Source organism: Sporolactobacillus spathodeae (assembly GCF_016908935.1).
Classification (GTDB): Bacteria; Bacillota; Bacilli; order Bacillales; family Sporolactobacillaceae; genus Sporolactobacillus; species Sporolactobacillus spathodeae.
Genome location: NZ_JAFBEV010000022.1, coordinates 1 through 51,069 on the forward strand (window position 1 = coordinate 1; position 51,069 = coordinate 51,069).

43 protein-coding genes, 1 pseudogene, 1 riboswitch and 2 other annotated features are annotated in these 51,069 nt (G+C 45.8%); of the genes and pseudogenes, 35 read left to right on the forward strand and 9 right to left on the reverse strand.

Annotated elements, in window-relative coordinates; all coding sequences use genetic code 11:
• Positions 1 to 392: 392 nt before the first annotated feature.
• A complete protein-coding gene (locus JOC27_RS10580) occupies positions 393 to 803 on the forward strand; it encodes an acyl-CoA thioesterase (protein ID WP_205007267.1) in 411 nt (136 codons plus the stop codon).
• A gap of 33 nt (positions 804 to 836) precedes the next feature.
• A complete protein-coding gene (locus JOC27_RS10585) occupies positions 837 to 1,238 on the forward strand; it encodes an FxsA family protein (protein WP_205007268.1) in 402 nt (133 codons plus the stop codon).
• A 7-nt stretch (positions 1,239 to 1,245) separates the two neighbouring features.
• Here the strand turns inward: JOC27_RS10585 and ytvI are convergent, their stop codons facing one another.
• A complete protein-coding gene (gene ytvI / locus JOC27_RS10590) occupies positions 1,246 to 2,382 on the reverse strand; it encodes a sporulation integral membrane protein YtvI (RefSeq protein ID WP_205007269.1) in 1,137 nt (378 codons plus the stop codon).
• Between the two features lie 234 nt (positions 2,383 to 2,616).
• On the opposite strand from ytvI, the gene citZ reads away from it, so the two are divergent.
• From citZ to rplT, 22 genes are all read left to right on the forward strand, one after another.
• Entirely contained in the window at positions 2,617 to 3,732 is a 1,116-nt protein-coding gene (gene citZ / locus JOC27_RS10595; RefSeq protein ID WP_205007270.1) for a citrate synthase, read from the forward strand.
• A 106-nt stretch (positions 3,733 to 3,838) separates the two neighbouring features.
• Entirely contained in the window at positions 3,839 to 5,107 is a 1,269-nt protein-coding gene (gene icd / locus JOC27_RS10600; RefSeq protein WP_205007271.1) for an NADP-dependent isocitrate dehydrogenase, read from the forward strand.
• 303 nt (positions 5,108 to 5,410) lie between these two features.
• Positions 5,411 to 6,346: a malate dehydrogenase gene (gene mdh, locus JOC27_RS10605; protein WP_205007272.1), complete on the forward strand. Its 936-nt coding sequence runs from the start codon at positions 5,411 to 5,413 to the stop codon at positions 6,344 to 6,346.
• A gap of 330 nt (positions 6,347 to 6,676) precedes the next feature.
• Complete coding sequence (locus JOC27_RS10610; protein WP_205007273.1) at positions 6,677 to 7,600, forward strand: phosphate ABC transporter substrate-binding protein; 924 nt, start codon at positions 6,677 to 6,679, stop codon at positions 7,598 to 7,600.
• Between the two features lie 107 nt (positions 7,601 to 7,707).
• Positions 7,708 to 8,670: a phosphate ABC transporter permease subunit PstC gene (gene pstC / locus JOC27_RS10615; RefSeq protein ID WP_205007274.1), complete on the forward strand. Its 963-nt coding sequence runs from the start codon at positions 7,708 to 7,710 to the stop codon at positions 8,668 to 8,670.
• Positions 8,670 to 9,557, forward strand: a complete 888-nt coding sequence (pstA, locus tag JOC27_RS10620) for a phosphate ABC transporter permease PstA (protein ID WP_205007275.1) — start codon at positions 8,670 to 8,672, stop codon at positions 9,555 to 9,557. Before pstC ends, pstA begins: the two co-directional genes overlap by 1 nt.
• 13 nt (positions 9,558 to 9,570) lie before the next feature.
• Positions 9,571 to 10,380 (forward strand): phosphate ABC transporter ATP-binding protein PstB, encoded by an 810-nt coding sequence (gene pstB, locus JOC27_RS10625; RefSeq protein ID WP_205007276.1) that lies wholly within the window; start codon positions 9,571 to 9,573, stop codon positions 10,378 to 10,380.
• 106 nt (positions 10,381 to 10,486) lie between these two features.
• The gene (locus JOC27_RS10630) at positions 10,487 to 11,182 is read left to right on the forward strand and encodes a response regulator transcription factor (protein WP_205007277.1); all 696 of its coding nucleotides are present in this window, start codon (positions 10,487 to 10,489) and stop codon (positions 11,180 to 11,182) included.
• Positions 11,163 to 12,875 carry a two-component system histidine kinase PnpS gene (pnpS, locus tag JOC27_RS10635; protein ID WP_205007278.1) on the forward strand — a complete coding sequence of 571 codons (1,713 nt, stop codon included), beginning with the start codon at positions 11,163 to 11,165 and terminating at the stop codon, positions 12,873 to 12,875. The genes JOC27_RS10630 and pnpS overlap by 20 nt, the downstream gene beginning before the upstream one ends.
• Positions 12,876 to 13,310: 435 nt before the next feature.
• Positions 13,311 to 15,941, forward strand: a complete 2,631-nt coding sequence (gene polA, locus JOC27_RS10640) for a DNA polymerase I (protein ID WP_205007279.1) — start codon at positions 13,311 to 13,313, stop codon at positions 15,939 to 15,941.
• A 182-nt stretch (positions 15,942 to 16,123) separates the two neighbouring features.
• Positions 16,124 to 16,963, forward strand: a complete 840-nt coding sequence (gene mutM / locus JOC27_RS10645; protein ID WP_205007280.1) for a DNA-formamidopyrimidine glycosylase — start codon at positions 16,124 to 16,126, stop codon at positions 16,961 to 16,963.
• The gene (gene coaE / locus JOC27_RS10650; protein ID WP_205007305.1) at positions 16,957 to 17,556 is read left to right on the forward strand and encodes a dephospho-CoA kinase; all 600 of its coding nucleotides are present in this window, start codon (positions 16,957 to 16,959) and stop codon (positions 17,554 to 17,556) included. The genes mutM and coaE overlap by 7 nt, the downstream gene beginning before the upstream one ends.
• 108 nt (positions 17,557 to 17,664) lie before the next feature.
• The gene (nrdR, locus tag JOC27_RS10655) at positions 17,665 to 18,180 is read left to right on the forward strand and encodes a transcriptional regulator NrdR (protein WP_205007281.1); all 516 of its coding nucleotides are present in this window, start codon (positions 17,665 to 17,667) and stop codon (positions 18,178 to 18,180) included.
• Between the two features lie 41 nt (positions 18,181 to 18,221).
• A complete protein-coding gene (locus JOC27_RS10660) occupies positions 18,222 to 19,601 on the forward strand; it encodes a replication initiation and membrane attachment family protein (RefSeq protein ID WP_205007282.1) in 1,380 nt (459 codons plus the stop codon).
• A 79-nt stretch (positions 19,602 to 19,680) separates the two neighbouring features.
• Positions 19,681 to 20,613 (forward strand): primosomal protein DnaI, encoded by a 933-nt coding sequence (dnaI, locus tag JOC27_RS10665; RefSeq protein WP_205007283.1) that lies wholly within the window; start codon positions 19,681 to 19,683, stop codon positions 20,611 to 20,613.
• A gap of 315 nt (positions 20,614 to 20,928) precedes the next feature.
• Entirely contained in the window at positions 20,929 to 21,750 is an 822-nt protein-coding gene (locus tag JOC27_RS10670; protein ID WP_205007284.1) for a putative sporulation protein YtxC, read from the forward strand.
• A 774-nt stretch (positions 21,751 to 22,524) separates the two neighbouring features.
• Positions 22,525 to 22,764, forward strand: coding sequence for a hypothetical protein (locus JOC27_RS10675; protein ID WP_205007285.1), 240 nt, complete (start codon positions 22,525 to 22,527; stop codon positions 22,762 to 22,764).
• A 178-nt stretch (positions 22,765 to 22,942) separates the two neighbouring features.
• Complete coding sequence (locus JOC27_RS10680) at positions 22,943 to 23,521, forward strand: DJ-1 family glyoxalase III (protein ID WP_205007286.1); 579 nt, start codon at positions 22,943 to 22,945, stop codon at positions 23,519 to 23,521.
• A gap of 73 nt (positions 23,522 to 23,594) precedes the next feature.
• Positions 23,595 to 23,821: a binding site (T-box leader), on the forward strand.
• A gap of 80 nt (positions 23,822 to 23,901) precedes the next feature.
• Complete coding sequence (gene thrS, locus JOC27_RS10685; RefSeq protein WP_205007287.1) at positions 23,902 to 25,833, forward strand: threonine--tRNA ligase; 1,932 nt, start codon at positions 23,902 to 23,904, stop codon at positions 25,831 to 25,833.
• Positions 25,834 to 26,064: 231 nt separating this feature from the next.
• Complete coding sequence (infC, locus tag JOC27_RS10690; protein WP_205007306.1) at positions 26,065 to 26,574, forward strand: translation initiation factor IF-3; 510 nt, start codon at positions 26,065 to 26,067, stop codon at positions 26,572 to 26,574.
• Between the two features lie 50 nt (positions 26,575 to 26,624).
• Positions 26,625 to 26,819, forward strand: coding sequence for a 50S ribosomal protein L35 (rpmI, locus tag JOC27_RS10695; RefSeq protein ID WP_205007288.1), 195 nt, complete (start codon positions 26,625 to 26,627; stop codon positions 26,817 to 26,819).
• 48 nt (positions 26,820 to 26,867) lie between these two features.
• Positions 26,868 to 27,221, forward strand: coding sequence for a 50S ribosomal protein L20 (gene rplT / locus JOC27_RS10700; RefSeq protein WP_205007289.1), 354 nt, complete (start codon positions 26,868 to 26,870; stop codon positions 27,219 to 27,221).
• 313 nt (positions 27,222 to 27,534) lie between these two features.
• Here rplT and JOC27_RS10705 read toward each other — a convergent pair whose 3' ends face one another.
• Both JOC27_RS10705 and JOC27_RS10710 read right to left on the reverse strand, forming a co-directional pair.
• The gene (locus JOC27_RS10705; protein WP_205007290.1) at positions 27,535 to 27,891 is read right to left on the reverse strand and encodes a hypothetical protein; all 357 of its coding nucleotides are present in this window, start codon (positions 27,889 to 27,891) and stop codon (positions 27,535 to 27,537) included.
• 17 nt (positions 27,892 to 27,908) lie between these two features.
• The gene (locus JOC27_RS10710; RefSeq protein ID WP_205007291.1) at positions 27,909 to 29,261 is read right to left on the reverse strand and encodes a YeiH family protein; all 1,353 of its coding nucleotides are present in this window, start codon (positions 29,259 to 29,261) and stop codon (positions 27,909 to 27,911) included.
• A 222-nt stretch (positions 29,262 to 29,483) separates the two neighbouring features.
• Positions 29,484 to 29,590: riboswitch (SAM riboswitch) on the reverse strand.
• Positions 29,591 to 29,791: 201 nt separating this feature from the next.
• Here JOC27_RS10710 and JOC27_RS10715 point away from each other — a divergent pair.
• From JOC27_RS10715 to JOC27_RS10735, 5 genes are read left to right on the forward strand one after another with little or no spacing between them, the layout of a single operon-like run.
• Positions 29,792 to 31,435 carry a nitrite/sulfite reductase gene (locus tag JOC27_RS10715; RefSeq protein ID WP_205007292.1) on the forward strand — a complete coding sequence of 548 codons (1,644 nt, stop codon included), beginning with the start codon at positions 29,792 to 29,794 and terminating at the stop codon, positions 31,433 to 31,435.
• Entirely contained in the window at positions 31,432 to 31,650 is a 219-nt protein-coding gene (locus JOC27_RS10720; RefSeq protein WP_205007293.1) for a DUF3906 family protein, read from the forward strand. Before JOC27_RS10715 ends, JOC27_RS10720 begins: the two co-directional genes overlap by 4 nt.
• A gap of 13 nt (positions 31,651 to 31,663) precedes the next feature.
• On the forward strand, positions 31,664 to 32,443 hold the full coding sequence (gene cobA, locus JOC27_RS10725; protein WP_205007294.1) for a uroporphyrinogen-III C-methyltransferase: 780 nt from the start codon (positions 31,664 to 31,666) through the stop codon (positions 32,441 to 32,443).
• The gene (locus tag JOC27_RS10730; RefSeq protein ID WP_205007295.1) at positions 32,443 to 33,186 is read left to right on the forward strand and encodes a sirohydrochlorin chelatase; all 744 of its coding nucleotides are present in this window, start codon (positions 32,443 to 32,445) and stop codon (positions 33,184 to 33,186) included. The genes cobA and JOC27_RS10730 overlap by 1 nt, the downstream gene beginning before the upstream one ends.
• Positions 33,170 to 33,778 (forward strand): precorrin-2 dehydrogenase/sirohydrochlorin ferrochelatase family protein, encoded by a 609-nt coding sequence (locus JOC27_RS10735; RefSeq protein WP_205007296.1) that lies wholly within the window; start codon positions 33,170 to 33,172, stop codon positions 33,776 to 33,778. The genes JOC27_RS10730 and JOC27_RS10735 overlap by 17 nt, the downstream gene beginning before the upstream one ends.
• 157 nt (positions 33,779 to 33,935) lie before the next feature.
• Here the strand turns inward: JOC27_RS10735 and JOC27_RS10740 are convergent, their stop codons facing one another.
• Together JOC27_RS10740 and JOC27_RS10745 are read right to left on the reverse strand one after the other, a co-directional pair.
• Positions 33,936 to 34,109, reverse strand: a complete 174-nt coding sequence (locus JOC27_RS10740) for a type II toxin-antitoxin system antitoxin (protein ID WP_205007297.1) — start codon at positions 34,107 to 34,109, stop codon at positions 33,936 to 33,938.
• A 40-nt stretch (positions 34,110 to 34,149) separates the two neighbouring features.
• A complete protein-coding gene (locus JOC27_RS10745; protein WP_239530260.1) occupies positions 34,150 to 34,992 on the reverse strand; it encodes an SPFH domain-containing protein in 843 nt (280 codons plus the stop codon).
• A gap of 346 nt (positions 34,993 to 35,338) precedes the next feature.
• On the opposite strand from JOC27_RS10745, the gene JOC27_RS10750 reads away from it, so the two are divergent.
• The 3 genes from JOC27_RS10750 (at position 35,339) to JOC27_RS10760 (ending at position 39,096) form a co-directional block, all read left to right on the forward strand.
• Positions 35,339 to 36,757: an IS5 family transposase gene (locus JOC27_RS10750; protein WP_415641023.1), complete on the forward strand. Its 1,419-nt coding sequence runs from the start codon at positions 35,339 to 35,341 to the stop codon at positions 36,755 to 36,757.
• Between the two features lie 65 nt (positions 36,758 to 36,822).
• Positions 36,823 to 37,299: a GNAT family N-acetyltransferase gene (locus tag JOC27_RS10755; protein ID WP_239530261.1), complete on the forward strand. Its 477-nt coding sequence runs from the start codon at positions 36,823 to 36,825 to the stop codon at positions 37,297 to 37,299.
• A 459-nt stretch (positions 37,300 to 37,758) separates the two neighbouring features.
• Positions 37,759 to 39,096, forward strand: coding sequence for an MFS transporter (locus JOC27_RS10760; protein WP_205007299.1), 1,338 nt, complete (start codon positions 37,759 to 37,761; stop codon positions 39,094 to 39,096).
• A gap of 241 nt (positions 39,097 to 39,337) precedes the next feature.
• On the opposite strand, the gene JOC27_RS10765 is transcribed toward JOC27_RS10760, so the two are convergent.
• The 3 genes from JOC27_RS10765 to JOC27_RS10775 all read right to left on the reverse strand — a co-directional run bounded on the left by JOC27_RS10765 (position 39,338) and on the right by JOC27_RS10775 (position 43,507).
• Positions 39,338 to 42,505: an MMPL family transporter gene (locus tag JOC27_RS10765; RefSeq protein ID WP_205007300.1), complete on the reverse strand. Its 3,168-nt coding sequence runs from the start codon at positions 42,503 to 42,505 to the stop codon at positions 39,338 to 39,340.
• A 51-nt stretch (positions 42,506 to 42,556) separates the two neighbouring features.
• A complete protein-coding gene (locus tag JOC27_RS10770; RefSeq protein ID WP_205007301.1) occupies positions 42,557 to 43,105 on the reverse strand; it encodes a TetR/AcrR family transcriptional regulator in 549 nt (182 codons plus the stop codon).
• 129 nt (positions 43,106 to 43,234) lie between these two features.
• A complete protein-coding gene (locus tag JOC27_RS10775; RefSeq protein ID WP_205007302.1) occupies positions 43,235 to 43,507 on the reverse strand; it encodes a late competence development ComFB family protein in 273 nt (90 codons plus the stop codon).
• A 411-nt stretch (positions 43,508 to 43,918) separates the two neighbouring features.
• Between JOC27_RS10775 and JOC27_RS10780 the strand changes: the two genes are divergently transcribed.
• Both JOC27_RS10780 and nifJ read left to right on the forward strand, forming a co-directional pair.
• Positions 43,919 to 45,196 (forward strand): MFS transporter, encoded by a 1,278-nt coding sequence (locus tag JOC27_RS10780; RefSeq protein ID WP_205007303.1) that lies wholly within the window; start codon positions 43,919 to 43,921, stop codon positions 45,194 to 45,196.
• Between the two features lie 356 nt (positions 45,197 to 45,552).
• Positions 45,553 to 49,080: pseudogene (nifJ, locus tag JOC27_RS10785) on the forward strand (pyruvate:ferredoxin (flavodoxin) oxidoreductase); the annotation flags it as partial.
• A 193-nt stretch (positions 49,081 to 49,273) separates the two neighbouring features.
• Here the strand turns inward: nifJ and sspI are convergent.
• Entirely contained in the window at positions 49,274 to 49,486 is a 213-nt protein-coding gene (sspI, locus tag JOC27_RS10790) for a small acid-soluble spore protein SspI (protein WP_205007304.1), read from the reverse strand.
• 115 nt (positions 49,487 to 49,601) lie between these two features.
• On the opposite strand from sspI, the gene JOC27_RS10795 reads away from it, so the two are divergent.
• Complete coding sequence (locus tag JOC27_RS10795; RefSeq protein ID WP_239530263.1) at positions 49,602 to 50,381, forward strand: TrmH family RNA methyltransferase; 780 nt, start codon at positions 49,602 to 49,604, stop codon at positions 50,379 to 50,381.
• A 27-nt stretch (positions 50,382 to 50,408) separates the two neighbouring features.
• Positions 50,409 to 50,627: a binding site (T-box leader), on the forward strand.
• Positions 50,628 to 51,069 lie beyond the last annotated feature (442 nt).

Genomic DNA, 51,069 nt, shown 5'->3' on the forward strand with positions numbered 1-51,069 from the left:
GAGCGTATGCGTGTAAATTATGGAACCGCCGTGTACGGAACCGTACGCACGGTGGTGTGAGAGGTCGGAAGCCGAAGGCTTCCTCCTACTCGATTGCACTAAGAATGATAAATATTAAGATTTTTGTTTAAAAAAAGGGTGTGCGCGGCATCTGGCGAAACCTAGTTTTTCTAAACTGAAAAGATAGGTATTGGACTTTTGACGAAAAATGTAGCGCAGGTGCGCTGGTGCCTTGCGGGAAAAGCGAGCCAAGTGAGCCTCGGCAGATTCTGCTTGTCTGAGGAGACGCGCGGCGCCCGCGGCAAGCGAGCGACCGGAACGCAATAGTTGAAAAAGGACGTGGCTATGCCAAGTTTTTCTAAGAATAGTTTAGGGGAGCGATTTTTTTGTGTATGTCGAAGACTTGTTTCAGGGCACGTTATAACGAAACAGATAAGATGGGTGTTGTTCACCATAGTCAATATGTCAACTGGTTTGAGGTAGCGCGTACAGACTGGGTGAAAAATCTAGGCCTTTCTTATCGCAGAATCGAAGAGGAAGGGCTGATGATTCCGGTCATTGGTATTGCCGTTCACTACCATTCTCCAGCAAAATATGATGACGAAATCATTGTAGAGACTAAGCTAAGCAGCTACGACAGTATTAAAATGACATTCGCCTATAAAGTTTTCAATCATCAGACAGGCAGGCTTCTTGTTGATGGGACAAGCACACATTGCTGGACAGATTTGCAGATGAAGCCGGTCTCGCTGCGAAAGAAACGACCGGAATTGCATCAGTTGCTTCTTAATGAGTTAAAATAAATTGACGGACACGAATAGAAGGGATGAAGGCGAATGCTGAGAAAAATTATTCTCATTTTACTGTCCTTCTTTCTGATTGAAATCGCCGGCCTGTATTTTGTTTCGCATCTCATTGGCGCAGCTTATACCGTTTTGCTGCTCGTTATCGACGTTCTGATCGGCCTCTTCCTTATATGGCATCAAGGATTTTCGGTTGTTCGTCATGTTCGAAAGCAATTGCGCATTCGCCATCTGCCCGGAGAAGCGCTGCTGAATGGGATCTGTCTGCTTTTCGCCGGCATTTTGCTGATTGTTCCTGGTTTTTTAAGCGACATAGCGAGTATTCTTTTGCTTCTTCCATATTTCCGTCATCGTTTGATTCGGAAGATAAAATTTTGGCTAAAGGATTGGTTCAATAGAAATAAATTTTCATTTATCGCCTATCGAAAAGGGTAAGAGCTAATTATTCATTACCCTTTATGATATAGCGCCAAATCATTGCTAGTGTGCCGGTCTGATAGAGTGCTTTCAAAACAACGACAGTTAAAGGGCCGATAACAAGACCGGAGAAACCGAGCCAACGGAAGCCGAAATACAGTGAGATAAGCGCGACCAAGGGGTCAAGACCGATTGCCTGTGATAGAATTTTGGGTTCAAGAAGCTGTCGTTGAATGACCACCGCGAGATAAAGGCTAGTCAGCGCGAGGGCCAGCGAATAATGATGCTGTAGCATCTGGAAAATTATCCAGGGAATAAAGATAACGCCTGTTCCAAGATAAGGAATCAGATCGACAAGGCCAGCAAATAGGGCAATGATAAAGGCATGTCCGGTGCGAAGGATTAAAAGACCGATCAAAAGGGTAAGCATCGTCAGAAGCACAAGAAGAAATTGCGCGCGCACAAAACCGACGGACGTTCGTTTTAATTCTTGAAACACGCGTGACAAGGGTTGCCTAATCGTAGGTATCAGCCATTCAGATAAACGTGCCTTGAGCACGTCAGCATCTTTAGAAATGAAGAAAGACGCTAGAAAAATAAAGGCCGCAGAGAGCAATGTATTTGGTAATGAACCGACAAACTGTGTCAGACTCTGCAGTGCGTGTGTAATCAAATCATTCAGGAAATTCATGAGCGTCGCAACCATGCTTTCAAGATTGAGCTGCACAGTCTTCTGCTGACCTTCGGTGATGCCTGAGAAGATATGAGTTGCTTGTTCCCAAGAGGGGAGCAGCTTGGCGAAAAAGAAGGTTTGCAAGTCACCGATCAGAGCACCTAGATGATAAGGCATATCTTTAGTTAGGGAAGTGATGCCTTTAATCAATGCTAGTGCGAGGCCAAGCATTAGACCGATGGCGACTGAAAAAAAGGCGAACAGCACAACAAAAGAAGCGAGACCGCGCGGCAGGGCGGTTTTTTTAGCGACGAATGCGACCACCGGGTTAAGAAGCAGTGCCAAAGCAATAGCGATCAAAAAGGGCAGTGCATAGCGGAATGCCAGTGTAACGGCCGCCAGTAGAATAGAAACGGCAAGTAGAACGAGGACCGCACGACTGAACGTGCCAACCCATTTTTGGGGTGTCTCTGTTTTGTTTGATTGCATGGCCTGATCCCACCTTCATTTATAATTATTCATCGGACAAGAACGTATGACGGATTTGATTCGAGTCGTACTGTTGGAAGATCGAAAATTATTTCCGAAAGGCATTTCTGTTCACAAAAATGACTAATCAGTCTATAATCATCATTAGAAGATGTGTCCTTTAAATTCCGTTCAAATTAAGCGCTTACAATGTTCCTTAGCCTCACGTTCATTTTAGCTTAGGGGGTTATTTAAATGACGACGACAAAAGGATTGGAAGGCATTGTTGCAACGACATCAGCGATTAGTTCCATTCATAACGATGTGCTGACTTATCGGGGATACAGCATTGAGGATCTCGCCGAACAGGCGACATTTGAAGAAGTCGTTTATCTGCTCTGGAACGGAGAATTACCCGATGCCGTTCAATTGCGTGAATTCCGTTCGAATTTAGCCAATAACGCTACGGTTCCTGATGAGATTTATGATCTGATTAAGGCTCTGCCCCACCAGAAGGTTCATCCGATGGCAGTACTGAGAACAGCAGTATCGGCGCTAGGCGTGCTCGATGAGCAAGCAGATGACATGGATGAAAAGACAAATAAACAAAAAGCAATACGTATCCAGGCAAAGATTTCAACAATTGTGACTGCATTTTCACGAATCCGCCAAGGGCTGGAGCCCGTTGCACCGCGCAAGGATCTCGGTTTCGCAGCTAATTTCCTTTACATGCTGAAAGGAAAAGAGCCCAGTACAGTTGCAGCGAGAACTTTTGATAAAGCGCTAATTCTTCATGCTGATCATGAATTGAATGCCTCAACATTTACCGCGCGGGTCTGTGTCGCGACACTGTCGGATATTTACTCAGGTGTTACGGCGGCAATCGGCGCATTAAAAGGACCGCTGCATGGCGGTGCGAACGAGCAAGTGATGCGTATGCTCGATAAAATCACTTCTATTAGTGAGGCAGATTTCTTTATCGAAGATGCGCTTGCTAAGAAACAGAAGATTATGGGTTTTGGTCATCGCGTCTATAAAAACGGGGATCCTCGTGCACGTATTCAAAAGAAGATGGCTGAAGAGCTAACACAGGACAGTGGTGAGGAGAAACTCTATTTACTTTCCGCACACATTGAAGAATTGATTAGGAATCGGAAGGGTCTCTTGCCGAATACGGATTTCTATTCAGCAACGATTTACCATACCCTTGGCATTGAGACTGATCTGTTTACACCAGTCTTTGCAGTCAGCCGTACATCCGGATGGGTGGCTCATATTCTCGAGCAACTTGGTGACAATCGACTGATTCGACCGAGAGCGGAATACAATGGACAGCCGTACCGCGCCTATGTTCCTGTGGATGCGCGCTAAGCTTCTTCACACTGAAGGTAACAAGAAACTGGTGTAACTGTTATAATAATCTTGCAAGATGTAAAGAATGATTAATCGCATACAGAACCAGTAGGAGGTCCGAGACGTGATGCAAGGCGAAAAAATCAGTGTAGACAACGGCGAATTAAAAGTTCCAAATCATCCTATCGTTCCTTTTATTGAAGGGGACGGGATCGGGCCGGATATTTGGAAAGCAGCATCAAGAGTTTTCGATGCTGCCATTGCGAAAGCTTATAACGGTGAAAAAAAGATTGTTTGGAAAGAACTACTCTGCGGGCAAAAAGCGTTTGACACGACTGGGGAGTGGCTCCCTCAGGAAACTCTTGACGCGATTAAGGCGTATGTGATTGCGATCAAAGGCCCGCTTACGACGCCGGTCGGTGGTGGAATCCGCTCGCTGAATGTCGCATTGCGTCAACAATTAGATTTGTTTACCTGTCTTCGCCCGGTGCGCTATTTTCAAGGCGTTCCTTCGCCGGTGAAACAGCCAGAACTTGTTGATATGGTCATCTTCCGTGAAAATACAGAAGATATTTATGCCGGCATCGAATTTGAATCTGGCACCGCCGAAGTGCGGAAAGTTATTCAATTTCTGCAAAATGAAATGGGTGTCCGCAAGATTCGTTTTCCGGAGACTTCCGGTATTGGTGTAAAACCAGTATCCAAAGAAGGGACGGAGCGTCTTGTGCGCGCGGCAATTCGCTATGCAATCAGCGAAGGCCGAAAAAGTGTGACATTGGTGCATAAGGGCAATATTATGAAGTTTACTGAAGGTGCCTTCAAAAATTGGGGCTATGCCCTCGCCGAAAAAGAATTTGCTGACAAAACATTTTCATGGAAACAATATGATGCGATTAAAGCGGAAAAAGGAAAAGACGCGGCAGACGCAGCGCAACAAGAAGCAATTGATAGTGGGAAGGTTCTAGTTAAAGACGCGATCGCTGATAATTTTCTTCAGCAGATTCTAACGCGTCCTGCTGAATACGATGTTGTGGCGACAATGAATCTTGACGGCGATTATATCTCTGATGCACTTGCTGCCCAAGTTGGCGGAATTGGCATTGCTCCAGGTGCCAACATCAATTATGAAACAGGAATCGCAATTTTTGAAGCAACACATGGCACGGCACCGAAATATGCCGGATTAGATAAGGTAAATCCTTCGTCCGTCATTCTGTCCGGCGTCCTGATGTTGGAACATCTTAAATGGTATGAGGCTGCCCAATTGATCACGCAAGCCATTGAAAAAACGATATCTGCAAAAACTGTCACTTACGATTTTGCTCGGCTGATGGAGGGCGCTAAAGAAGTCAAGTGTTCCGAATTTGCCGATGCAGTCATTAGCAATCTTTAAAGGAATTGAAGGCTGCGGATAGACGATAAGGTCTCCCGTGCGGCTCTCACATACATTTCGTTCAGTAAACAACCGGGATTCATTTGAATCCCGGTTGTTTACTGAACTATGCTATAATCGAAAGTGAGCGAGATAAGCCGGTGGATTTGGCACTTTATGTGTCCTGTCAACCAGCGAGCATCGTTGGATTTTGAGTGCTTTATTCTTTTGCACCGTTCGGTCTGTCACGGCTTTTTTTTCGACAATAAATGACAGCGCATACATTCGATTAACGCGAGCGCTGTTAAATGGAGGGGACCGGTTATGTCTGTCAATCGTAAAAAGGTGTCGGTTATCGGTGCTGGATTTACAGGAGCAACAGCAGCATTTCTCATTGCCCAAAAAGAACTAGCTGATGTTGTTCTGCTTGATATACCTAAGATGGAGAAACCGGCAAAAGGAAAAGCACTTGATATGCTCGAAGCTTCGCCAATCCAAGGCTTTGACGTTCAGATTACGGGGACATCTGATTATACGGAGACAGCGAATTCAGATGTGATTATCATTACCGCAGGAATTGCTCGAAAGCCAGGAATGAGCCGTGATGATCTTGTCGCGATTAACGCCGGCATTATGAAAGAGGTCACGCAACAAATTGTCCGTCATTCACCGAAATGTACAATCCTTGTGCTTAGCAACCCGGTCGATGCCATGACATATACGGTCCTTAAGGAATCCGGATTTCCGAAAACTCGTGTAATTGGTCAGTCAGGTGTGCTGGATACAGCCCGTTTCCGTACTTTCATTGCCCAGGAACTTAATGTTTCTGTAGAAGACGTTACCGGTTTTGTGCTTGGCGGACATGGCGATTCTATGGTTCCTTTGACACGCTATTCTTATGTCGGCGGCATACCTGTAGAAACCTTGTTAGCCAAGGATCGAATTGACGCGATTGTTGAAAGGACACGCAAAGGTGGTGGAGAAATTGTTTCGCTACTTGGCAACGGCAGTGCCTACTATGCACCAGCTGCCGCTCTTGTGCAGATGGCTGAAGCAATTTTGAAAGACAAACGAAAAATCCTGCCAGCTATTGCCTATCTTGATGGCGAATACGGCTACAGCAACATCTGCCTCGGTGTCCCGGTTTTGCTTGGCAAGAATGGGATTGAGAAAGTTATTGAGCTGGCGTTGATGAAAGAAGAAAAATCAGCGCTTGACGTCTCCGTCCAATCAGTCAAACGTGTTTTGCAGACAATATAAACATCAAACAGAAAATTGATTCCTTTAGAGATGCCTCAACAACCGTTTTTCGGCCTTGAGGCATCTTTTTTGCAAGTATTGATAGAGACTTTAACAAAGACTCACGCAATAAAGCAGACATTTCAGCAAATACTAAAGGAGTGTCCAAATAGCGTGAAGTGAGCGGAAAATTTGTCTTTGAAGGACATATCGGTCAATTTCAAGGGCATAACAGTCGACAATATTCGCCTTTACATTAAATTTACAAAGGGTTTATATGCGATTAATAGTCACCCTTTAATATGGACACTGTAAGAAGGGTATGAAAACTTTGAGGGGGAAAACAGTCTTATGAAAAAGAAGAGTTTGCTAACGATCGTTAGCCTGCTGCTTGCATTCTCAATGGTCCTTGTTCTTGGTGCCTGCGGCAAATCATCAACAGGAAGCAGCACAACAAGTTCCAGCAGCAGTTCATCTTCATCATTGTCTGGCAAGCTCACGATTGGTGGATCCACAGCGCTTCAGCCTTTGGCAGCTCAAGCCGCAAAAGAATTTATGGATAAAAACCCAAATGTACAGATTGATGTACAAGGCGGCGGTAGCGGTACAGGGCTGAGCAGTGTTTCTGCGGGTAATTTTGACATTGGTATGTCTGATATCTTTGCAGAAAACGGCAAGAGCATTGACGCAAGCAAGCTTGCGGATAACAAAGTAGCTGTGGTTGGTATGACAGCCGCTGTCAACCCTAAAGCCGGTGTGAAAAATCTTTCCAAAGCTGATTTGATTAAAGTGTTTACCGGTAAGGTAAAGAACTGGAAAGAAGTCGGCGGTAAAGACGTGAAAATCACATTAGTTAACCGTCCTGACGGTTCAGGTACCCGAGCAACATTCGACCAATTTGCATTGGATGGCAAAACACCTGCTGAAGGTATTACACAGGATTCAACGGATACAGTAAAGAAAATTATTGCACAGACTCCTGGCGCGATTGGCTATATGGCACTCTCATACTTCAAAGCCAGCGACAACTCAGTTGTTAAACTTTCCATCGATGGTGTAGAAGCAACTGATGCAACTGTAGCATCGGGCAAATTCCCAGTATGGGCTTACGAACACATGTATACAAAAAAAGCACCTTCCAAATTGGTTAAGGCGTTCATTGATTACATGGTTGGTTCCGATGTACAGGGCAAAGATGTGCCGGCTCAAGGCTATCTGTCCGTAGATAAGATGACGGTACAGCGCGATGCTACGGGTAAAGTATCGAGCAAATAAAATCGCAAGCTAAATAAAAAATAAAATAAGTGGAGCGGGATTCTTTTGGGATTCCCGCTTACCACTGTATATAGAGTATATAGAGTAAAAAGTAATGGGGTGTGATGATGAAAGCAAGCAGGGGATTGACCGAAGAAGCCCTTTCCAAGCAGACAGATCCTTCGCTCTTAAAGGAATCAGGCTTATTCAAACAATTAACGAACCGGTACAGTGAAAGCAGAGGCAAATTTCTGATTTTCAGCTGCGCGTTGTTGATGATTGTTGCGGTCATTGCAATAACATTATTTTTAATGGTTCAGGGATTACGTTCGTTTGTTGTCGATCATATCAATCCATGGACTTTTATCACGGGGATGCAGTGGTATCCTGACTCAGCCACTCACCCGTCGTTTGGGGCGCTACCGTTTATCTTCGGTTCGATGGCGGTAACACTGCTCGCCGCAGTAATTGCGACGCCGATTGCGGTGGGTACGGCTATTTTCATGGCGGAACTGTCACAAAAATGGGGCCAGCGCCTGATGCAACCAGTCATTGAAATTCTTGTTGGCATTCCATCTGTTGTGTACGGATTGATTGGTTTGCTTGTTGTGGTTCCGTTCATGCGTATTCATTTTGGTGGGTCCGGATTCAATTTGATTACAGGTGCTCTGGTTGTTGGCATCATGATTCTACCAACTGTGGCCAGTATTGCAGCCGACAGTATTCGCGCCGTGCCGAATTCACTCCGTGAAGCTTCTTATGCGATTGGCGGCACAAAATGGCAGACGATTTGGCGTGTAGTCATTCCGGCAGCGGGGGCAAACTTGATTACTGCAATTGTACTTGGCATGTCCCGCGCTTTCGGTGAAGCACTGGCGGTTCAGATGGTTATCGGAAATGCACGGAATCTCCCTCATTCCCTTTTCGATCCAGCGGCGACACTGACTACCATTATTACTCTGAGCATGGGCAACAGTACAACTGGCAGTGTACTCAATGACGCACTTTGGTCGCTTGGACTTGTTTTATTATTGATTTCTTACTTGTTTATTCTCTTGGTTCGGTTTCTTTCCAGAAAGAGGGTGCTGTGATGAACAGTAAAGTGACGAATCGAATTGCCCTGTCGCTGATTGTTCTGTGCGCAGGAATTATGGCGGCGATTTTGCTTGCTTTGCTCGGCTATATACTGGTTAATGGGGTAACCAGTATCTCATGGCGTTTCCTGACAAGTGAATCTAGCACTTTCCTTGCTGGAGGCGGGATCAAGGATCAGCTTTGGAATTCTTTCTATGTCTTATTTCTTACGATGCTCTTGACTGTTCCAATTGGCGTATGTGGCGGAATTTACCTTGCAGAATACGCGAAACCGGGAAAATTAACATCTTTTATCCGTTCCTGTGTGGAAGTGCTAGCCTCGCTACCGTCAATTGTTGTCGGTATGTTTGGTATGCTACTTTTTGTGAATTATTTTCAATTCCGATATTCCGTTCTCTCCGGTGCGCTCGCATTGACGGTCTTTAATTTGCCTGTCATCGTCCGCGTCACAGAAGATGGGTTCCGCGCTTTATCCCGGCATCAGAAGGAAGGCGGATTAGCGCTCGGTATGACGCATTGGCATACGATTAAAAAAATTCTCTTACCCGCAGCCTTTCCGAGTATTTTGACAGGCGTCATTCTTTCTGCTGGACGCGTTTTTGGTGAATCGGCAGCGTTGCTGTTTACTGCAGGACTTTCTACACCAAATCTGGACTTTGCAAACTGGAATCCGGCATCGCCTAATTCACCGCTGAATATGTTCCGTTCGGCTGAAACACTTTCGGTGCATATCTGGGCTGTTAATACAAATGGTATTATCCCTGACGTTCAGACGGTTGCTAACGGTTCGGCTGCTGTGCTCGTTATCTGTGTCTTACTCTTCAATTTGCTGGCCCGTGGTGTTGGAAAATGGATTCATCAAAAACTTTCAGGAAAAGCTTAAGGGGGAAATAAAGATGATTCAATTAGAAACAAAAGTAGCGAACTTCACAAAGAAAGATATAACTGAGAAACCCGTTCAAATCCATGTTGATAAAGTCAATATTTATTATGGAACAAATCACGCGGTAAAGGATATTTCTATGCCAATTCACGAAAAATCAATTACTGCATTGATTGGCCCCTCTGGATGTGGCAAATCGACCTTTATTCGCACGATCAATAGAATGAATGATCTGATCCCTTCTGCGCGCTGCGAAGGAACAATTGAATATAAAGGCGCCAACATTCTCAATCCGAAAATTGATGTGGTTCAGCTTCGTAAAGCGATCGGCATGGTTTTTCAGCAGCCAAACCCATTTCCAAAATCGATCCGCGAAAATATTCAGCTTCCGCTTAAATTTGCTGGCGTGCGAAACAAAAAGGAATTGCAGGAAATTACTGAGGACTGCTTGAAATATGTTGGTTTGTGGGATGAAGTTAAAGATCGACTGGATCGTTCGGCAACAGGTTTATCCGGCGGCCAGCAGCAACGTCTTTGCATCGCACGTGCGCTTGCATTGAAACCTCAGGTTATTCTGCTTGATGAACCGACATCAGCGCTTGACCCAGTTTCCAGTTCCAAAATTGAAGAATTGCTACTACAGCTCAAAGAAGACTATACGGTTGTGATTGTGACACATAATATGCAGCAGGCAGCTCGAATTGCCGACTATACCGCTTTCTTTTACCAGGGCGAGTTGGTTGAATTTGGCTTTACATCGGATTTATTTAATCACCCGGAGAAAAAGAGCACTGCAGATTATATTTCTGGGCGTTTCGGCTGATCGTCAACTGGATTGCGCCGCTTTTCCAATACAGGTACAATACAAGTGTATCCATGTTATGGAAAAGTATTGGAACAATTTACAATGAAACAGAGGTGTTGTCCTCTTGCCTAAGAAAATTCTTGTTGTCGATGATGAACCGTCGATTGTAACCCTACTTTCATTTAATTTAACAAAAGCAGGTTTTGATGTGATTTCCGCAGGTAAAGGTTCCGAAGTGTTGCCACTTGTTCGCGAGCAACATCCGGATCTGATTGTCCTCGATTTAATGTTGCCGGAAATGGACGGAATGGACGTGTGCAAACAACTACGGCAGGAATTTATTAATGTTCCGATTATTATGCTGACAGCTAGAGATGATGAACTGGATAAAGTGCTGGGACTTGAACTGGGCGCAGATGATTATTTGACAAAACCATTTAGTCCTCGTGAACTTGTTGCACGTGTAAAGGCAATTCTGCGGCGCACCGAGCTTGGAAGCAGGGATCAGAGTGCTATGCTGATTGCCGGCGATCTGCGCGTTTTCCCAGATAAATTCGAAGCGACCTTTAAAGGCGAGGAAATGGTACTGACACCGAAAGAATTTGAATTGTTGGTCTATCTGATGCGGCATAAAGGACGCGTGTTGACGCGGGAGCAATTATTGAATGCCGTATGGAATTACGATTTCGCTGGGGACACACGGATTGTAGACGTTCATGTGAGCCATTTACGTGAAAAAATCGAGGATGTGACACGTAAACCCGTTTATATCAAGACCGTCAGAGGGCTGGGTTATAAATTTGAAGAACCGAAGAGTTGAGTGGCAAATAATACTGCGATGGGTACTTGTTATTGTTCTGCTTCTGTTTGTACTCAGCGTGTCTGAAAAAGTAATTGAATTATCTTGCCAACACCAAGATCGACTAGCAATGGAAAATCGCTGGGAATGGATTCGGCAAGTGATATTGGCCAGTGGCACTAACTCGCAGATCAATGCAGAACTCGCGAATTATGCGGCAAAGGAACACATTAAGATTACGCGTTATCAGAAAGACGGAACACCTGTTTTCACAACAGATGCTGCAGGCGATAAAACTATTTTGGGCCTGAAAGGTACTCATCCGCCGATCTTTCAAGAAAAAGGGGACCATTCCCTGTACATAGGCCGCTTGTACTCGAATCAGAAGAGCAGCGGCTATTTGTTGATTCAAGGCAGACGCACAAAGATTGTCGGCCTTGAATTGCTCTATATCCTTCTTTTTCTTGGTGGATTATCGATTGTCTATTTTCGCGAACGACTCGATCGCTCGTATACGGAACCGATACGCTTTGCCGCACAAATGGCTGAATCCTCATTGAACGGCAAGTATCATCTCATTGCTTCTGATAATGCAAAGCATGAAGATGTGCTTCACATGAATCTCAATTTGAATCGACTGACCGAAAAGATGAGCGAAATGGATCGCTCGTTGTCTCGCCAGCGCAGAAGCATGGGCACTTTAATTGAAAATATTGGCAACGGCCTGCTCTTAATCGATGGCAATCATCGCATTAGCTACGTTAATAAGGCCTTCAAAGAAATTTTTAATACCGAAGCCGCCCATTGGTTAATGGCTGACTATGAATGGGCGATCCCCTATGACGGCATCAAGATATTGGTTCGAAAAGTTTTTGCCGACAAAGCACGCGTTACGGAACAAATGCAACTAACGGTCGGCATTAATCGACTCTATTTTGATGTATCGGCTGCGCCTGTGCTCGATTACCGCTCTAGAGTACAAAGTATTGTCGTTGTTTTCCATGATATAACGGCGTTAAAAAAATTGGAAAGCATGCGACGAGATTTTGTCGCAAACGTGTCCCACGAGCTTCGGACGCCGATTACATCGATTATTGGTTTCACTGAAACGCTGCTTGACGGCGCTAGAGAGGATCGTCAATCGGAAGAGCAATTTTTGAATATCATTCTCCTTGAAGGACAGCGGCTGAAAAGTCTGGTTTCCGATCTGCTTGATTTATCGAAAATTGAACGCGAACATTTTGAATTGGATTGGCAGGATGTATCACTTAGCGAACTGCTCGATACCGTTTTACTGATCTTTAAAGAGAAGGCTGAATCAAAGCATATTACGGTTAAACGCCTGTCTGGACCAGCGGGAAATGTAGTCGGCGACTCCTTTCGTATCCGTCAGATCATGATTAATCTGATAAATAACGCCATTGCTTATACGCCCGAACACGGATCGATTACGATCACAGTCGAGGAGACGAAAACAACGGCTGGATTCACTGTCTCAGATACAGGTATCGGGATCGCCACCGATCAAATTCCACGAATATTTGAACGCTTCTATCGTGTCGATAAGGCGCGTAGCCGCGATTCCGGTGGGACGGGGCTGGGTCTCGCAATTGTCAAGCATCTGGTCGAGGCCCACCATGGACGGATTCATGTGACCAGTCAGTTGGGACAGGGGACCACGTTTACGATTACTTTTAATAGAACGCTTGCTTAGAAATAATTTTGAGTTGGACTACGCTTGCTGATCATGCTGAAACGCCTGCGCGTCAGCCGCTATTAAGGCGCAGAAGTGGTTGATTGGATAAAAGATTCAGCTTGCTTTAAAATAGAAAAGGAACGCCAAAATCCGGGAGATTCGCTTCCGGATTTTTTTCACTGTGGATCTTTGAGAAATACTTCATTTAACGAGCGGCATAGGAGCGTATGCAGACATTTGATTCACTTTGGGACAGGTGATGCCCCACAGACTACACCCTGTCTGAGGAGACGCGCGACGCCCGCGGCAAGCGAGCAGCCGAAGCACATTTGATACAAATAAGGACCAGGCGTAGCCTGTTTTTCTTATACATTAAGAGCGTATAAATTTTATAACCACTTGGGTTCTGTCGCAGCTTGAGCAGACAGGATTCGAATTGAAGGAGGATATTGAATGAAGAAGCTTGTTCTAATTGATGGAAATAATGTTGTCTATCGCGCTTTTTTTGCGCTCCCACTGTTGAATAATAACCAAGGCATGTATACCAATGCCGTTTATGGTTTTACGATGATGCTGATGAAAGTGATTGCGGACGAGCAGCCGACCCATTTGCTCGTCGCTTTCGATGCCGGCAAGACGACGTTTCGCCACGAAACCTATAAAGAATATAAGGGTGGTCGGCAAAAAACACCGCCTGAATTGTCGCAACAGTTCCCACTTGTATTCGAATTGCTGGATGCCATGGGCATTCAGCGGTATGAACTTGATAATTATGAAGCTGATGATATTGTCGGGACGCTTTCGCGCCAAGCGCAAAATGCCGGCTTCGAAGTTGAAATTGTAACAGGTGATAAGGATTATCTGCAGTTGGTCGATGATCATATTTCTGTTTCCTTGATTAAAAAGGGCATCACAGAAACAGATAGTTATAATCGGTCACGGGTTCATGAACGCTATGGCATTGATCCGGAAGCGGTAGTTGATTTAAAAGGTTTGATGGGCGATGCTTCTGATAATATTCCCGGCGTTCCTGGGGTCGGTGAAAAAACGGCGATGAAATTGCTCGGCCAGTTTGGAACAATTGAATCGGTTTATGAACATCTGGAGCAAATCAGCGGGAAGAAGCTGAAAGAGAATCTTGAAAATAATCAGCAGCAGGCGTTGATGAGCAAAGTGATTGCCACGATTGATAGAGAGTCGCCAGTTGAAGTTGGGCTGGAAGATTGCGCGTTTCATCAAGCCATCACGCCAAAATTGACAGCACTCTTTCGTGATCTCGGTTTTCAATCACTGCTTGAAAAAATCGGTGCTGGCGCAACTGAGGATACGACAGAAAAGGTCGCTTCGGTCACGGTCATGCAGCTTGACCACTTTTCTACCGACACGGTTGATACGTCAACCGCTCTGATTGCAGAAATGCTGGATAGCAATTATCATTATGGCGCCATTATCGGTTTCTCCTGGGCAAGCAATAAAGGAATTTTTTATATGGATACGGAGACAGCATTGGCTGATCCGGCTTTTGCCGAGTGGCTCGTTGATGATCAGAAAGAGAAAATCCTGATGGATAGTAAAGCTGTCGAAGTTGCGCTCAAATGGCGTGGCCTCGACCTTCGTGGGATCCGTTTTGATGCGCGTCTGGCCGCCTATCTCATTGATACGACCGAGGCAGGCATGGATCTTGCTCAGCTCGCTCGAAAACGTGGTATTGACTGCGGGCAAGCGGATGATGACTTTTACGGCAAGGGCGTCAAAAGAAAAATTCCTTCAGGAGAACCGTTGATTCAGCATCTCGGCCGCAAAGCACAGGGACTGCTTGCGCTTGCTCCGATTTTAGAAAAAGAATTGGAAGATAATCAACAGAGAGATCTTTTATTTCATCTCGAGTTGCCACTTGCCCGAGTGCTTGCGAAAATGGAATACACAGGTGTGAAAACGAGCGCTGGCACGCTGCGTGCGATGGGCGGCGAATTGGAGCGGACACTTAAGATTATTGAACAAGATATCTATCAAATGGCGGGACTCTCATTCAATATAAACTCACCGAAACAGCTCGGTGAAATCCTTTTTGAGAAATTGCAGCTGCCAGCGATCAAGAAAACGAAGACCGGCTATTCAACTGCTGCCGATGTGCTGGAAAAACTACGCGGCCACCATGAAATCATTGATCGGATTCTGGATTTTCGTCAGCTCGGCAAGTTGAAATCCACTTATGTCGAAGGGCTACTGAAAGTCATCAATGAAAAGGATGGAAAGATTCATACCTGTTACAATCAGGCATTGACGCAAACGGGACGGCTTAGCTCGGTCGATCCGAATCTCCAGAATATCCCGATCCGTCTGGAAGAAGGACGCAAGATCCGTCAGGCGTTCCTGCCTGCGGAGCCGGGTTGGCAGATTTTTTCAGCCGACTATTCACAGATTGAATTGCGCGTCTTGGCACATATTGCCGATGACACGAACTTGAAACAGGCCTTTATTGATGAAATGGATATCCACACCAAGACAGCAATGGATGTCTTCGGCGTCTCGAAGGAGGAAGTGACGCCACTGATGCGCCGACATGCCAAAGCAGTCAATTTCGGTATTATTTATGGGATCAGCGATTACGGACTGTCACAGAATATCGGTATTTCACGCAAGGAAGCTGGCCAATTTATTGAAAAATATCTGATGAGCTATCCCGGTGTTCAAAAGTATATGGATGAGATTGTGAAGAAAGCGCGCGAAGACGGTTATGTAACGACGTTGCTGAACCGGCGCCGCTATCTGCCGGATATACATAGCCGCAATTTCAACCAACGTAGTTTTGCAGAACGGACAGCGATGAATACGCCGATTCAAGGCAGTGCGGCAGACGTGATCAAACTGGCGATGATTCAGATGGATGAGCGACTTAAGGCAGAACATCTGAAATCCAGGCTGCTCCTTCAAGTGCATGACGAATTGATTTTTGAAGTGCCGGATGAAGAACTTGACGTCATGAAACAGATCGTGCCGGACGTTATGGAGCACGCGATCGCACTCCACGTGCCGCTTGAAGTTCAGTGTGCGTATGGCCCAACTTGGTATGACGCGAAATAAATTTACGAAAGTTTCTGCCGTGAGAAGTTATTCGGAAAGAGGAAAAAAGTAGAGCATGCGAAAATGCACGGGCGTCTCGTCGCAAGCGAACAACTAAAGTGGGGTAGAGAGTAAACCGCGCTTGATTCATATAAAAAGGACTTGGCAAAACGAAAATTTTCTCAAGAAAGGATGAATGGATGATGCCGGAACTACCGGAAGTCGAAACTGTAAAGAGAACGTTGAATGAATTGATTCCCGGTAAAACCATCTCAGAAGTAGAAGTGCGTTGGCCGAATATTATTCGCAGACCGGATGACCCGGCAGAATTCGCGCAGATGCTCAGCGGTGAGACGATTCGATGCGTGGATCGACGCGGAAAATTCCTGCTCTTTCGACTGGATCATCTTGTCATGGTTTCCCATCTGCGCATGGAGGGGCGTTATCGGCTCGATCCGGAAAATGTGCCGATCGACCGCTATACACACGTTATCTTTCATTTTACCGATGGGACTGCGCTCCGCTATCGTGACGTGCGAAAATTCGGGACGATGCATCTTTTCCGACCGGGGGAAGAGGAGACGCAGCTGCCACTTAGCAAACTTGGGCCGGAGCCTTTCTCTTCGGTATTTACTGTACGGTGTCTCAAACAGGCATGTTTACGGACAAGCAGAGCGATAAAACCCGTTCTGCTTGATCAGACTGCAGTAGTTGGCCTTGGCAATATCTATGTCGATGAAGCGCTGTTCCGCGCACGGATTCATCCGCTCACCCCAGCAGCTTCACTGAGCCTTGCAAAAGTCCGTCGATTGCATGAGGCAATTGTAAGCACTTTGTCCGAAGCGGTTGCACTGGGCGGCAGCTCTGTGCGGACATTTGTGAATAGCCAAGGTCACATGGGCCTTTTTCAACAAAAGTTGCAAGTTTATGGGCAACAGGGCGAACCATGCCCGATTTGCGGTACGGTGATTGAGAAAATCAAAGTCGGCGGGCGCGGCACGCATCTATGTCCGCATTGTCAGAGAAGAGGAAAAACATTATGATCCGAATCGGATTGACGGGAGGCATTGCCAGCGGAAAAAGCACAGTTGCAACCTGGCTGAAGGAAATGGGATTCCCTCTGATCGATGCCGACCAAATCGCACGGGATGTCGTGCGACCGGGTGAAGAAGGCCTGGTACGTCTTGTCGCACGCTTTGGACGTGGTGTGCTCCATGCGGATGGTTCGCTTGACCGCGGCAAACTGGGGCGCCTTGTCTTTGCCGATCAAGAAAAACGAAAAGAATTGAACGCGCTGCTTCATCCCTTGATTCGTCGGCGCATGCGGGAGACACTCGATGCGCTGCAGGCTCAAGGACTGCCGGTTGTCTTTCTCGATATTCCGCTTCTGTTTGAAAGTGGTCTTGAGGATTGGACGGATCGGAGCATTGTTGTTTATGTGCCTCAGCCGATTCAGCTTAAACGATTGATGGAGCGAAATCAATTGGGAGAAGAAGAGGCAATGGCCCGCATTCGTGCACAAATGCCGCTTGCTGAGAAACGAAAGATGGCTACGGCAGTAATCGATAACAGTGGGCCCCAAGTCCAGACACATGAACAACTGCGCGATCTGCTCAAAAGTTGGGATCTCATTTGAGCTTTCTCATCGTGTAATAATTTGTCGATCGGTGCCCGAGCTGATCTTTTCATAATGCTTCGGGTAAGATAAAATAGAATTATTAATAAGTCAAACGAGGTGGGAGCCATGCGCTGCCCAAATTGTAAAAAAATGGGATCTAAAGTGCTGGATTCACGACCGGTCAATAGCGGACGAGCCATTCGCAGACGACGTGAATGCGAAATTTGTCATTATCGTTTCACAACTTTTGAGAAGGTGGAAGAAATTCCGCTTGTCGTTGTGAAAAAAGGCGATACCCGCGAAGCATTCAATCGCGACAAAATGCTAAGGGGCTTGATTAAAGCCTGTGAGAAAAGGCCTGTTTCGCTTGAACGCTTGGAACAGATTGCCAATGATGTCGAAAAAACACTGCGTGATGACGGGCGGAGCGAAGTCAATAGTCACCAGATCGGTGAATTAGTCATGAATGAGCTGGCAAAGGTTGATGAAGTTGCCTATGTCCGATTCGCTTCCGTCTATCGCCAGTTTAAGGATATTAATGTTTTTGCTCGTGAAATTCAAGAATTGAAAGATCAATTGGAGAAAGAAAAAAATCACAGGAACAGAGCAGAATCACTGGACAGTGAAACTGATCCAGATTGAGACTGCGGTTCCGCTGTTCTATTTGAGCGAGGAGGGCGTCCATGATTCAGTCATGGAAGGAAGTTCTGCCGGGCGATCATTATCTTGTTCGTTCGAAAGGGGTGCTCCATGCTTATGATCAGAAAGTGGTAACCTGTCTTTACCAACCGCTGATTGGATTAGAAGCGGCGAGTCTTTATTTTACCTATTGGCAGGAACTAGGCATGGGGACAGATACAGTTTCGGCAACGCATCACCATTTAATGGCGATGCTGAATTTGCCGCTGGACAGCATTCTTCGCGCACGGAAAAAGCTAGAAGCGGTTGGTCTGCTAAAAACGTTAAAGAAAAAGAATGTGGATCCGGCCTTTTTTGTCTATCAATTAAATCCACCACTCGCGCCGAATCAATTTTTTCATGATGAAGTATTGCCAGTCTTTCTCTTTCATCAAATTGGTGCCCGCGATTATCAGCGGCTTAGCGATTTTTTCATGACGGAGCAACTCCCTAGCGGCGATTTTGAGGATCTTTCTGCGACATTTGATGACGTTTTCGAATCACTGCCTTCAGGAACGCATCCGTCGCTTGCGGAGCAGGCAAACAGTGATTGGCAGGAAAATCAGCCGGCATCAACCCCTGTTCGTCTCAAAAAAACATTTAATTTCAAAGCGTTACAAGGTTATTTATCCGAAGCAATTGTTTCAGAAGAGGCCTTGACGCCGGAAGTATGCGATGTGGTCGAGAAACTAGCCTTTCTTTATCAAACCGATCCGTTTGATATGAGTCGAGCGATCGAAGCTGCTTCGCTCCATACAGGTACTGTTGCTATTGACGCGTTGCGCCGGGAGGTCCGCGACTTTTATCAAGTGGAGCAAGGACCCGGCGAACAGCCAGCACTTGTTGAACGGACACAACCGGTGAGCGAAAGGGAAATCGTTGGAAAAGAACCGCAGACTGAAGAGGAAAAGCTGATTGCCTGGTATGAAGCTATTTCGCCGTATCAGATGTTGGAACAATTGAGTGACGGCGGGAAACCGGCCGCGACCGACTTGAAATTGGCCGAGAGTCTGATGATTGATATGAAGCTCAATCCTGGAGTCATTAATGTTCTGCTCCACTATATCTCAAAAATAAATGATCATAATTTGAATAAATCGTTCGTAGAGAGCGTTGCTGCAACTTGGTCACGCGCGCATATTCGCACCGTGCCTCAGGCGATGGCGATTGCTCGTCAGGAGAAAAGAAAACGTGACGCACTGAAACGAGAAACGAAAAATAAAAAGACAAGAACACGATCCGTTAACCAGAACACGCGCCAGGAGGTCGTTCCAGAGTGGATGAAGAAAGACCACGCAAAACGTCCAGATGCGCAAACGGCGATCTCGCCGGAGGAAGCGCAGAAACGGGCAAAGTGGCTAGAAGATTATTTGAACAGTATTTGACGACTCGCTGCAGTAGCATGGCGGTGTGGAATCAATAAATTCGGATTCGTGAGCAATTTAAGCATGGGGAGTTGATGAAATGGAACCGTTCAAGTCCATAGTGAACAGTTTGCAGCAACCGGTATCAGGTACAGCCGAACCGGAGCAAATACTAAGAAAGCTTGGGCAGAATCCGCGCATCCGCCGCTTTGTTGATCAAAATCCGAAAATTGAACGAGAGCAGTGGCTGAAAAATATTACCAAGCTTTATCAATTTGCTGAAGAATGGTCGGCATGCGACCATTGTCCGGGGTTGGATCGCTGCCCGAATATGCTTCATGGCTTTCGGCCTCGTCTTTTGAATGATCAGGGACACCCTGCGCTGAGCTTTACCGCATGTCCGCTGACCGAAGAACATGAAGCGAAGCAACGCCAGAGCCGGCTGATCAGTAGTTACTATATTCCGAAGGATATTCTTCAAGCGTCATTTAAAGCCGTCGATAAACTGGAACCGGGTCGGCAAAGCGCTTTAAAAGCTGCCGGAGATTTTGTCAAAAGCTACTTGGAAAATCCGGAAGCGGTAAAAGGACTTTATCTGTGCGGCGAATTTGGTGTCGGCAAAACCTATCTGATGGGCGCAATTATGAATCGGTTAGCAGAAAGCCGGCATATTGCCTCGCTGATTGTTTACACGCCAGACTTTTTTCATGAAATCAAAAGCGCTATTCAGGATAATACGGTAGATCGCAAACTGGATGTGTTGAAAAAAACGCCTCTTCTGATTCTGGATGATATCGGTGCTGAGACGATGACGCCATGGATTCGTGATGAAGTTCTCGGCAGCCTGTTGCAATACCGGATGATGGAACACTTGCCGACACTTTACACCTCTAACTTTAATTATGATGAATTAGAAGAGCATTTCGCCTATTCACAGAAGAGCGGTGTTGAATATGTAAAGGCTAGACGATTGATGGAACGGATTCGGCATTTTACGACTCTTGTTGAAATGGGCGGGACGAATCGACGCTGAGCTTTTAGCTATTCGCGAAACGCCCGTGTCTAGAAGCGGACAAACAACCTTTTTTGAAACAATCAATTGCATGACTATTAACAAATAAGATCCGACATTTCGGGTCTTTTCTTTTAATATAAGAAAGTTTTTCGCACAAAAATGCAGCGCAGGTGCGCTGGCGTCTGCGGGAAAAGCGAGCACCGAAGTGCAATTTTTGTAAAAAAACTAGGTTATGCCAAGTTTAACTTGCGTATAAATTTTCCTTGTGCGTCATGAAAGGTCGATCCGTCCCATATAGTGGATATATAAAGTTGGGACGGGGAGGATAAAAACTTGGAAATCGTATTTGCAACCAATCAGGATGCCGTTGCGTTTTACCGCAACCTGCCTGCGTTGTTTCGACAGGAGGCGGGCGTACTGCTGATTAACGACCGGCTTGAAGTGTTCCCTGAGACAATCGAGGCTGGCCGTGATTTCGGTAAACTTTTCGCGCGGTTTATTATTGAGAAGTTTGAGAAAAAGTGGCTGAATGAGATTATTGAAAAGCATTATTTATTTACGGATCCTGAGGAGAAGTTGGCTATTTTGGCAATTGTTGCGGCCATTTTTGCCGGAGAAAAAAATGATTTACCAGCGACGGAAACGCTGCCGGATAGGCGTCAGGTGATCATCAATGCTTTAGACGAATCGCTTCTGAATCAGAGTACGTTCACATTAGAGTCAATTCTCCGGTTCCGCCTTACTGCTTACCGAGACGTTTTGCGTCGCTATATTGAAGTGGCGATTGACGAGTATAAGCTCGAACAGGAATATCAGGTTTTTATTGACAAATTGCGCCGGATCATTCGATCATATAAGCCGTTATGCGAGAAGATTGAAGTTTATGATGACCACCCATTCCGCATTTACGATACGCATCGCCGGTTGATTCGCAATGAGCAATCCGTCCGCTCTTTCTATCCCCTTCTGAAGCAATGGGGTATCGAGGCGGAACCATCGATTGTTCTGACACTCATCGCGCTCGCTCCACGTCAGGTGATTGTCTATACGGATCGGCCGCAGCACAGTATGATGAAAACACTGCACCAGGTATTTGAGGAACGGGTTTGTTTTGTACCCATTGGCTTCCGTGGTGAACAACAAAACTTGAGCTAAATGATTTGATGGCGACAAGTGACGCGATTCATGGATTTTGTACAGGAAACGTATTCAATTCTTTACAAAGTTGGCTGTGTTAAAATCTGCTGTTGTTTTTAAATGTTTATTGCCCTGTGTTCGCTTGCCGCGGGCGCACCGCGAGTCTCGTACAGGCTAAGATCTGCGAGGCCCGTCTGGCACGCTGTTCCCGCAGGCGTCTCACACATTGCCTTTGATCAAAAAAACAACATTAAATTTACACATAGCTAAAAAAGTCTATTAAAATAAGGTTTACAATCAAGGGATAGCCGCATATAATTAAATTGTTGGTAATTAATTCCTATGAAAGGGGGCCATTTCGATGATGGTCATCTCAGTGAATATGATTGGCGCATTAACTGAATATCGGAGAGATGGCTTCAACGCGCATTCATTATAATGAATTAGATTGTTTTCTAATCAATTGTAAATTGTGCCGCAGGCCGTCTGGTGCTGCGGCTTTATAATGCCTTTTTCAAGAAGGATTGCTTGATGCTGCCCGCAGCTCAGGCGATCCTTTTTATTTAGGATTAAGAATGTATCAGATTTTGTACAAAAAATGGAGCGAAGGCGCGAGACGCCTGCGGGAAAAGCGAGCAGCCGAAGCGCAACTTTTAAAAAAAGGACTTGGCATAGCCTATTTTTCTTATGCATTGTTTCAAACAAACGTTTTATTGAGTACTGATATAATCCGGCCTTCCCGGTTTATATAGCTTTCATTTCATCAGAATAAATTATCAGGAGGAGAAACAAATGAACACAGCAATCATAACGGCAAGAGACGTGAACACATTTGCACGACTTGAAGAACACCCGATCTCAATCAGGAAGGGAGGAAAAGCCATGATCCAATTTAAATTTTTTGCATGCCAGGTGACCATTCATTTCTTTCGAATTAGCCCGCAGCAGCGTTATGCGGATGATCAGCGAATTCAACAGCTGACAAATCAGCTGATTGACCGAAGAGTCTGCTACAATCGTCGGACTTGGTAATTCAGTCATTCGTTTAAAAACACAATTATTAAAGGAGGAGATTATAATGAAAGTATTATTGATTATTCAGACATTGCATGCAGAAGGGACTCAATTCCTTTGACTGGCGCCAAATTTGGTTCTGAGTGAGAGATATGCTACGATGAGGGCATAAAAAGGTCAAGGAGGCCGTCTGGGAATGAAACGATTTCTCGTGCTTTTGGCAGAAGGGTTTGAGGAAACAGAGGCAGTCGCAACGATTGATGTCTTGCGCCGGGGTGGTGTCGACGTTGTCCTTTGCTCACTTGGCGGTGAACGCGTTGAAGGATCGCGCCATATTATTGTTCAGGCGGATACAACAATTGATGCGCCGTCTCTTGACACATTTGACGGTATCTATTTGCCGGGCGGCGCAAAAGGTGCAATGACACTTCGCGACGATCCACGCGCGCAGAAATTAATTCGCTCGTACTATGACGCCGGGAAAAAGGTGGCGGCGATTTGCGCGGCGCCAATTGCGCTCGAACGTGCCGGCATCTTGAAAGGCAAAAAAGTGACGAGTAATCCTGATTTTCAAAATCATATTACTGATGCCGAATACCTTGAAGATCCGGTTGTTGTCAGCGGCAATATCATCACATCGCGAGCGGCGGGTACAGCGATTGCCATTGGTCTTGAAATTCTCCGCCAGCTAGGACTTGTGGATCAGGCAAAACAGGTTAGCCATGATATGCTGTTTGACTTTTTGCTCGCTAATCGCGACAAAATCGAAGCTTGAATTTAGAAGATCCGCAAAAGTCGACTTGATTTTCAAAGGATAACGGCCTATAATCGGTTTAGACTTTGATAGATGATCGGTGACGATGAGGACATGGATTGTCCGCTGCCATTTACAGAGAGGGAAGAACGGTGCAAGCTTCCTAATGGCATGGGTGATTTACCACCTCTGAACCTTGGCGGGGAAATTGAGAGTAACCGCCGACGGATTTTTCCGTTATCAAGAACTTGAGCTGCAGTTTTGCTTGCGCAGAGCTGCAGGAACAAGGGTGGAACCGCGAGCCAAGCACTCGTCCCTTTATTGGGACGGGTGCTTTTTATTTATGCGTCCACAATCATTCATCCTTTCGAAGCAATCCTAAATTAAAGGAGCGACTCTTCATGTCAGAAATTAATCTTACGTTTCCCGACCAATCGGTTCGGAACTATCCTCAAGGTGTGACTACTGAAGAAGTGGCAGCATCGATTTCGAACAGCCTCAAGAAAAAGGCGATTGCGGGCAAGATTGACGGTGTGTTATACGATTTGAACCGTCCAATTGAGCAAGACGCAGCGATTGAAATTCTTCCGCTTGATTCCGAAGATGGGCTCGCTATTATGCGTCACAGCTGCGCACACCTTCTGGCCCAGGCGCTCAGGCGACTCTATCCAGATGTGAAACTCGGCATCGGACCGGTGATTGAGAACGGCTTTTACTACGACGTCGATATGGCTCATTCGCTAACGAAAGAAGACTTTCCAGCGATTGAAAAAGAAATGAAGAAAATTGTCAGTGAGAATCTGCCTATTATTCGCGAAGCTGTTTCCCGTGACAAAGCACTTGAGGTTTTTACGGAATTGAATGATCCGCTGAAACTTGAACTGATTCGCGAGCTTCCAGAAGGCGAAACGATTACGCTATATCGACAGGGTGAGTATGTGGATCTTTGCCGTGGACCCCATGTGCCGTCAACTGGCAAAATCAAAACATATAAGCTGATGAGTGTGGCGGGTGCCTACTGGCGCGGCAACAGCGACAATAAAATGCTGCAACGTGTCTACGGCGTCGCTTTTCTCAGCCAGAAAGATCTCGACCACCATCTGCGTTTTCTTGAAGAAGCGGCCAAACGTGATCACCGCAAACTCGGCAAACAGCTTGACCTATTTATGTTTTCCGAAGAAGCGCCAGGTATGCCGTTCTATCTCTCCAATGGCCAGATTATTCGTACAGAATTGGAAGATTTCTCTCGCGAATTGCAGCGCCAGCGTGACTACGAAGAAGTGCGCACGCCACTGATGATGAATCAGAGACTGTGGGAAAACTCCGGTCACTGGGATCACTATCACGAAAATATGTACTTCACGAAAGTCGATGAAGTTAATTATGCATTGAAGCCGATGAACTGCCCAGGCCATATGCTGATTTACAAAGATACGCTGCATTCCTACCGGGAACTGCCGATCCGTATTGCTGAATTTGGCCAAGTGCACCGCCATGAGCTGAGCGGCGCGTTGAACGGCATGCTGCGCGTCCGCACCTTTTGCCAGGATGATGCGCATATTTTTGTTCGTCCGGATCAGATCGAAAGCGAAATTAAAAATATCTTTGAATTAATCGGCAAAATTTACAATACGTTTGGCTTCCCATTTTCTGTTGAACTGTCGACGATGCCGGAAGATCATTTAGGTAGTCTGGAAATGTGGCAGCATGCCGAAGCAGCGCTTAGTCGTGTGCTCAATGACATCGGCATGCCATTCACGATTAACGAAGGCGACGGTGCGTTCTATGGTCCGAAGATTGACTTCCATATTAAAGACGCAATCGGCCGCAGCCATCAATGCGCAACCATTCAATTGGATTACCAGATGCCGGAGAAATTTGATCTCACCTATGTCGATGAAAATAACGAAAAGGTTCGTCCAGTTGTTATCCACCGTGCCATTTACGGATCGCTTGACCGTTTTATTGGCATCTTGATCGAACACTTTGCGGGTGCGTTCCCAGCTTGGTTGGCGCCAGTTCAGGTCGAATTGATTCCAGTGGCTGATGTGCATAAAGACTTTGTGGCGAAGTTGGCACATGATTTGAAAATGGCGGGCATCCGCGCCCATGCCGATCAGCGCGCGGAGAAGCTCAGCTATAAGATCCGCGACGCGCAGACGCATAAGATTCCATATACACTGGTCATTGGTGACCACGAGATCGAAGACAAGACCGTCAATGTGCGTAAATACGGCGAGAAAGAATCAACGACGGTGGCTTATGATACGTTCAAGGCGCAGCTGCTTGAAGAAATTGAGAAGCGTGTGACCAAGAAACCCGTTCTTGAATGAAAAATTGATAAATCTTGCATCAAGGATGAATCAATGGTATAGTATTTCAAGTGAGCTAAAATGAGTAAAGCAGAGGCGCCCGGCTTCTCACCTGTTCGATGCAGCGATGCTATCGCCAGGTTTTGATGAATGACTGAATTAACGATGCGGGTGCTTTGTGCGTCCGCATCTTTGTTTTGCAGCCAATGTTTTCTCAAACTATTCTGGAGGTGGCTCAATATTAGCAAAGACATGGTTGTCAACGAGGGGATTCGTGCTTCGCAGGTTCGTTTAATCGGTCAGAACGGGGAACAGATGGGCATTAAGTCAAAGTCTGAAGCCTTGGGATTGGCGCAGAACGTTAATCTCGACCTCGTGATGGTCGCTCCAGGTGCCAAGCCGCCCGTTTGCAGGATTATGGATTACGGCAAATTCCGCTTTGAACAGCAGAAGAAGGAGCGGGAAGCGCGCAAGAATCAGAAAGTGATCAGCCTCAAGGAAATTCGGTTGAGCCCAAGCATTGAAGATCATGATTTCAATACGAAAATGCGCAATGCCAGAAAATTTCTTGAAAAAGGCGATAAGGTGAAGGCATCTGTCCGTTTCCGCGGTCGTGCGATTACGCACTCCAATTTGGGACGCGACGTGCTTGAAAAACTCGCTGAAGAATGCGCGGATATTAGCACTATTGAAGCAAGACCGAAGATGGAAGGACGCAGCATGTTCCTGGTGCTCGCACCGAAAGCTGAAAAACAACAGTAATTACAGGCGGATAATCTAAAAGATGTCACGCCCGTCAGGAGGAACTATCAATGCCAAAAATGAAAACGCACAAAGGTGCCGCAAAACGCTTCAAAAAGACCGGTACCGGCAAGATGAAACGTAATCACTCATACACAAGCCATATGATGATCCACAAGTCCCAGAAGCAGAAACGTAATCTGCGCAAGAGCACGATTGCAACGCCGTCTCTGGCAAGAAAAATCAAGAAAATGATCAACGCATAATTCGAAAAATAAACGTACGATTGGGTATATTTTTAGGAGGTTTTTTAAATGGCAAGAGTTAAAGGCGGATATGTGACTCGGCGCAGACGCAAAAGAATTCTGAAACTGGCAAAGGGTTATTTCGGCGCAAAACATAAATTATTCAAGGTTGCTCAACAGCAGGTCTTTAAGTCGCTGACTTATGCCTACCGTGATCGCCGTCAGACGAAACGTAATTTCCGCAGACTGTGGATTGCACGTATCAATGCGGCTGCCCGTTTGAACGGCCTGTCTTACAGCAATCTGATTCACGGCCTGAAAGTTGCAGGCATCGAAGTGAATCGTAAGATGCTCGCAGATCTAGCTATTCATGATGCCGCAGCATTTGCGACACTCGCTGAAAAAGCAAAAGCAGCAAAATAAGAATGAAAATGAAGCACTAGAGGGAACGCGTTCCTTCCGGTGCTTTTTGTTTGCCCTCACATCGTTTAGCTTGTCTGAGAATATTTTTACAGAAAGCTATGTTTGAATTTTATGTTGTTTTTCTTATCCAAAAGCAATGTGTGAGACGCCTTCGTGAACAGCAGATTTTAGCAAAACCTTACAGAAAAAAAGACGTCTCAAGATTAAAAGATCTTGAGACGTCTTTTCTTTAATCAGGTTCTTAATCAGGTTCTTAATCAGGTTCAGCATATTAGATGATCTTGTTTTTTTCATGAAAGAATAGATGGCATGTTTATAAAAGTCCCCACTTGCGCTCGTAATCGATACGCAATTGATAATCCTGCGGTAAAAAACCTTGCTTCGATAAATTGTCTTTCACGTCTTGATAATCAATCCCATCTGTTTCCATAATTAATCGATCTTTTTTCCGGATTATTTGCCAGTCGTCATGTAGTGCTGTCAAAATATCAAGCATGCTAGCGATATGTGTGTAGCGAAGAGAGACTCGTTCAGCTGATTGGCGAATAGCGCGGCTGTTTGCTTGGCGCATGGCCTGTAAATCTTGTAGCGTAGTGACAGGCGGTTCAAAGTTAAAGATTATCGTCAGGTGCTGTTTGCAGGTGAACTTCATATCTGATCTTACCTTCATTTTCAAACCTCCCTCGATTACAAACCGGCCCAATAATTATGCAGCAACAACACAGACAGGATGTAGCCGAGAACGATATTGAAGACAGCTCCCGTACTGAACGCAGCTAAAGGTCGCCAGCCAAATGCAGTGAGTGACTTAAAGCGCGTGGTCAAACCAATAGACAGAAAAGTAAAGGTAAAGGCCCATGTCCGCAGTTCTTTGATAGGAGCAATGATATTAGCTGTGATTGCGTCATGAGTAGGTAGTGCTGAGACAGCGATGACGACGGTCAATAGAATCGAAGCAATAAGAAAACCAATAATAAATTTAGGAAAACGATGCCATATTTCAGACGGATTCGCTTTTGTGCCCGCCTGTTTATTCTCCCAGTAGGTTATGGAGATGAAAGCCAAGATAAAAGACCAAACACCGATGAAAATATCACGGCCGATAACTTTTAACAGAGTGAAAGAAGTCAGCGCATGTTCACCGAAAGCGCTGGCAGCTGTTATACCGGCTGCATCGGCAAATTCAGAAGTACCAATCCAGGCGCCAGCCGCTCCAGCTGGGATACCGAGCAGTTTGATAAGAAATGTGAGCAGAAATATTGAGAATACAGCCCAAATCACGACAAGAGAGATTGAGATCGAGACGTGTTCCTTCTTCGCTTTAATCGCGCCACCCACAGCAATAGCCGCCGATACGCCACAAACTGAGCCACCGACACCCAGGACAGAGGCAAAATGCGGATCCAGTCCGAACCAACGTGTACCCACGAAATAGATAACGAGAAAAGTAGAAATAGCAATCAGGCTCGCCTGTAGAAATGCGACAGGGCCTGCTTGAATAATCAGTGTAAATGGCAGCGTGGCACCGAGAAGCACAATGCCAACTTTGACATAAAGTTCGGTACGTAAAGCCGTAGAGAACCAGTCAGCGATTGGAATCAAATTACCAGCTACCAGCCCAATGATGAGTGCAACAATAGGTGATTCGAGATTATATTGCTGCGCCCAACCCCAGGTGCTAAATAGGTTTATCAAAACGCTGACGACAAAAAGAATGGTGAAGCTTGCGATAAATTTACCGATTGACAAATGAAGAAAATGTGCCGTGATTGAAAATAGAACAAGGAAGCTGAGAAAGAGTAGAACAATCGATCCGGCTCGGCTGGATAGCGACGTACCGAGTGTTTCGATAGTGGTCCATTTCGGAATCTGTGCCGTGATCACAGAAATTGAACTCCCGGCTTTCCAAAGCACTATCCCCAAAAAGACAAGGAAAAGCCCAATCCAGACGGCCCACCAATCTTCGCTCGCAAGTAATTCACGCCAACCACTTTTCCTTATTGCGGTCGTTTTTCCTTCTGAAGTAACATCAATTGACATGAAACATCCCTCCTAATATTTGTTTAACGTTTTGGTCATTCTTACAGGCGTTCAAGAAGCTATCACAACAAATGATTGGGTTCAAAAGCAACTGCAATGGATTATGAGTAAGAGACGAAACATTTCATCACGCACGTTTTCAAGGTGAACACCTCCTTTTAGCAATAAAAAAAGCCTCGTTCTGAAAGAATGGGGCGTGCACCTGAAGTAGCGTGCTGTTCGACCTTATCTTTCAGGAAAAACCTGTTGGATTTGGCACCGTGATCTGCGTAAGCAGATGGGTTGCCGGACTTCATTGGGCCAATTCCCTCCGTCTCTCTTGATAAGTCTTGATGAAATTGGATTCATCCTATCACGGTGATTTGTCATTGACAAGATATTATTGACAATTTCATTGATTGAAAATTTAAATCCGACAAAACACATAAGAAATATTGACTTTATGCAAAATGGATTCTAAAATAAACAAAAATATCGGCTGGGCAAAGAGACATCGATCAGTCTGAAGAGCGATAGAGGGGGGAAAAGCGATGAGCTATGAGAAAGTTTGGGTGAATAATGAACAGTTGAACAAGAATGAAAGAAACAAACTCAAGAAAGATGGACTATCAATATTTGAAGATATTCCGAAGTATGCGCAGCAAGGGTTTGATTCCATTCCTAAAGATCAGTATATGTATTTTAAATATGCCGGGCTTACCGTTCAAAAACCGCAAGATAAGGGACTGTTTATGATGCGTGTCAAAGTGCCAACCGGTATTTTGCATTATGATCAGGCAATGACACTCGCCCAAATTGGCAATCGCTATGGACGAGGCACCCTGGATATAACAACTCGCCAGTCCGTTCAATATCATTGGATCCCACTTGAAAAACTACCGGCTATTTTTGAACAGTTGAAACAAGTAGGATTGACGACAAGTGAAGCTGAAGGTGATGCACCGCGCAATGTTGTTGGAAATCCATTAGCGGGAATTGATCCAGATGAACTTTTTGATACACGTCCCATTGTCACCCGTGTTTTTCATTTCTTTCAAGACAATCCGGATTTTTCGAATCTACCAAGGAAATACAAAATTTCGATCAATACAAATGTGTATAACGCGGGTCATGCGGAAATCAACGATCTAGCCTTTACGCCTGCCACCAAAATAATAGATGGGGAGAAAATGGCAGGGTTTCATGTGAAAGTTGGCGGTGGTCTAGCGGCCAAACCGTACCTTGCAAAGCAGCTGAATGCCTTTGTTCTACCGGAGCACGTTATTGCTGTCGCAGAAGCCGTGACTATTCTCTATCGTGATTACGGCTATCGGAAAAGTCGTGCGCGGGCGCGTTTGAAATATCTAGTGGCTGACTGGGGAATAAAAAAATTTGAACAAAAAGTTTTTGAACAGACCGGACCACTGCCGGAGGCAGGAAAAGACGAGATAAAAGGCTGGAATGGCGGTTTTTTCTTTGGCAGTCATAGACAGAAACAGCATGGACTTAATTATGTTGGTATTAGTATCCCAGTAGGCAGAATTCAAGCTGATGATTTTCTAGCTTTTGCTGAACTGGCAAAAAACTATGGATCGGGCGATCTGCGGACGGTCAATTCGCAGAATTTGATTGTCCCGGACATTCCTGATCACAATCTTGATCTATTGCTTCAGGATCCAATTTTTAAACGTTATCCGATCCATCCACCGCAATTTTCGGGTTACGCAATGGCTTGCACGGGCAACGAATTTTGCAATCTCGCACTAACCAATACAAAAGATAGAATGCGCGAGTTGGCTGAAGCGCTCGATCATGAGATCAAATTGGATGTTCCTGTCCGGATCTATATGGTCGGCTGTACGAATTCTTGTGGTCAGCGCCATATCGCTGATATCGGTATTCAGGGCCTAAAAATAAAGACACCAAATCAGGAATTAATTGACGCGTATGAATTATTTGTCGGTGGCAGTTTAATTTCCGGTGGACATTTCAATGAACGTCTGAAGGGTCGAATTCCTGCCACACGAATAATTTCTGTCGTTCGCCAACTCTTGTTATTTTTCAAAGAAACAAAGGAACCTGGTGAGCATTTTTTTGAGTTTAAGAACAGGGTAGGTCTTGATCGACTTCAAAGCGTGCTCGATCAAATTATTGAAAAGGTTAGTCAGTTGGACGAACGAGGCGATGCGTCATGAATCTCTATCGATTTATTTTGACAACAAATGCACAGGACTTTTCAGCGGTCGCTGTTGCCGAGAATGAGGATCAGGCATTCCAAATTATTGAGCGTGAAATTCAGCATCATTTCTTGAAGAAAATAAGGGCGCGTGATCTTGCATTGGTTGAGAAAAAACAGATTGGCGCTAAGGGGGCTGGCTATTTGCTCAGTCCACGTCGTGATTATGAATGAGAGGGTGAGCATCATGGGTAAAGTTTATTTAATCGGAGCTGGTCCCGGGGATCCTGAGCTTATTACGATGAAAGGATTTCGCTTGATACAGTCGGCAGATGTCATTCTCTATGATCGGCTGGTGAATGAAGCATTGCTGGACTACGCCCCCAAAAAAGCGCGCAGAATCTTTTGTGGCAAGGCACCTCAATCGTGTGCTTATAAACAAGAGGAAATTAATGATCTACTCGTCCATTTTTCCAAAAACTTTCAGACGATTATTCGTCTGAAAGGAGGCGATCCCTTCATTTTTGGGAGGGGTGGCGAAGAAGCTGCAGCACTGGCGCTGAGGCACATTCCGTTTGAAATTGTGCCCGGCATTACAGCGGGGATTGGTGTGGCAGCTTATGCAGGAATTCCTGTGACGCATCGTCAACTCGCCAGTTCCGTTGCCTTTGTGACTGGACACTCAAGAGCTGGCGGCTCGGATCAAACACATTGGGCAGAACTGGCGCACGCGGTGGACACGCTTGCTGTTTACATGGGGATCGCTGAGCTTCCTCATATCGTTGCTCATTTAATCACTGGCGGCAAGAAGCCTTCCACACCTTGTGCGGTGATTGAATGGGGTACGACGATCAGGCAGCGAACAGTCATCGGTACCCTAGCAACAATCAGCGGTCAAGTCGCTAGCCAGGAAATCGCTAATCCAGCAATGATTATTGTCGGTTCTGTCGTCAATTTGCGTGAGAAAATCAAATGGTTCGAAGACCGTGGGCTTCCATCTGAAATCGAAGCGCGGAGCTCCTACTGATGCAAGCTGTTTTATATATTAGCCATGGATCAAGGGTTAAGGAAAGTGTTGCCGAAGCGGATGCGTTTTTGCGTTGCTGTATGAAAGGGATTGCCAGCCCAATCCAACAGATTTGTTATCTAGAACTTGTGCAGCCGGACATACATAAGGGGATTGACACTTGCGTTCGCCTTGGCGCAACGCAAGTCATTGTTCAGCCGCTTCTGCTTCTTTCAGCGGGTCATGCCAAACGGGATATTCCACGGGAAATTCGCAGGGCACAAGCAAGATATCCACAAATAACTTTTAAAATGGGCCTGCCTTTTGGCGTTGATGAGCGCATAGTGGATGTTCTCGTGAAACGACTGACCGAGTCGAATGTTCTCATTGGTCCAAAGGATGTTGTGCTATTAGTGGGGCGGGGGTCAAGCGATCCGGAAATTGCGGAAAGTTTCGCGCTAATTTGCAGAATGATGAAGTTAAGAGGCTTCCAAAATATAGCCGTCTGCTATCTCGCAGCAACAAAACCGACGCTACAGGATGCATTGATGCAGTTTCATGCACGTTTGCCAAAGGGGCGCTTATTTCTGCTTCCCTATCTTCTTTTTCCAGGCTTGTTAAAGCGAATCATTGATAAGGCGATTAATGATATTGGTGGTGGGAGTAACCTCGTTCTTTGTCAGTCGCTCGGTTTTCATCCGATCCTATGCCAATTGCTTAGAAATAAAGTTCAAGGAATGATAGAAGATGACAGTTTCTTTTAATTTGAATCTTAAAGGGAAAAAGATACTTATTATAGGTGGCGGTCGTGTTGCAACGCGTAAGATCAAGTCATTGCTCGCTGAGCAGGCAATTGTTCGCGTTATCAGTCCAATTGTAACCACGTCAATCCGTCTTTGGGTTGAACAGGGGAAAATAAACTGGCTGCAAAGAAAATGGCAGCACGGGGATTGTAGCGGGGCTTTTCTAGTGATTGCAGCAACGGACAACCCAGAAGTCAACCTGCAGATTGCAATGGACTGTAACGATTTCCAGTTGCTCTGTGTTATTGATCAGCCGGAGCAAAGTACGATCAGCTTTCCTGCTACTCTTCGTCGTGGCCGTTTGACGGTTTCAGTCGCAACCGATGGTGCCAGTCCACTTTTCTCGCGCCAACTTCGCGACAAAATCGGCTTGGATTTGGCTGATGATACGGCTGATTATCTGGATTTTTTGCATCAATTACGCCGATCTGTATTTAACCGTATCTCGGATATCCAGGAAAGAAAATGGTGGAATCAAGAAGCGCTACGTCCCGAGTATCATGATCGAAAGAAACAGGCACAATTACTTTCGATTTTTCATTCGGAAGAATGAGTTAAAAATAAAAAACTAGGTGATCGGGGGACTGCAGACCCGTTACCTAGTTTGTTCTGTTAAAAATCGTTTGATCTTGTTAGAATATGACGCGTTTTTCTAGCCTTATATCGAATGCCTGTGAACATACTAATAGAACATAACAAACCTCATTGCATCATTTCAATTTCTTGCCGTCCCCTTTTTTGGGCAGACGTCCTGCACGTCGCGCGGCGTCGCGTAGAATGTTTTCAATTTGTCCGTTTACACTGCGGAATTCGTCATCCGCCCACTTCTGCATGATGTCGTAAAGTTTCGGATCGATGCGCAACAGAAATTTTTTTTTCTCCATAAGCACCGCCTAAGATTTGAAATGGGTCATTCATCGATCCTTAATATAAGCTTCCTGTATTGACAATTGGTTGTGCGCCCTTCTCAGAAACAATGGCAACCATCAGATTGTTAATCATATGCATTTTTCGCTCTTCATCAAGGTCAACCGTGTGATCGGCTTCAAGACGGGCAATCGCCATTTGCGCCATCGTGACGGCACCTTCGACAATCTTTTGTCGGGCGGCAATGATGGCGGCGGCCTGCTGACGCTGCAACATTGCCTGGGCAATTTCCATTGAATACGCAAGATGCGTCAGTCGAGTCTCGACAATCTTCAATCCAGCTACTTCAAGATGGCTTTGGAGTTCAGCAAGCAGCTGATTGGAAATCTGCTCGGCATTGCCGCGTAGCGAAAATCCTTCCTCATTAAAATTATCGTAAGGATATTGAGAAGCAATGTGCCGGATCGCAGTCTCACTTTGTATTTCCACAAATTGTAAATAGTCATCAACATTATACAGAGCTTTAGCCGAATCAATCACTTTGAAAACGACAACCGCTGCAATTTCAATTGGATTGCCTTCGACATCATTGACTTTCAGCTTCTGACTGTTGAAATTGCGGACACGTAATGAGACCGTTTTCTTCAAGGTCAGCGGTATCGAAAAAAAGAGTCCGTTCGTATGCACACTGCCTATATAGCGGCCGAAAAAGGTTAGCGCAGCGGCTTTATTCGGTGGGTTAATGCCAAAGCCCGTTGCTGCAAGAAGAATACAGATAAAAAATAGAATTGCAGCTGGTGCTTGCAAAGCGATAACAATAAAAAGGGCGAAAGCGAGGCAGACAAGTAGTGCGGCTGCCGCAAGATAGCCATTAATCGACCAAGCTTCTTTTTCTTTCAAATGGATCCCTCCAAAGTCATTCAGTATATGTTGATATAATAATGATATCATATTGTCAGAAAATGAGTGTCTTTATTATGGGGGAAAAAGGCTGTTTGGTGACCGTTTGTGTACGCTCTATTCACAGCGCCAATAAAGTGGCCTATTATAAGTAGAAAATCGAAGTGTGTCAGGGGAAGGAAGCATGCAAGATGAATGAAAAATTAATTAGGGGCTACTGTATAACCGAAAAAGCCTTGTTATAACAGCGTTTATCGGCCCTTTCTGATATAATAAGTGTAAGGGATATTGCTCGTTTTCCGGTAAAAACCGTGCACTTTTATATAACTGGAGGCCTTCATTCATCTTGTATTTTAATCAGGTTCAAATGACCATTGAGGATTTTTCAACACCTTTGCCGCTGGATCCGGATAATCGCTGGGTTCGCTGGGCAAGCATGATTCCATGGGATCAACTGAATAAAACCTATTCTGCACTGTTCAAAAAGAATGGTCATCCTGCTTATAATGTGCGTGTAGCTGTAGGTAGCCTGCTTGTAAAACAGTTACTCAATCTTTCTGATGAAGGCACGGTACGAGCCATCAGTGAAAGTCACTATCTTCAATTTTTCATTGGCCTCCCGTCGTTCACACTGCATTGCCCGTTTGACGCTTCAACACTGACTCGATTTCGTAAACGTCTGGCTGATACGACAATCCTTCGAACCGCTAATGAGTATTTGATACAGAACGCTGAACGTCCGGAGAAGGATGAATCGAACAAAGACGATGATCCTCCTTCAAATGACGGACCGAAAGGGACGATGATCGTCGATGCCACCTGTGCTCCTTCGGACATTGCTTTTCCTACCGATGTCCGCCTACTGCATGTAACGCGGATTCATTTGGAAAAGCTCATCGATGAACTGTGGAATTCATCTTTTGGGAAAAAGCCGCGGACACGGAGACGTCAGGCTCGGATGGCATACCTTCGGTTTGCACGCAATCGAAAACCATCCTCCAAAAAGGTTCGGCAAGCTGTGCGTCAGCAACTGGGCTATGTCAAACGAGATTTGGCATTCATTTCACAACTGACGGAAAAAGATGCACATTTATTTGAGAAACAGGAACAGATTATAAACACCGCTCAACTGATTTATGAGCAACAAAATGAAATGTATCGTACCAAGAAACATCGGGTCGACCACCGGATTGTCAGTTTTGATCAGCCCTATGTCCGTCCCATTCAACGGGGGAAAGCGAAGGCGGCAACAGAGTTTGGTCCGAAGTTTGAGATCACGGTCATTGATGGCTACACCAGGCTGAGTAAACTGAGCTGGGAAAATTACAATGAAAGTCAATTTTTAATCGAGAAGATTGAAGCCTATCATCAGTCGTATGACCATTACCCAGCACGTGTTCTGGCCGATAAAATTTACGCGACGCGTGCCAACCGACAATTTTGTAAGTCCAAAGGCATCCACCTTCAGGGACCTCCTTTGGGAAGGCCTAGAAAAGTTGATGACCTAGACAAAAAGATTCATTACCAAGATAGCTGTGAACGCAACCAAGTCGAAAGCAAGTTTGGTACACTCAAAACATTTCATGGATTAGAGCGATTGTGTTCACGGCTTAAGGAAACCTCAGAGTTGGAAATTGAACTAGCCATTTTGGGGCTTAATCTGTGCAAAAGAGCCAGAAGCTCTTTTGTCGCTCTTTTCAACAGTCTCTTTTTTTCGTTCAAAGTCCGTATCAATGGAACGAGGGTTACTCTCATTATGAGATAAACAAATTTATGGGGGTTATACAGTAGCCCCTAATTAAGGTGGCTGAGCTTCAGGAAAAATCATATTTGGCCTATTTGCGGGAATGGGCGAATGGGCATGAAGCGGTCATTCCACACGGCGCGCAGATGAATGGCCTAAGTTTTTCAGCATTTTGCAACGAATTAAGGACTATGGAAACTGATGTAGCACGTAGCCAAGGCTGGGTTCCTGCTGCGCTGTTTGCCTTAATTAATCAGTCACATCGCGTGCTGGCTGTCTCACAACTACGCTACGAACTGAATGATGCATTGCTGCAGCATGGCGGGCATATTGGCTATGGCGTCCGACCATCCGAGCGGCGCAAAGGCTATGCGAGTCTGTTGCTCGCGTTAACGTTGAAAGAAGCGAAGCAAATTGGACTTGCGCGTGTGCTCTTGACATGTGATAAGAGAAACAGCGGATCCGCGCGAACGATTATAAAAAATGGCGGCATATTGGAAAATGAACGAGATGAAGGCGGTAGAATCACGCAGCGCTATTGGATCAAACTAGATGAATCGTAAGGTGTTTCTGATTTTGGTAATACGTTAAGTATGTATAAGATATTATGCGGAAAATGGAGCGCAGGTGCGAGACCCTGCGGGAAAAGCGAGCCAAGTGAGACCCCACAGATTCCAGCTTTTTTGAGGGGACGCGCGGCGCCCGCGGCAAGCGAGCGACCAGAACGTAATTTTTACAAAAAAGGATCAAATTGGTTTAGCTAACCTCATGGTTTGTGAAAAAAATTTCGATTATTTTTTACTACACTTGAAAATTATATATCTATTACGTTATGATAATGATAACAAAAAAGAATCAATTGTTTTTTCAATTATTCTATTTCAAACTTATCTTGTTTTCATTCACGATTAGCGGAAGCTCAAAGGAAACGATCAGTCTGAGAAGCCTAGGCAATAAATCTGTTCGCTTTCTTTATCGGTCTAATGCGGTGAAGAATTATAGATATCAGGAGGAGGATTCATATGGCACAGACAACGCAGCAAAAAATTTCGCGGCGGGTGACTAGCAATATCATTAAGGGATCGCTTGGCAATATGATTGAGTGGTACGACTGGTACGTTTATGCAGCCTTCGCCGTCTACTTTTCTACAGACTTTTTTCCAGAAGGTGATATGACGAGCAAACTGCTGAACACGGCTGCCATTTTTGCCATTGGCTTTTTGATGCGTCCTCTTGGAAGTTTAATTATGGGCCGTTATGCCGATCGGCATGGCCGGCGCGCGGCTTTGACGCTGTCCATTACGATCATGGCGTCTGGTTCATTTGTGATTGCGATTACACCGAATTTCCAGACGATCGGTGTATTTGCGCCTATCATCCTTGTGCTTGCCCGACTCTTCCAAGGCTTGTCGCTTGGCGGTGAATACGGCACTTCAGCGACTTATTTATCGGAAATGGCAACAAGTGGGAGACGTGGCTTTTATTCCAGCTTTCAATATGTAACACTTGTTGGCGGTCAGCTGGTTGCACTTGGTGTGCAGATTATTCTTCAAGTGTTTTTGGACAAACAGCAGCTTCTGGCTTGGGGCTGGCGGATTCCATTCGTCATTGGCGCGCTTGGTGCACTCGCTGTTCTCTGGCTACGTTTGTCGATGGACGAATCCGATCAATTTACCCACCTGAACAAGCAGAAAAAGAAAAGTGCTGGCACATTGAAAGCTTTAATGAACTATCCAAAAGCGGTCCTGACGGTTGTCGGTCTGACGCTTGGCGGAACAGTCGCTTTCTATACATACACCACCTATATGCAAAAGTATATGATTAACTCGGTTGGTCTGGATACAGAGACGGTCAGCATCATTAATTTTGTTGCACTACTGCTTTTTCTCATCCTGCAGCCGTTTGCCGGCTTATTGTCTGACCATATTGGACGTAAACCACTGCTCTTTTTCTTTGGTATTGCCGGTACCGTGCTGACTGCGCCGCTTTTCATATTGATGAAGCTATGGCATAGTCCTATCTCTGCATTTGTGCTGATGCTGGTTGGTCTTGTGATTGTCAGCGGCTATACTTCAATCAATGCAATTGTCAAAGCGGAGCTTTTCCCTACGGAAATCCGCGCGCTTGGCGTCGGTTTGCCTTATGGCATGACCGTTGCTGTGTTTGGCGGAACGGCTGAATTTGTTGCCTTATGGTTTAAAACAATTGGTATCGAGACATTGTTCTTCTTCTATGTTGCTTTCTGTGTACTTATCAGTCTATTTGTCTACTGGCGCATGCAAGAGTCCTCGAAAACATCATATATTGAAGCGGAACAAGCAGTATCCGATAGAGGCAGTGAGGATACCCAACCCAATTAATCGACAATAAAATTGATTTGAGAAAGAGAAAAGTGAGCGCTCGTTTTGAACGCTCACTTTTTTTAGAAAGTATAAAGATTTTTGCACAAAAATGCAGCGCAGGTGCGCTGGCGCCTTGCGGGAAGAGAGGACAAGGGAGCCCCCGATTACCGTCTGTCCAAGGAGGCTTCCGTCCTGCCCGCGTCAAGCGAGCAACCGAAGCGCAATAGTTGAAAAAGGACTTGGCTAAGCCAAGTTTTTTTTATCTATCCACTGAGCGAGTGGTGTCGGATGGGACAGCAAGCGCATGCGCATTTCCCGCAAAAGGCCACCAATTGGCCCGCCCGAACAACCGGACCATAACAGGAATGAAGAGCGGAAGCATAATCAACGCGTAAATCGCCAAACCAAACATAGCCACTGTGGCAATTTGGATTAACGAGAGCATGCCGGATGGGAGCATTGCGGCAAAGGTGCCGCAAAGAATAATCACCGCTGAAATAATTACACTACCCATTCGTCCGAGCGTCAGCAGCATCCGCTGACGGATTGAACCTGTTTCGTATTCATTAAAGCGCGCCATAACGAAAATTGAGTAGTCAATGCCGAGCGCGATCAGCAGGATGAAGCCGAAAAACTGCGTCGTCCATGTGAGACCGGTATGATGGAGGAGACGCATGAAAATGATTTCAGAAAATCCGAGCGCCGAGAAATAGGTGACAAACAGCGAAACCATCAAATAAAGTGGCATGGTCAGTGAGCGAAGTACAATCACAAGCGCAATAAAAATACCAATCAGCACGCTGATGACTGCTCGTTGATAATCAGAAGCAGCCAATTGCTTCAAATCACTATTCATACTGGCAACGCCACTAATGCCAATCTTGGCATTCTCAAACGGTGTCCCTTTCAAATAGCTCGGCAATGCTTTTTTGAGTGCTTCAAAATGAGCGATACCACCATTCGAATAAGGATCATCCTTCATCACGATTTGAATCGATGTGATTTTACCGTTACGGCTCAGATACGTTTTCATTGCTTTTTGGTAATCAGCTGCATTTAGAATCGCATCCGGCACGTAGATACCCGATTGCCGATAGGAAACATGTGACCAACCGGCAATCAGATCATTTGCTGAATCAATGCCATTTTTAATTTTTGCTGCACCAGTTGCGCTTTGCTTCAAGCCTTTGTCAAGCGCACCGATCTGTGTACCAAATGTGCTGAAACCGGTTTTCATTTTCTCTTGACCTGAGGCGATTTGCTTCAGCGCATTAGAAAGTTTCGGCGTCGCAGCAACGACCTGATTTTGTGCCGTACTTGCTTTGCCTAGGCCACTTTGCAATTGACCCAATGCCTGGTCAAGTTGCCCCAATCCGTTATCAAACTGACCGAGTCCGCTGCTTATCTGCGTCGATTGTTGATTCAATTGATCAAGTGCATTGGAGAGCTTGGCGACTGTTGAACGAAGCGTTGTCATCTGCGTCTGCTGTGCGCTCAATGCGCCAGAAAGATTTTTTAGACCTGAAAAGGCAGTTTGTAAATTTGGATTTTCCACGGCTGACGGATTACTTTTTATATAGGCGGTTAACCCAGTCTGAATTTGGACGATCGCGTCACTAATGGTCGTCGCTCCGCTTCCTGGGCTGTTCAGCTGACTGGAAAGTGTGGATAGGCCATTTGCCACTTCGGCATAGCCGTTCTGGAGTTGTTGTTCGCCGGATTCAAGTTGTTTGAGCTGCGTACGCGCTTTTTGAACGTTTTGCTCAATTTCGCCAGCTCCTGTGGTCCCTGACTGAATCCCTGAAGCGATTTTGCTAAGCGCGTTTGATAATTTGCTGATGCCGTTCGCGGTCTGGTTCGTACCGTTTTGCAGCTTATCGACAGAAATAGCCGCAGACTGCAGCTGTGGCTGTGCACCGCCAAGCTGGGATGATGCTTTGCTCAGCCCGGTTTTCAGTGTGTTCAGACCACTTGATGCTTGGGTAAGCCCCTGATGCACCTTGCCGGACTGATTGGTGACATAGATTTCATTCAAGCGGCTGCCAAGCGGACGGGACAGGCTCATTACTTTTTTTACATGACTGTCGGCAGCGATTGCTGTAGAAAGCCTTTCGATTTCGGCTATATCGTTGGTATTCTTCATTGAAACATCATTTTTTAGATAAATTGTTACTGGAGAGATATTGCCGGCACCAAAGTCTTTTGTGACAACATTCAGTCCAGCTTTGGCAGGGTATTGATTGCCGATTTCTTCTGGGGAATTAAAAGATAACGTGCCGTGATAAAGCAAAATAGGGGGCACAGTAAAAAGCGCAACAAGCAAGAGCGCTAGGATTGGGCGACCGAGCGACAAATGGCCGGCGCGCGTCCATAGATCGCTTTTCGGTTCGGCTATTGATCCGGTCATCGGCCAGAATAAATGGCGACCGAGCAGCATCGTGAATATAGGCAGAAGCATGAACAGAGCAAGCACCAAGAAAATGATGCCGACACCAACAGCGATGGCGCTCCGATAGAGATTAAAATGGGCAAATGAAAGTGCCAAGAAAGAAATTAAAACAGGAATGGCGCTTTGTAAAACAGTACTGCCCGCTGTCTTTAGCATGGTTACTGTTGCCTCCTGCTTCGACAAACCGCGGGCCAGCTCCTCTTTAAACCGGCTTAGCAGCAAGATGCAATAGTCGGTGCCGATACCGAACATAATTGTGATCATGAAGATTTCCGAGTAATTGGAAACCGGGAAATTCATGTACTGAACAAGAATGGAGAGAGCGGAACGAGCGGCTACGAAGCTGAGCCCAACGCAAAAGAGTGGGATCAGCGGAGCGATGACCGATCGGAAGACAAATAGCAACACAACAAGAATGAAAATAACTGTCAGCAAGCCGGTACGCGTCATGCCAACTTGTGCCGATGTGTTCTCATCGTTGTTAATCGGCTGCGAACCGGTTATATACGTTGTCACACCTGAAGTTTTTATTTCCTTATTGAGTGTCGCAATATAAGGCTGGATTTTTGCCAGATTCGCAGGAGTATCCACTTGAAGGATAGCAATCGTTGTGTGATGATTTTTAGAAAGTAGCTGGCTTTTCATATGCGGCTGATTGAATATATCGTTAACCGTATTGATATGCAATGCCTTACGATCATCGCGTAGCTTCTTCAGGGTGTGGTGAATATTGTTTTTATCTTGCGCGCTTAGCGCATCGCGGCTGTGAAAAACAGCAAGATATGTGCTGCCTTCAACTTTTGTGCCCATCTGTTTTTGTATTTTTGCCGCGACGCTTGTCGAATAGTTATTTGGTAGTGTCATATTGCCTTTCTCGCGCACAAGATTTGCTAAGTTGGGCGAGGTGAATGTAAGTACAACGAGGCCAACTATCCAGAGGGCGAGAAACACCCAGCGTAATGCAACCCACTTTTTCAATGTTGATACCTTCTTTTTTTGGTGAAATAAATGTTTGATACGGCCACACCGTTAATTTAAAATGCCCCTGAGAATGATACCAACCAGTTCATCAATTGCTTCAGGTGCTGTTAATTTTGATTCGAGAAGGAAATCGTAGTCAGTTACAATATTTGCAATCTTGTCGCAAAGCGCTGACAGGATACTAATGTGAATCGATGCCCGGACGGTGCCGTCAGCAATACCTTCCACGAGAATTTTATTCAGTGTGTCAATTTTAAATTGCTTAAAACGTTCAACTTTCTCGTACACATCCGGATAAAAGAGTTTGGCTTCCTGAATCAGTGGAACAGGCACACAAAAACGATGCTCTGAATAGATCGTCGCGTGTATTTTTTCAGCGAATGTCTGGCTGCGATTCAGCCCTTCACGGACGCTTTCTTTATCTGTAATAAGTGCCATGTCAAAAAAGGCACGGACGATCGCTTCTTTGCTTTCAAAATGTTGATAAATCGTTTTCTTGCTGATTTTCAGCTCGCGGGCAATCTCGTCAAGGGTGAATTTTCGCAACCCATATTTTTCGATAAGGTGCGCGGCAACATCAAGGATTCTTTCTCTCATCGACAAACCTCCCTTCCCAAATGATAAATGTTGGAATACAAGGAAACCAATATGGTATCCACAGTTTCCTTGATGGTAAAAATATAACGCACAATCGTCCGTGCGTCAATGAGTAACAGAGGAAACCGATTAATTATTGGCGTGATGCGGGTGCTGCGACACGGTCTTTGCGCTTGTTGTTAGCACGGCGAGGATGTTTGCTCGTGATTGGACAGTCATCAGATCAGCTTTGGCATACATCGCGCCTGACACCGTATTTGCATAATAGGGGGTCAGGTGATTGAGGCTCAGTGTATAAACATCTGTTTTGCACTGATCGCAGTGACAAGCGACAGGTATATCCCGCCAATGCTTTTCTAGATATTCGTAGACAACGTCTTCCATTACATTGTGGCTAGTCATTTAAACGTCTTCTTTCATATATGACGTGCTAAACTAAGTAAAAATAGCATAAAAAGTTTTTTCCTATCAAGAGTAACGCAAGTGGTTTTCCATTTCGAATACACGATTGTTCTCTCGATCATGCGAACGGTTTCGGTGGATGAAAGAAAGATTGATTTTAAGAACAATCGCTCTGATTTGGTCATTAAACGATTGTTTGAAAGAATAGCGTATGAATGTTTCTAAAAAAATCCTTTAATTTACAATCATTCGATGCATCCTGACCTTTTTCCTGCTAAACTGTTTAAAATAATCACCCCATTCACTTACAGCCTGAATAGGAGCAGATTTCAGACTCAAGGCTGACCCGAAAAGGGGGTGGGAAGACGATACTAATCTCATAATCTATTTTATTCTACAGAAGGTGATAGGATGGCTCTGGAAGAAAACACACTACTTGATTTAAAGCAACAATCGATACGCCAAATTAACAAGTCGGTGACAAGTGATTTTGTTGGCAATTTCAGCAGTTCTCTCGTCAATTTTGCGATCAGTCTCTACATATTAAAAGTGACCGGATCATCGATGAGTTTCGGCACAACACTCTTGATTGGTCCTGTACTCGGCATTCTCTTTTCACCACTAATCGGTTATATCGCCGACCATTTTGATAATAAGCGGGTCATCATACTCTCGCAAATAAGCTGCGTGATTTTATTGCTCGGGTACAGCCAGATCTTCCCGGTACTCGGTAATGGATGGCGAGGGTACCTGCTGATTCTCGTTCTGGTTGGCACACTGAGTCTCAACACGCGAATTTTCACTGTAGCGTATATGGCCGCGGTTTCACGGCTAGTCAGTGAGCCTTTTATTCAGCAATTAAATTCTTTAGAGCAGTCCGCAACATCACTTGCCAACATCGCTGGACCAGTTGCCGCTGGCGCGCTTTTCGCTTTTGTTCCTTTTGCCTTCTTTATCTATTTTGAAATAGGTGCGGAATTACTTGTTCTGCTGATCGTCAGTTTCATGCATTTTAATCTTGTTCCGAGTGAGAAAACTGAGGATAACAGTTCTGAGACAATGTGGCAATCGATTAAAGAAGGCTTGAAATATGTTCGAACAAAGCCGCTGATCCTCTATTTGATTGTGGCTGCTTCGCTGATCAATTTTCTGTATGCTGTTTTTCAAGTTGGGTTTCCCTATTTGATGGTGCATGTCTTGCATCTTGCTAATCTGCAATACAGTCTGAACGAAGCTATTTTTTCGCTTGGTATGGTGATCGGCGGGCTGTTATCGGCTAAACTCCCAGGTGATCGGGATCCGCTCGCAGTCGCAGCAAAAGGATTGATCGTTGCTGGACTGCCAATTATCGTCGCGGTTGTTCCACTCCTCGTTCATTTGAACGATTGGGTCGATACCGGGCTATTCGCGACGATAAGTTTTATCACTGCAATTGCGCTTGTTTTCGTCAATGTGCCAATGCAGACGTATCTGCAGAAAAATGTCCCTGTCACGTTTCAAGGTCGCGTATTTACAATTATTATGGTTGGTGCGACTTCATTAATGCCGCTCGGGATGTTCGTCTACGGACTGCTCTTCAAAATCATGTCACCGATACCCGTGATTATCGCCTCATTCCTAGGCTTTATTGCAGTCGGGTTGTTTGTGCGGCGGGCCTGCCATACGATTGCACGCCCGGAGCGCAATTGATGTAAAAAAGGGTTTGGCTAGTTTTTTCGAATACGTACAAATTAGTATGTTTTTGCTCGAATAATGCAGCGAAGGCGCTTTGGCCTCTTTCGGGAAAAGCGAGAGTGGGCCACACAGATTCCAACCTTTTTGAGGAGACGCGCCGATGCACGCAGCAAGCGAGCAGCCGAAGCACAATAATGGCAAAAAGGACCTGATTAAGTCAGCGTTGGAAAGAGAAAACATTAAAAAGCTTGCCGTTTCATGGTATGATGAAAAAAGATTGTCGTGTACTGGAGATAGATTAATAGATTGTAAGCGATGTCAATAGGATGGCGCATCTAAGAGCGAAAGGACAAAAGGAAGGGAATGCAATGATTCGAAAAAAGAAAACAATGGACGGCAATGGAGCAGCTGCTTATATTTCGTATGCGTTTACGGAAGTTGCCGCAATTTATCCAATTACGCCAAGCTCGCCGATGGCGGAACAAATTGATGAGTGGTCAGCCGATGGTCGCAAAAACCTTTTCGGCAGCCCTGTCAAAGTGGTTGAATTGCAATCGGAGGCCGGTGCAGCAGGAGCAGTTCACGGTTCGCTGAAAACGGGCACATTGACTGCGACTTATACGTCATCGCAAGGGCTCTTGCTGATGATCCCCAATATGTACAAAATTGCCGGTGAATTACTGCCGGCTGTGTTTCATGTCGCGGCACGAGCTGTTTCATCGAACGCGCTGAGCATCTTCGGCGATCATTCGGACGTGATGGCAACACGCCAGACGGGTTTTGCGATGCTTGCCGAAAGCAGCGTTCAGGAGGTAATGGATCTTGCAGCGGTCGCACATTTATCTGCGTTGGAAGCATCGATTCCTTTTGTTAACTTTTTTGATGGCTTCCGGACAAGTCATGAAATCCAGAAAATCGACGTGTTGGGTTACGACGAATTAAAGCAGCTTTTGAATCCGGAGGCATTGGACGCGTTCCGCAGACGGGGGCTCAGCCCGAATCATCCGGTTGCGACAGGCTCCAGCCAGGAACCAGATATTTTTTTCCAACAACGTGAAGTGATTAACAGCTATTACGACAAAGTGCCGGAAATTGTTCATAATTATATGAAGCAAATCAATCAGTTGCGCGGTACCAATTATGATCTTGTCAATTATTACGGGGCGCCGGATGCTGATCGCGTTTTGGTTGCAATGGGCTCTGTAACATCGGCCATAGAGCAGGTCATTGACTATCTGAGAGATAAAGGGGAAAAAGTCGGCTTGCTGAATGTGCGGCTCTATCGGCCGTTCCCAGCGGAAATGCTAGCTGCAAAATTGCCCGCTACTGTGAAGAAAATCGCCGTTCTGGATCGTACCAAAGAACCAGGCGCAACGGGTGAACCACTACTGCTCGATGTGCAGAGCGCGCTTTATGACAGTGATCAGCATCCGCAGATCATCGGCGGACGGTACGGACTAGGTTCGAAAGATGTGACGCCGGCGGATATTCTTAGCATCTATAAGCATCTTGAAGGGGAACAACTAAAGCGACGGTTTACGGTCGGCATTGACGATGATGTCACACACTTGTCGCTGCCGCTCTATCCGCGAATTGACCTGACACCTGCGGGAACGTACCAGGCAAAGTTCTGGGGCTTTGGTTCGGACGGTACGGTTGGTGCCAATAAAGCGGCGATTAAGCTGATTGGCGATCACACCGATCTGTATGCCCAAGGGTATTTTTCTTATGACTCGAAAAAGTCGGGTGGATTGACCATTTCCCACTTGCGTTTCGGCAAGCAGCCCATTCGTTCCAGCTACTTGATTGAACACGCTGATTTCATCGCCTGCCACAACCCATCTTATTTGCGGTCCTATGATTTGCTGGACGGTTTGAAAAAAGGCGGCGTCTTCTTGTTGAATACGATTTGGAATGATCAAGAATTGGATCGTCATTTGCCAGCTGCTATGAAAAGTTTTTTGGCAAAAAATAAAATCCGTTTTTACACCATCAACGCCTTGTCGCTCGCTGGAAAAATTGGCCTTGGCCGGCGAATTAACACAACGATGCAGACAGCCTTTTTCAAGTTAACGGGTATCATTCCTTTTGAGCAAGCACTTGAGATGCTACGCGAATCGGCGATAAAGACCTACGGACGCAAATCAATGAAAATTGCGCAATTGAATGTTGCTGCGATTAATCAGACCGAGCCGCTCTTGCATCAGGTCGTGGTACCAGAAGAATGGGCAGATGCCGAAGAGAAGGCAGCATCAGTTAACGAAAAGCGCCCGGATTTCGTGCGTCACATTCTTGACCCTATGCGACGGCAACAAGGCGGGCGTATTAAGGTCAGCACATTGCTGAACGAAAATATGGCGGATGGTTCGCTTCCGCTCGGCACGTCGGCGTTTGAAAAACGCAGTATAGCCCTTGAAGTGCCGGAGTGGAACGCCGATGCATGCATCGCTTGCAACCAATGCGCCTTTGTTTGTCCGCATGCTGCGATTCGACCGTTCCTAGTAGATGAAGAAGAAATGGCAGCAGCGCCAGACGGTTTTATTGTCCGCAACATGCGTGGCGCAGATGGGCTCAAATACCGGATCCAGGTGGCTGTAGCGGACTGCACAGGCTGCGGGCTTTGCGTAAAAGAATGTCCGAAGTCCGGCACCGCACTTGCAATGCGGCCGGCAGAAACGCAGAAAGAACAAGCAGTCAACTGGGCTTTTGCGATGACGCTGAAAGCTAAGGCAAACCCTGCCAAGAAAGCGACGATTCTTGGCTCGCAATTTGAACAACCGCTGCTTGAATTCTCTGGGGCTTGCTCGGGTTGTGGCGAAACACCCTATATCAAACTGCTGACGCAATTGTTTGGCGATCGAATGGTGATTGCCAACGCAACTGGCTGTTCATCGATTTGGGGCGCGTCGAGTCCAGTTATTCCTTATACAAAAAACGCTCAGGGACGAGGACCAGCTTGGTCCAACTCATTGTTCGAAGATAACGCAGAGTACGGTTACGGCATGCATCTGGCGCTGAGCGCGCGGCGTAGCCATCTGGCGGCAACTGTACGCGAGGCATTGCAACTGCAGGCGATCAGTGATCCAATGAAAGAAGCCTTGCAAACCTGGCTTGACGGTATGCTTGAAGGCGAAGGGACGCGTGATCGTGCGGAACGTCTTGAGCTTGCGTTGCTGGCAGAAAAAGAACAGCAGCCGCTTCTTGAGAAAATTTATCAGGATCGTGATCTGCTGATTAAAACGAGCCAATGGATTATTGGTGGCGATGGCTGGGCTTATGATATTGGCTTCGGTGGGCTCGATCACGTTCTTGCAAGCGGCGCGGATGTCAATATTTTTGTAGCGGACAATGAAGTGTATGCCAATACCGGCGGGCAGTCATCAAAAGGAACACCGGCAGCGGCAATCGCTCAATTTGCCGCGTCAGGCAAACGGACGGCGAAAAAGGATCTCGGCATGACGGCGATTAACTATGGGCATGTTTATGTCGCGCAGATTGCTTCGGGCGCCAATAAAATGCAGACAATCAAAGCATTGAGAGAGGCAGAGAGCTATCATGGGCCATCCCTGGTGATCGGCTATACGCCTTGCATTTCGCACGGCTTGAAGGGTGGATTGACCCAATCGATTGATGAGACAAACGAAGCCGTCAAGTCTGGCTACTGGGCGTTGTACCGCTATAATCCAGATCTAGAAGAAGCCGGCAAGTTGCCAATGCAACTTGACTTCAGAAAACCGGCTTTTGACCGAATCGATGGGTTTATGATGAAGCAGACACGCTTCTCAGCACTCAAACAGATTAATCCTTTACTCGCAGATAATCTTTTTGACAAAACGAAGGCGGATGCCGAGAAACGGTTCTTTAATTATGCGCGTCTCGCTGGCCAGGAAGAAAAAATTCGTGAGACGATTGCCCATGCGGTCCAGCAATAATTTTTTCGCGCATCATCTCTCACTGAAATGAACTGCGACCGGATGGAGAAACTCGGGCAGATTGAGAATATAGAAGAGGATGTCTCAAAGCTAAAGCTTTTGAGACATCCTCTTTTTTACGCGCTCGATGTGTTCACGAACTTCGTTCTTTGAAGAGCGCTTAACTTGCCTTAACGCCTTGCTCCAACTGGGTCAATAATTGATCGCGGAAGGCAGGATCAGCTTTGTTCCAAATAACTTCTAGAAGTACACCTAGTCCAGGTAGCATCTTTTCTTCGCGTTTCTGAATAGCGTCAACAATGGTTTCCTGCAATTCCTGTTTATTATTATCTTTAATATTGTGCAAAACGGCGCGTCGAATATCCAAATCCATTTGTTTTCCCTCACTTTACTATCAGCATTATTGGTTTATACTGTGGTATAGTATGGATAATTCATGAAGAATTATGCAGGCTGCATCCGGAATGGATCGGATAGAGGGAGTTATTATGTTGCGAAGCATGGTATCGATGCAAAATGAAAAAGTAAAATTATGGAAAAAACTGAAACAACGAAAATACCGGGAACGTGAGCGTCTCTATATATTAGAAGGACCACATCTTGTTCAAGAGGCGCTCTTTTCATCACCGGAGCTAATTTCGGCAATTTTGATCGATGAGGCTTTCCACTTGCCAAAGGATTGGCCACTGGAAACGATTGAAGTGTATCAAGTCACCCACAAAATTTTTACTGAATTGTCGCAGACTGAAACACCACAGGGGATCATTGCTGTCTGCCAGATGGTGCGGCCGCAGATTACCTTGAAAAAAGGTGGCTATCTGCTGGTTGATAGCGTTCAGGATCCGGGCAACCTCGGCACTTTGATTCGAACGGCAGACGCTTTCGGTCTTCAAGCCGTCTTTCTTGGTGACGGTTGTGTGGACGGATACAATGGCAAAACACTTCGTTCCGCGCAAGGGTCGCACTTTCATTTGCCCGTGATTCAGCGCAATTTATTTGATTTGGCGACAGAAATGAAGCACCTCGGGATTCCACTCTACGGATCGTCACTTCAAGGCAAAGATATGACGACGGTTACGGTTCGCGATGCGGCGTTTGGCCTTGTTGTCGGAAATGAAGGGCACGGCGCATCACCTGAACTACTCGCTGAAATGGATGAAGAGGTGAAGATTCCGATGGAAGGGCGCGCGGAATCCATGAATGTGGCGGTTGCCTCTGGTATTCTGCTTTATTGGCTACAAACAGGGGGACTTGCACACCGCGGATAAAGGATTTATACTGATAAAAAATGGATAGAAAAGGCTAAGATGGAGAAGAGTACTTCCGCCGCGCCGGCCAGGGATGACGCGCCACCGACTGCAAGCGCGTCAACGATACGGGCGAAACGAATTCACTCCGGAGCTGCCGATTGAACAATAAGTAGATTGAGCCGGTTGATGGCCGTTACACCATCATCGAGTGGACAGAGATTTGCTCTGTCAACAAGGGTGGTACCGCGACGCTTCGTCCCTTTTTGGGCACGAGGCGTTTTTTGATCACTTCGGGATATTGCCCGCGGAAAGCGAGCGCCAGGAGCGTCCAGTACAGACAAAAAAGGTATCTAAGGCGAACAATTGAGTTTTACTGCGCGGGAAACTTTCTTGCTAAAGATATCAGAGTCAATTCAGGTAGTGATCCAGCAAAAAGGACGCGAGGCGCGAGACTCCTGCGGGAAGAGCAGGCCAAGGGAGACCCCGCAGGCAATACGACTGTCTGAGGAGGCTCCCGGACTGCCCGCGGAAAGCGAGCGCCAGAAGCGTCCAGTACAGACAAAAAAGGTATCTAAGGCGAACAATTGAGTTTTACTGCGTGGGAAACTTTATTGCTAAAGATATCAGAGTCAATTCAGGTAGTGATCCAGCAAAAAGGACGCGAGGCGCGAGACTCCTGCGGGAAGAGCAGGCCAAGGGAGACCCC

Excerpts from the sequence above, each read along its gene's own strand:
- JOC27_RS10610 (WP_205007273.1), top strand. The coding sequence starts at position 6,677 with ATGAAAAAGAAGAGTTTGCTAACGATCGTTAGCCTGCTGCTTGCATTC.
- polA (WP_205007279.1), top strand. The coding sequence starts at position 13,311 with ATGAAGAAGCTTGTTCTAATTGATGGAAATAATGTTGTCTATCGCGCT.
- JOC27_RS10705 (WP_205007290.1), bottom strand. The coding sequence starts at position 27,891 with ATGAAGGTAAGATCAGATATGAAGTTCACCTGCAAACAGCACCTGACG.
- JOC27_RS10715 (WP_205007292.1), top strand. The coding sequence starts at position 29,792 with ATGAGCTATGAGAAAGTTTGGGTGAATAATGAACAGTTGAACAAGAAT.
- JOC27_RS10795 (WP_239530263.1), top strand. The coding sequence starts at position 49,602 with ATGTTGCGAAGCATGGTATCGATGCAAAATGAAAAAGTAAAATTATGG.
- rplT (WP_205007289.1), top strand. The coding sequence starts at position 26,868 with ATGGCAAGAGTTAAAGGCGGATATGTGACTCGGCGCAGACGCAAAAGA.
- dnaI (WP_205007283.1), top strand. The coding sequence starts at position 19,681 with ATGGAACCGTTCAAGTCCATAGTGAACAGTTTGCAGCAACCGGTATCA.
- JOC27_RS10660 (WP_205007282.1), top strand. The coding sequence starts at position 18,222 with ATGATTCAGTCATGGAAGGAAGTTCTGCCGGGCGATCATTATCTTGTT.
- infC (WP_205007306.1), top strand. The coding sequence starts at position 26,065 with ATGGTTGTCAACGAGGGGATTCGTGCTTCGCAGGTTCGTTTAATCGGT.
- pstC (WP_205007274.1), top strand. The coding sequence starts at position 7,708 with ATGAAAGCAAGCAGGGGATTGACCGAAGAAGCCCTTTCCAAGCAGACA.
- mutM (WP_205007280.1), top strand. The coding sequence starts at position 16,124 with ATGCCGGAACTACCGGAAGTCGAAACTGTAAAGAGAACGTTGAATGAA.
- nrdR (WP_205007281.1), top strand. The coding sequence starts at position 17,665 with ATGCGCTGCCCAAATTGTAAAAAAATGGGATCTAAAGTGCTGGATTCA.
- JOC27_RS10710 (WP_205007291.1), bottom strand. The coding sequence starts at position 29,261 with ATGTCAATTGATGTTACTTCAGAAGGAAAAACGACCGCAATAAGGAAA.
- pstB (WP_205007276.1), top strand. The coding sequence starts at position 9,571 with ATGATTCAATTAGAAACAAAAGTAGCGAACTTCACAAAGAAAGATATA.
- sspI (WP_205007304.1), bottom strand. The coding sequence starts at position 49,486 with ATGGATTTGGATATTCGACGCGCCGTTTTGCACAATATTAAAGATAAT.
- JOC27_RS10735 (WP_205007296.1), top strand. The coding sequence starts at position 33,170 with ATGACAGTTTCTTTTAATTTGAATCTTAAAGGGAAAAAGATACTTATT.
- cobA (WP_205007294.1), top strand. The coding sequence starts at position 31,664 with ATGGGTAAAGTTTATTTAATCGGAGCTGGTCCCGGGGATCCTGAGCTT.
- JOC27_RS10730 (WP_205007295.1), top strand. The coding sequence starts at position 32,443 with ATGCAAGCTGTTTTATATATTAGCCATGGATCAAGGGTTAAGGAAAGT.
- mdh (WP_205007272.1), top strand. The coding sequence starts at position 5,411 with ATGTCTGTCAATCGTAAAAAGGTGTCGGTTATCGGTGCTGGATTTACA.
- JOC27_RS10720 (WP_205007293.1), top strand. The coding sequence starts at position 31,432 with ATGAATCTCTATCGATTTATTTTGACAACAAATGCACAGGACTTTTCA.
- citZ (WP_205007270.1), top strand. The coding sequence starts at position 2,617 with ATGACGACGACAAAAGGATTGGAAGGCATTGTTGCAACGACATCAGCG.
- JOC27_RS10770 (WP_205007301.1), bottom strand. The coding sequence starts at position 43,105 with ATGAGAGAAAGAATCCTTGATGTTGCCGCGCACCTTATCGAAAAATAT.
- JOC27_RS10585 (WP_205007268.1), top strand. The coding sequence starts at position 837 with ATGCTGAGAAAAATTATTCTCATTTTACTGTCCTTCTTTCTGATTGAA.
- JOC27_RS10580 (WP_205007267.1), top strand. The coding sequence starts at position 393 with ATGTCGAAGACTTGTTTCAGGGCACGTTATAACGAAACAGATAAGATG.
- thrS (WP_205007287.1), top strand. The coding sequence starts at position 23,902 with ATGTCAGAAATTAATCTTACGTTTCCCGACCAATCGGTTCGGAACTAT.
- JOC27_RS10760 (WP_205007299.1), top strand. The coding sequence starts at position 37,759 with ATGGCACAGACAACGCAGCAAAAAATTTCGCGGCGGGTGACTAGCAAT.
- JOC27_RS10675 (WP_205007285.1), top strand. The coding sequence starts at position 22,525 with ATGAACACAGCAATCATAACGGCAAGAGACGTGAACACATTTGCACGA.
- pstA (WP_205007275.1), top strand. The coding sequence starts at position 8,670 with ATGAACAGTAAAGTGACGAATCGAATTGCCCTGTCGCTGATTGTTCTG.
- rpmI (WP_205007288.1), top strand. The coding sequence starts at position 26,625 with ATGCCAAAAATGAAAACGCACAAAGGTGCCGCAAAACGCTTCAAAAAG.
- JOC27_RS10680 (WP_205007286.1), top strand. The coding sequence starts at position 22,943 with ATGAAACGATTTCTCGTGCTTTTGGCAGAAGGGTTTGAGGAAACAGAG.
- ytvI (WP_205007269.1), bottom strand. The coding sequence starts at position 2,382 with ATGCAATCAAACAAAACAGAGACACCCCAAAAATGGGTTGGCACGTTC.
- JOC27_RS10775 (WP_205007302.1), bottom strand. The coding sequence starts at position 43,507 with ATGACTAGCCACAATGTAATGGAAGACGTTGTCTACGAATATCTAGAA.
- JOC27_RS10780 (WP_205007303.1), top strand. The coding sequence starts at position 43,919 with ATGGCTCTGGAAGAAAACACACTACTTGATTTAAAGCAACAATCGATA.
- JOC27_RS10740 (WP_205007297.1), bottom strand. The coding sequence starts at position 34,109 with ATGGAGAAAAAAAAATTTCTGTTGCGCATCGATCCGAAACTTTACGAC.